This is a genomic window from Pseudovibrio sp. SCP20 (assembly GCF_057774105.1).
In genome coordinates this window covers 57,136-111,114 of record NZ_JBYMDH010000008.1, presented here as the reverse complement: position 1 = coordinate 111,114, position 53,979 = coordinate 57,136, and the positions used below count along the sequence as shown (strand labels likewise).

At 52.9% G+C, this 53,979-nt stretch carries 51 protein-coding genes (1 of these 51 only partly in view); 14 read left to right on the top strand and 37 right to left on the bottom strand.

Going from position 1 to position 53,979, the window contains the following annotated elements:
• Positions 1-1,046 precede the first annotated feature (1,046 nt).
• The 12 genes from AC3CB2_RS23295 to AC3CB2_RS23240 all read right to left on the bottom strand — a co-directional run bounded on the left by AC3CB2_RS23295 (position 1,047) and on the right by AC3CB2_RS23240 (position 15,097).
• A complete protein-coding gene (locus AC3CB2_RS23295) occupies positions 1,047-1,667 on the bottom strand; it encodes a TetR/AcrR family transcriptional regulator (RefSeq protein ID WP_352936621.1) in 621 nt (206 codons plus the stop codon).
• Between the two features lie 11 nt (positions 1,668-1,678).
• Entirely contained in the window at positions 1,679-2,536 is an 858-nt protein-coding gene (locus AC3CB2_RS23290) for a crotonase/enoyl-CoA hydratase family protein (protein ID WP_352936623.1), read from the bottom strand.
• Positions 2,537-2,641: 105 nt separating this feature from the next.
• A complete protein-coding gene (locus AC3CB2_RS23285; protein ID WP_352936625.1) occupies positions 2,642-3,742 on the bottom strand; it encodes a serine hydrolase domain-containing protein in 1,101 nt (366 codons plus the stop codon).
• Positions 3,743-3,862: 120 nt separating this feature from the next.
• Entirely contained in the window at positions 3,863-4,405 is a 543-nt protein-coding gene (locus AC3CB2_RS23280) for a hypothetical protein (RefSeq protein WP_352936627.1), read from the bottom strand.
• 136 nt (positions 4,406-4,541) lie between these two features.
• Positions 4,542-7,766, bottom strand: a complete 3,225-nt coding sequence (locus tag AC3CB2_RS23275; protein WP_352936629.1) for a 2Fe-2S iron-sulfur cluster-binding protein — start codon at positions 7,764-7,766, stop codon at positions 4,542-4,544.
• Positions 7,767-8,235: 469 nt separating this feature from the next.
• On the bottom strand, positions 8,236-8,619 hold the full coding sequence (locus AC3CB2_RS23270) for a hypothetical protein (RefSeq protein ID WP_008552632.1): 384 nt from the start codon (positions 8,617-8,619) through the stop codon (positions 8,236-8,238).
• Positions 8,620-8,844: 225 nt separating this feature from the next.
• On the bottom strand, positions 8,845-9,381 hold the full coding sequence (locus AC3CB2_RS23265) for an AAA family ATPase (RefSeq protein WP_352936631.1): 537 nt from the start codon (positions 9,379-9,381) through the stop codon (positions 8,845-8,847).
• Between the two features lie 24 nt (positions 9,382-9,405).
• Complete coding sequence (locus AC3CB2_RS23260; protein ID WP_352936633.1) at positions 9,406-10,539, bottom strand: helix-turn-helix transcriptional regulator; 1,134 nt, start codon at positions 10,537-10,539, stop codon at positions 9,406-9,408.
• Positions 10,540-10,589: 50 nt separating this feature from the next.
• A complete protein-coding gene (locus AC3CB2_RS23255; RefSeq protein ID WP_352936635.1) occupies positions 10,590-11,720 on the bottom strand; it encodes a helix-turn-helix transcriptional regulator in 1,131 nt (376 codons plus the stop codon).
• 8 nt (positions 11,721-11,728) lie between these two features.
• Positions 11,729-12,862, bottom strand: a complete 1,134-nt coding sequence (locus AC3CB2_RS23250; protein WP_352936637.1) for a helix-turn-helix transcriptional regulator — start codon at positions 12,860-12,862, stop codon at positions 11,729-11,731.
• Positions 12,863-13,086: 224 nt separating this feature from the next.
• Entirely contained in the window at positions 13,087-14,403 is a 1,317-nt protein-coding gene (locus AC3CB2_RS23245) for a sensor histidine kinase (RefSeq protein WP_352936639.1), read from the bottom strand.
• Positions 14,393-15,097: a response regulator transcription factor gene (locus AC3CB2_RS23240; protein ID WP_352936641.1), complete on the bottom strand. Its 705-nt coding sequence runs from the start codon at positions 15,095-15,097 to the stop codon at positions 14,393-14,395. Before AC3CB2_RS23240 ends, AC3CB2_RS23245 begins: the two co-directional genes overlap by 11 nt.
• Before the next feature lie 222 nt (positions 15,098-15,319).
• On the opposite strand from AC3CB2_RS23240, the gene AC3CB2_RS23235 reads away from it, so the two are divergent.
• Entirely contained in the window at positions 15,320-15,730 is a 411-nt protein-coding gene (locus AC3CB2_RS23235; RefSeq protein ID WP_352936643.1) for an OsmC family protein, read from the top strand.
• A gap of 14 nt (positions 15,731-15,744) precedes the next feature.
• Here the strand turns inward: AC3CB2_RS23235 and AC3CB2_RS23230 are convergent, their stop codons facing one another.
• Complete coding sequence (locus AC3CB2_RS23230) at positions 15,745-16,770, bottom strand: NADP-dependent oxidoreductase (RefSeq protein ID WP_352936644.1); 1,026 nt, start codon at positions 16,768-16,770, stop codon at positions 15,745-15,747.
• Positions 16,771-16,845: 75 nt separating this feature from the next.
• Entirely contained in the window at positions 16,846-17,697 is an 852-nt protein-coding gene (locus AC3CB2_RS23225; RefSeq protein WP_352936646.1) for a PhzF family phenazine biosynthesis protein, read from the bottom strand.
• A 114-nt stretch (positions 17,698-17,811) separates the two neighbouring features.
• Between AC3CB2_RS23225 and AC3CB2_RS23220 the strand changes: the two genes are divergently transcribed.
• A complete protein-coding gene (locus AC3CB2_RS23220) occupies positions 17,812-18,267 on the top strand; it encodes an Lrp/AsnC family transcriptional regulator (protein ID WP_008552661.1) in 456 nt (151 codons plus the stop codon).
• 44 nt (positions 18,268-18,311) lie between these two features.
• Positions 18,312-18,971 (top strand): hypothetical protein, encoded by a 660-nt coding sequence (locus AC3CB2_RS23215; RefSeq protein WP_352936648.1) that lies wholly within the window; start codon positions 18,312-18,314, stop codon positions 18,969-18,971.
• Here the strand turns inward: AC3CB2_RS23215 and plsY are convergent.
• Together plsY and AC3CB2_RS23205 are read right to left on the bottom strand one after the other, a co-directional pair.
• Positions 18,968-19,591 carry a glycerol-3-phosphate 1-O-acyltransferase PlsY gene (gene plsY, locus AC3CB2_RS23210; protein ID WP_352936650.1) on the bottom strand — a complete coding sequence of 208 codons (624 nt, stop codon included), beginning with the start codon at positions 19,589-19,591 and terminating at the stop codon, positions 18,968-18,970. The genes AC3CB2_RS23215 and plsY overlap by 4 nt on opposite strands.
• Positions 19,592-19,602: 11 nt before the next feature.
• Positions 19,603-20,193 (bottom strand): TetR/AcrR family transcriptional regulator, encoded by a 591-nt coding sequence (locus AC3CB2_RS23205; protein WP_352936652.1) that lies wholly within the window; start codon positions 20,191-20,193, stop codon positions 19,603-19,605.
• Between the two features lie 248 nt (positions 20,194-20,441).
• Between AC3CB2_RS23205 and AC3CB2_RS23200 the strand changes: the two genes are divergently transcribed.
• The 7 genes from AC3CB2_RS23200 to AC3CB2_RS23170 all read left to right on the top strand — a co-directional run bounded on the left by AC3CB2_RS23200 (position 20,442) and on the right by AC3CB2_RS23170 (position 29,874).
• Positions 20,442-21,590 carry an isovaleryl-CoA dehydrogenase gene (locus tag AC3CB2_RS23200; protein WP_174519224.1) on the top strand — a complete coding sequence of 383 codons (1,149 nt, stop codon included), beginning with the start codon at positions 20,442-20,444 and terminating at the stop codon, positions 21,588-21,590.
• On the top strand, positions 21,590-23,197 hold the full coding sequence (locus AC3CB2_RS23195) for a carboxyl transferase domain-containing protein (RefSeq protein ID WP_352936654.1): 1,608 nt from the start codon (positions 21,590-21,592) through the stop codon (positions 23,195-23,197). Before AC3CB2_RS23200 ends, AC3CB2_RS23195 begins: the two co-directional genes overlap by 1 nt.
• 12 nt (positions 23,198-23,209) lie before the next feature.
• The gene (locus AC3CB2_RS23190; RefSeq protein ID WP_352936656.1) at positions 23,210-25,198 is read left to right on the top strand and encodes an acetyl-CoA carboxylase biotin carboxylase subunit; all 1,989 of its coding nucleotides are present in this window, start codon (positions 23,210-23,212) and stop codon (positions 25,196-25,198) included.
• Positions 25,199-25,201: 3 nt separating this feature from the next.
• A complete protein-coding gene (locus tag AC3CB2_RS23185; RefSeq protein WP_352936658.1) occupies positions 25,202-26,833 on the top strand; it encodes an acyl-CoA synthetase in 1,632 nt (543 codons plus the stop codon).
• Positions 26,834-26,839: 6 nt separating this feature from the next.
• Entirely contained in the window at positions 26,840-27,703 is an 864-nt protein-coding gene (locus tag AC3CB2_RS23180) for a hydroxymethylglutaryl-CoA lyase (protein WP_352936660.1), read from the top strand.
• Complete coding sequence (locus tag AC3CB2_RS23175; RefSeq protein WP_352936662.1) at positions 27,700-28,485, top strand: enoyl-CoA hydratase-related protein; 786 nt, start codon at positions 27,700-27,702, stop codon at positions 28,483-28,485. Before AC3CB2_RS23180 ends, AC3CB2_RS23175 begins: the two co-directional genes overlap by 4 nt.
• Before the next feature lie 108 nt (positions 28,486-28,593).
• Positions 28,594-29,874 carry a TCR/Tet family MFS transporter gene (locus AC3CB2_RS23170; protein ID WP_014287202.1) on the top strand — a complete coding sequence of 427 codons (1,281 nt, stop codon included), beginning with the start codon at positions 28,594-28,596 and terminating at the stop codon, positions 29,872-29,874.
• 4 nt (positions 29,875-29,878) lie between these two features.
• On the opposite strand, the gene AC3CB2_RS23165 is transcribed toward AC3CB2_RS23170, so the two are convergent.
• The 4 genes from AC3CB2_RS23165 to AC3CB2_RS23150 form a co-directional block, all read right to left on the bottom strand.
• Positions 29,879-30,439 (bottom strand): isochorismatase family protein, encoded by a 561-nt coding sequence (locus tag AC3CB2_RS23165; protein ID WP_008552582.1) that lies wholly within the window; start codon positions 30,437-30,439, stop codon positions 29,879-29,881.
• 152 nt (positions 30,440-30,591) lie between these two features.
• The gene (locus AC3CB2_RS23160; protein ID WP_352936664.1) at positions 30,592-31,140 is read right to left on the bottom strand and encodes a cysteine hydrolase family protein; all 549 of its coding nucleotides are present in this window, start codon (positions 31,138-31,140) and stop codon (positions 30,592-30,594) included.
• A gap of 34 nt (positions 31,141-31,174) precedes the next feature.
• A complete protein-coding gene (locus tag AC3CB2_RS23155) occupies positions 31,175-31,735 on the bottom strand; it encodes a cysteine hydrolase family protein (RefSeq protein ID WP_008552656.1) in 561 nt (186 codons plus the stop codon).
• Positions 31,736-31,894: 159 nt separating this feature from the next.
• Positions 31,895-32,443: a cysteine hydrolase family protein gene (locus tag AC3CB2_RS23150; RefSeq protein ID WP_352936666.1), complete on the bottom strand. Its 549-nt coding sequence runs from the start codon at positions 32,441-32,443 to the stop codon at positions 31,895-31,897.
• Between the two features lie 98 nt (positions 32,444-32,541).
• Between AC3CB2_RS23150 and AC3CB2_RS23145 the strand changes: the two genes are divergently transcribed.
• Complete coding sequence (locus AC3CB2_RS23145; RefSeq protein ID WP_352936668.1) at positions 32,542-33,477, top strand: GlxA family transcriptional regulator; 936 nt, start codon at positions 32,542-32,544, stop codon at positions 33,475-33,477.
• On the opposite strand, the gene AC3CB2_RS23140 is transcribed toward AC3CB2_RS23145, so the two are convergent.
• From AC3CB2_RS23140 to AC3CB2_RS23100, 9 genes are all read right to left on the bottom strand, one after another.
• Positions 33,474-34,031: a cysteine hydrolase family protein gene (locus AC3CB2_RS23140; protein ID WP_008552537.1), complete on the bottom strand. Its 558-nt coding sequence runs from the start codon at positions 34,029-34,031 to the stop codon at positions 33,474-33,476. The two genes, AC3CB2_RS23145 and AC3CB2_RS23140, sit on opposite strands and share 4 nt — an antisense overlap.
• Before the next feature lie 258 nt (positions 34,032-34,289).
• Entirely contained in the window at positions 34,290-34,814 is a 525-nt protein-coding gene (locus AC3CB2_RS23135) for a hypothetical protein (RefSeq protein ID WP_352936670.1), read from the bottom strand.
• A 6-nt stretch (positions 34,815-34,820) separates the two neighbouring features.
• Positions 34,821-35,273 carry an ABZJ_00895 family protein gene (locus tag AC3CB2_RS23130; protein ID WP_352936672.1) on the bottom strand — a complete coding sequence of 151 codons (453 nt, stop codon included), beginning with the start codon at positions 35,271-35,273 and terminating at the stop codon, positions 34,821-34,823.
• A gap of 117 nt (positions 35,274-35,390) precedes the next feature.
• The gene (nqrF, locus tag AC3CB2_RS23125) at positions 35,391-36,614 is read right to left on the bottom strand and encodes an NADH:ubiquinone reductase (Na(+)-transporting) subunit F (RefSeq protein WP_014287211.1); all 1,224 of its coding nucleotides are present in this window, start codon (positions 36,612-36,614) and stop codon (positions 35,391-35,393) included.
• A gap of 13 nt (positions 36,615-36,627) precedes the next feature.
• Positions 36,628-37,236, bottom strand: coding sequence for an NADH:ubiquinone reductase (Na(+)-transporting) subunit E (nqrE, locus tag AC3CB2_RS23120; RefSeq protein WP_008552594.1), 609 nt, complete (start codon positions 37,234-37,236; stop codon positions 36,628-36,630).
• A gap of 2 nt (positions 37,237-37,238) precedes the next feature.
• Positions 37,239-37,895, bottom strand: a complete 657-nt coding sequence (locus tag AC3CB2_RS23115; RefSeq protein ID WP_014287212.1) for an NADH:ubiquinone reductase (Na(+)-transporting) subunit D — start codon at positions 37,893-37,895, stop codon at positions 37,239-37,241.
• On the bottom strand, positions 37,895-38,716 hold the full coding sequence (locus AC3CB2_RS23110) for a Na(+)-translocating NADH-quinone reductase subunit C (RefSeq protein WP_054785579.1): 822 nt from the start codon (positions 38,714-38,716) through the stop codon (positions 37,895-37,897). The genes AC3CB2_RS23115 and AC3CB2_RS23110 overlap by 1 nt, the downstream gene beginning before the upstream one ends.
• Entirely contained in the window at positions 38,709-39,917 is a 1,209-nt protein-coding gene (locus tag AC3CB2_RS23105) for an NADH:ubiquinone reductase (Na(+)-transporting) subunit B (RefSeq protein WP_054785580.1), read from the bottom strand. The genes AC3CB2_RS23110 and AC3CB2_RS23105 overlap by 8 nt, the downstream gene beginning before the upstream one ends.
• 3 nt (positions 39,918-39,920) lie before the next feature.
• Entirely contained in the window at positions 39,921-41,273 is a 1,353-nt protein-coding gene (locus tag AC3CB2_RS23100) for a Na(+)-translocating NADH-quinone reductase subunit A (protein WP_352936675.1), read from the bottom strand.
• A 533-nt stretch (positions 41,274-41,806) separates the two neighbouring features.
• On the opposite strand from AC3CB2_RS23100, the gene AC3CB2_RS23095 reads away from it, so the two are divergent.
• Together AC3CB2_RS23095 and nqrM are read left to right on the top strand one after the other, a co-directional pair.
• Positions 41,807-42,835 (top strand): FAD:protein FMN transferase, encoded by a 1,029-nt coding sequence (locus AC3CB2_RS23095; protein ID WP_014287216.1) that lies wholly within the window; start codon positions 41,807-41,809, stop codon positions 42,833-42,835.
• 12 nt (positions 42,836-42,847) lie between these two features.
• A complete protein-coding gene (gene nqrM / locus AC3CB2_RS23090) occupies positions 42,848-43,081 on the top strand; it encodes a (Na+)-NQR maturation NqrM (RefSeq protein WP_008552621.1) in 234 nt (77 codons plus the stop codon).
• 55 nt (positions 43,082-43,136) lie between these two features.
• Here the strand turns inward: nqrM and AC3CB2_RS23085 are convergent, their stop codons facing one another.
• A complete protein-coding gene (locus AC3CB2_RS23085; protein WP_208609285.1) occupies positions 43,137-43,586 on the bottom strand; it encodes a hypothetical protein in 450 nt (149 codons plus the stop codon).
• Between the two features lie 96 nt (positions 43,587-43,682).
• Positions 43,683-43,898: a hypothetical protein gene (locus AC3CB2_RS23080; protein ID WP_014287218.1), complete on the bottom strand. Its 216-nt coding sequence runs from the start codon at positions 43,896-43,898 to the stop codon at positions 43,683-43,685.
• A 437-nt stretch (positions 43,899-44,335) separates the two neighbouring features.
• Between AC3CB2_RS23080 and AC3CB2_RS23075 the strand changes: the two genes are divergently transcribed.
• Entirely contained in the window at positions 44,336-46,159 is a 1,824-nt protein-coding gene (locus tag AC3CB2_RS23075; protein WP_008552606.1) for a DEAD/DEAH box helicase, read from the top strand.
• A gap of 754 nt (positions 46,160-46,913) precedes the next feature.
• Here the strand turns inward: AC3CB2_RS23075 and AC3CB2_RS23070 are convergent.
• The 6 genes from AC3CB2_RS23070 to AC3CB2_RS23045 all read right to left on the bottom strand — a co-directional run.
• Entirely contained in the window at positions 46,914-47,981 is a 1,068-nt protein-coding gene (locus tag AC3CB2_RS23070) for a hypothetical protein (protein WP_352936678.1), read from the bottom strand.
• Between the two features lie 148 nt (positions 47,982-48,129).
• Positions 48,130-48,606, bottom strand: a complete 477-nt coding sequence (locus AC3CB2_RS23065; RefSeq protein ID WP_008552584.1) for a YaiI/YqxD family protein — start codon at positions 48,604-48,606, stop codon at positions 48,130-48,132.
• Between the two features lie 71 nt (positions 48,607-48,677).
• On the bottom strand, positions 48,678-49,997 hold the full coding sequence (locus AC3CB2_RS23060; RefSeq protein ID WP_352936680.1) for an amidase: 1,320 nt from the start codon (positions 49,995-49,997) through the stop codon (positions 48,678-48,680).
• Between the two features lie 136 nt (positions 49,998-50,133).
• Positions 50,134-50,511, bottom strand: coding sequence for a type III secretion system chaperone family protein (locus AC3CB2_RS23055; RefSeq protein WP_352936682.1), 378 nt, complete (start codon positions 50,509-50,511; stop codon positions 50,134-50,136).
• Complete coding sequence (locus AC3CB2_RS23050; RefSeq protein WP_352936684.1) at positions 50,501-51,382, bottom strand: hypothetical protein; 882 nt, start codon at positions 51,380-51,382, stop codon at positions 50,501-50,503. The genes AC3CB2_RS23055 and AC3CB2_RS23050 overlap by 11 nt, the downstream gene beginning before the upstream one ends.
• A 297-nt stretch (positions 51,383-51,679) precedes the next feature.
• Positions 51,680-53,979 carry the 3' portion of a Tex family protein gene (locus AC3CB2_RS23045; protein WP_352936686.1) on the bottom strand. 157 nt of this gene lie beyond the right edge of the window, so the window shows 2,300 of its 2,457 coding nt (coding positions 158-2,457); its start codon lies off the right edge, out of view; the stop codon is at positions 51,680-51,682.

Below are 53,979 nucleotides of genomic sequence, written 5' to 3'. Positions count from 1 at the left end.
TTATAGGCGTACCAGCCCCACCCGTCAACACGCAAATCCCAAAAAAACCAAACTATCTGCGAAAAACTAAAATTCGAACAAAAACAACACCTCATATATCATTCCAATCACACACCAACACACCCCAAAAACCCCGCAAACAAGCCAAAAACAACGCAAACCAGACACAATAATTAACAAATCCAAAATTTGCACAGACACAGGGAAAACTCAAAACAACAAAACCAAAAGGTCGAAAGCCAAAAAGAGACTACCAAGCAAGATAGCTAAGGAGCCCAAAGACACAGGGCTCAGGGCTCAGGGCTCAGGGCTCAGACAAAGTCGGGCAGTCAGGACAATGAGCCAGTGACAACCTCTAACAGGTAACATGAGGAAATCAGATCAGCAGAGCATCCCAACTCCACATCAAAGCCAGTTTGCGTTCTTTTGCGCAAAAGTGCATTAAACACCACCAAATTACGTTGCTATGTCAGCAAAGCACCAAACACACTCAATCTGCGGACAGAGTTAAAGAGCGAGAGGGCCGGACAAGCCGAAGACAAAAGACACGGCCTTATTCCCCTTAAGCCAACACTTATCACCGCAGTCACAAAACTTATGCCCGCAAAGACGAACCCCACACAGCAGCAAACATAGTCAGACCAGATACCAGCACCACTAGCTCACACCAAAACCCGGCCATTCCACCAAACGCTCAAACCAGGTCCGCCTCAAGCCCCAACTTGACACCAATCGCAAACCAGAACCCGTTTACAGCCACCAGTTCACCAGCACCAAAGTCTCAAGGAGAACATTACGGGAATGGACCACGACCAAAACACACTCCATGCTCTAACCACGCAACATCGCAGACGGACAAGTCCGGGATCTTTGACAACTGAAGAATGAAAAGCACTTCCTCACTGCGAAGCTAGGAGAGGTATGCAATGCAGGCTAGTCCCTCAGGCTTTGACCACACCTACGAGCGATCATGCACCAAACCGAAGCGGCGAATGACTGCCAGTAGCGCAAGCTAAAAAAGGAGGTAACGCCGAAAGCCAACATCATTACTTACGCAAAAACTGCTCCAGCAAGTAACGCCCTTTAAATTGCCAATGCGACAGGCGTCCAGTATGTCCCATAACCAGCAAGCCCATACAGTGAGCGATGGATCCTGCAGTCCATTCCTTTGCTAGATCACCAAACTCAACAGCAGCGCTGCATTCAATCACACGAACGGTCGCACCGACCTGGCGATTGAGGACAGCATCAAGCTCACGGCCCAGACCAACCGGCTTGAGACCGTTGAACAGATATAGACCAAGTGCGAGGTCATCTGGGCGACTGTCATAAAAGTCAAAGAATGCAAGCACTCCGGCAGAGGCAGACTGTGTAGGAAATGCAGCACCCTCGATTGCTTCAGTCACCGCATGATGAAGCTGTTCAAGCGTTTCTTGCAGGACAGCACAATAGAGCTCTTCCTTTCCGTGAAAGTAAGGATAGATGGCTCCTGTCGTACAACCTGCAGCCCGGGCGATGGAGCGCATTGAAGCTCCATCAAGTCCGTCCTGTGAAAACACGTCGCGGGCAGCTTTGACAATGAGTGAACAGCGAGCTTCACGCAAATGCTCAGCCCGCTTCTGCCGTGCCTCAGCTTCTGCATCTTCCTGATGATTTAAGTTGGCCATAGTCACTTACATTATAGAGGAGCATTTATCGGTCTGTTTGCGGTCCAGTCAAAAGTACCTTGATCACGCTCACGAACAGCCTGCTTCCAGGAGACATCTTCAGCGCGCTTCTTGAAGTTCACCCCTTCCGGGCTATGGCGAGTAATGCCATCAAACAGCGTGGCAATCATTTGTGTCTGATAAAGCCCCATAGATTCGATCGCCTGATTGATCATGAGTTTTTGCATCATCAACTGGTTTACTGGAATGCCCGCCATGCGCTCTGCCAGTCTTTCGACTTCCGCATCAAGCTGATCAGCTGGTACTGCCTTGTGAACCAGACCGATGCGCTCAGCCTCACGGCCATCAATCTTATCACCTGTCAGTAGCATACGCTTCGCACGTTCAGCACCAAGCCGGTACACCCACATCGCAGTCGTTGGACAGCCCCAAACACGCACCGGCATGTAGCCGATATGAGCATCTTCCGACATCACGATCATATCTGAACACAGAGCAATATCAGAACCACCAGCAACGGCATGGCCATGCACCTTAGCGATAACAGGCCGATAACTGCGCCATAATGACATGAACAGGTCCGTATTCTGCTTCATGAAGGCATAATCCTTCATCGGGTCCCATGGCATTTCTTGAACACCCGGGTTGCTGCCTTCGGTTTCGGCATAAGCTGTCAGATCATAACCTGCACAAAATGCCGGGCCGTTTCCTCCCAGCACGATCACATGAACACCATCATCTGCATTGGCTCGTGCCACACAGGCAGCCAATTCATGCGGAATATCCATATCAATGGCATTCATCACATCAGGTCGGTTCAGTGTAATGCGCGCAATCCGGCCGTCTTTCTCATAAAGTACCTTTGCCATAATCCCCTCCCATAACGACTCAATTAAAATATAACAGTGTTATATTTAGAGGAATTGGCCAAAAGAAGAACCCGGCAACACCGTCAGTTACCGGGTTGTAAGGAGCTAGAGCTTTTCCAGATTAGGAAGCGCCATACGATCAAGGACGAGAAGCGGCGTGATCCACTGATCCGGGCGATTGTAAGCACCGCAGAAAACAGTGACGACAATATCAAGAGCCGGCACCACAAAAAGTCGTTGCCCACCATTCCCAGCACCTGAGATGACAGGAAAAGCACGATTGGCCGCTGGTACGAAATGCTCCTGCCAATACCAGGAATTGCTGTAGTGCGAACCAAACGCAGTTCTCACCTGCGGCGCTATATAAGTCTCAAGCCATTCTTGAGGAACAATCTGTCGCTCATTCCATCGCCCACCAGCAGCAACCATCTGACCAATGCGGGTCAATCCTTCTGCCGTCAATCTTAGGCCGGAAGCTGGAGAAGGAACCCCATCCGAGCCACGCATCCATTGGAACTGCGAAATGCCGAGAGGTTCGAACAGCTGCTCTTTGGCAAACACCTCAAGATCCTGCCCCGTTCCTAAAGAAATCAATTGCCCCAACAAAGCAGTGCAACCGCCATTATAATGCCAACGCACGCCTGGCTGCTCAAGGATCGGGCGATCCAGAACAAAGCGATATCTATCTGGAGCATTCTCCATCATGATTTCACTGTTGCGTGGGTCAGAGTACGGCAAATCTTCGTTCCACTCAGTACCCATCGTCATGTTCAGCGCATTGCTGATGGTCCAGGCAGCACGCTGCGGGTCTTCTTTCAGATCCGCATAGTCTGGAAAAGCGTCGAGTAAAGGCGCATCGGGTGTCGGCACCTTGCCCATCCCCAAAGCGATACCATAGAGCAAGCTGGTAATGCTCTTGGTCACAGAGCGCAGATCATGCAGCGTGTCACGCTCAAACTTCACAGTGCCTAGATCATCTGCCCAGGCAAAATCCCGCCCTTCAAAAAAGTGCTCAAACACAACCTTGTCGCCATGGGCAATCATCACACCATGCAAATCGGTCAGCAGCCCCGATTTCACGCCAAGTTCCAGTTTCTCAGAAAGATCATGCGTTGTTTGGAACTGAGCCTGCACCGCTCCAGTTCCGGCAGCTAAGGTCATGGTTCCAACCGCCATTTTCAGCACACTCCGTCTGTTCATTGTCATTCTGATGATCCTATTCCAGTGCCGAGATGTCCCCTTGCTCGCAAAACGTGCGACGAAAAGGCGTGAGAAGGTTGAGAGTAATCCCGGCAGAAAAGCCAGCTGGCAAAATTCTAGTAGTGTTTATTGTGGTTCCAAAACGGAAAAATCAAAGATTTTGGAGAGATCATTGAAGGTAGTACGCTGCGCTGCTGTCATTGTCTCACCGTCTGAAAGCCCGGCATAAAGCATTGCCTGCAAATCATGGGAGACATCCGGCCCAGCCAGTTTGCTTAACTGTTTTGCTAACTTCACAGCAGCAGTGTGTGCATCATTGCACTGGCCAGTGAACCAATGCCCAAGTGCGAGGATCTCCTTCGCCTCTTCAACGCTTACATGTAACCGCTTGCTGATCTCAGTTTGAAGCCTGAACTTTTGCTCTGTGGTTGGGGTATCGCCGACTTCCATAAAGGCAACAGCCAGACTGCCTCCCGCAATTCGGGCGTCATCAATCGTAAAAATGGGATGTTTGCCAGCCTTACGCTGGTAGGAAAAGCGCCGAATAGCTAACCTGGCATCGTTTGCCTTATCAACGACCTCAGCACCAACTTCCGCTGCATTTCGAATGCGATTATACCAGATCAACCCAGCCGCCAGCAACGCGACCACACCAAGAATGAAATGCATTGGAACCTTCAGCAATAATTATAAATAAATCAAGAAATAAGTTGCTACTGAAGGTAATGCCGCCTTTAAGCTTCATCAAGGCGGAAACTCATAGCTCCGCCCTGAAATCTCAAAGAAAACACTGCAAAATTTTCACTTAAAGCTCAAGCAGAAGCTCTGCGCCTGCGTCTTTTGCACGTGAGCAGCATAGAACCAGAGTGTCTTCCTTCTCTTTTCCACTCAGTACAAAGTCACGGTGCTCAACATCGGCACCCTTGTATTTTGCGGTGCAGACGCCGCAAATACCGTCCGAGCACTTGGTAGGAACAGAAATACCCTTCTCATTCAGTACATCCGCTGCACTCTTATCCTCCGGGATCTCAATACGTTCACCCGTTGAGGCCAGTTTCACAAAGAAGCTGGTGTTCACATAGTCGCCCTGATCCGGAACGGAGAAATACTCCTTGTGTAGGCTCTCCTCCGCCCAACCATTTGCAGCAGCCGTATCCAACACCCCATCCATGAAGACATCAGGGCCACATGTATAGACATGATAGCCATCCTCATAGCCGGCGAGAATGGACTTCAGATCAGCGCGCGTTCCTTCACTAGAACAATGAATGAAGGCTTTATCTGCCCACTGCGCGTTTTGAATTTCTTCGATGAAACCCGCTTTGTGGCGATGACGGAAGCAGTAATGTAACTCAAAAGGCTTGCCGAGTGCATGCAGCCGGTGCGCCATAGCGATCATCGGCGTTACCCCGATACCGCCACCAAACAAGAGTGTCTTCTTCGCATCTTCATGCAAAGGGAAATGATTGATCGGCTTGGAAATGAACACACGGCGCCCTTCGTGGAAGATCCGGTGCATCAGCGCAGAACCGCCGCGCCCTTCTTTTTCTTCCAAAACGCCAATAACATACTTGCTATTGTCTGCCGGATCACCCGCTAGCGAGTATTGGCGCAGGAACTCAGGCGCAACAACCACATCAATATGGGCTCCTGCCTCAAATATAGGAAGCGGAGAACCATCATCCAGTGTGAACTCGTAACGCGACACGCCTTCAGCTTCCACATTCACTTTTGACAGGCGCACCGCCAGAACAGGCGAGGAGCTTGCACTCACCTCGTACACAGGAGCAAGATCGTTAGACCCGGAAGCGAGGCGAGCCTTGTACTCCTTAGCTGAAATCATGCCCTGATAGGCTTTGATGCCCGCTTCACGGTCCATCATAAACGGGAACGGCCATGGATGCGGTGCGAGGTTGGCTGGGTACACGGCAAGGGTCTGGTCTTCGTATTTCAGGTCGAGGTCCAGCTGCAGCTCACGCGCGTTGGTCTCCTCCGCAATCACGTAGTTACCTTCGCCGCTGGCAACCAGATCCCACCACCATTTCTTGACGGGGTTGATGGAACCGTTGCCCAGCTTGTCATCAAGCTTGGCCAGCATTTTGGCCGAAGATGGCATTTTCATCGCTGTCCAACGGAACGGTGCTTCGCTGAACAAGCCCTCAAGGTTCCACGGACAGGTTTTCATACAGCGGCCACACAAGGAGCCAGCTGGTTGAGACACGCGGTAGCGAGCGCATTTTTCAGAGTCTGATTTCCAGATCTCATAGCCGTTGAACATACGCTTCGGCCCGGCAGTGATTGCGCCTGATGGACACTCACGGGCGCACTTGTTACAGCTTTCGCAGAAACGCTGCAGGCCGAAGTCGATGGGCTTGTCATAGGTAAACGGCATATCGGTGGTTACGACGCCGGACTTCAGACGCGGGCCGAGGTACGGATTCAGAATAACCTCGCCAATGCGGCTCACTTCGCCAAGGCCGGAAAGCAGCAGCAGTGGTGGTTGGAGCACCTCGCCGTCCACGACAGAGTGACACCGCGCCGGATAACCAAGACGGCGGATCTGCTCAGCCACGATACCGCCGATGATGGAGGTACGCAGATAAGCACGCATGGACTGAGCGCCGGAGATCCAGTCATCTCCGCTGGCCCCCTCCATCGTCTCATGGCCCTGATCCACCAGAATGGAGATCGCGTTCTTATGATACGGCGTAATCGGCTCGCCGCGCGCATCGTGAGAGTAATAGGCATAGTCCGGGCAGCGGGACAGTCCAACGGCGTCCGCACCAAGGAAATACAGCGCAGACTTCACATTGGCCGCGTTCTTATCCGGATCCATCGCGCTCGGCGCAACTTCCGGCGCTGTATCACCGTCCTGCAGCAAAATCAGTGCGGCTAGTGCGCGGCGGGCGCAGTATCCCATCGGGTTCTTTGCCAGATAGCCGCCGTTTTTGGCAGCCTCCTGCAACGGTTTGCCCATATCGCCAAACAGCGCACGCGCAAACATGTCGGTTCGCTTGGGAACGCGAGGCACGCGCGGCTCATCAATGAAGGTGGTTGTCTCTTCAACCCGCTTGATCCGCTCAAACGGAAACGCCCCCATGTGATAGTCACGGTTTTCAAAAGGCTTGCGGTTGAAGGCATTTTTAAACGTCCCCATACCCAGCTGCCAGGCAGGGCCGTGAGAACTCCAGATATCCGCCAGGTTGCGAGGCGCAAGCGGCTGGTCCGGTGTCAGCTCTAGCGTGGTGGTGATGGCTGCTAGCGTGAACTCACGGCCAACATACGGATTGGAGACAACCGTCTCACCATCCTTCTCCACCACCTCAACGAGACCTGCAGAAACCGCCAGCCGGTTCAGATCCACATCCGCACTGCTGGTGGTGTGCGCACGCGCCTCCACACCCAGCAGGCGCAGATAGTTGGCCAACACCACAGCCACTTCCGCCGCCCGAATGGCAGAGCGCTGTTCGCAGGTGCCGGTGATCCAGTCCCCGCCCGGCTCGTCAGCTCTTGGTGCGCGCGGATGTTCCATCAACACAACAAGCGCAGAACCATGATGCGTCACTGGTCCGGGCGTGGCAGCTGCACTGTCGCGCACATCAGCCATGGTCACGTCGATACCGGCCGCGAGCGTCTTGGGTTGGAACGTCTGCAGATCCTTCGCAAGCTTATCCAGATCTGGGTTGCGCAATGGCTGATCAAGGAAGTGCTCAGGAACCAGATCACAGGTCCCCATCATGGTCGCATCAAAGAAGTAACCCGCGGCCTTCAGATGATTGGCCCGCTCTTGCGGATCATCAGGAATCTCAGAGAGCTTGGCATTGTGCGCACCGTCACGGATCGCATCCATGATCGCGCTGAACGACGCCATCGAGTTGCTCAGGATCTCGGGATTATCAGCTTGAGAATAAATCGTCGGCTGCACACGGGGCACACGTCCCAGATCAACAGCCTCGTGCGTCCGCTTCAGTCGTTCAGAAGGATACGGCCCAAGATGAACCTTTCTGTTTTTGTATGAAAACAGACGCATAATATTCTCCCCCAACCGGTGTGAGCTTGGCGATGCTCTTATTCCGGTTTTTTAAGCAGCAGCAGTAGTACAGCCCTCCCCGACCGGACCACCGCGAAAATTCAACAATCAACTCATAGGCATTGCTGAGCTCATGTCAACAATAAGCACCCGGATCACGGCGACGTGAAAGGAAAGCCGCAGCTAAACGACAATATAATTGCCAGCAAAGCGACCACAATTGAGATTTTCACTCAAATTACCTCGCATTTGAGGGGATACTGCCAGTTTCAACCCTGCAACACCCTTTCTCAATTCCATCTGCCGGAACCGGCCAGAGGCACCCCAGCAAGCCGTAGAAGCAGCATATGATCACTAAATCCGCTTCAGCCAAATCACAGAGATGCGGAGGACTACGCCATCATCCGCACATAAAAAAGAGGCTCAGCATTTTCAGCTGAACCTCTTATGCGATGGAGCCTGCGAGCTTTTACTTGATCTCAATCTCATAGGTATTTCCGCCGGAGATCACGCGACCCGACGTGTACATCCGAAACTTCGTCACCACTTTATCTGTGCCACGAAAGTCCTTGTCCGGCGAGTAGTACATGATCAGATCGTTCGTCACCTTGCCCGCGCACTTACCTGCAGAACTTGGCAAAGCAGAGCGGGATTGCACAAAGCGTACAACACCATGCTCCGGCTTTTTAACGAAAGAGACCTTGGGCAGCTCTGCGGAGCCGCAGGTTTCAGGAACGTAATAGCTATAAACGTTGAGTTTTGCAGTGCGATTGGCTGCAACCTGCTTCCGGATGATCTCTGCATTTACACTGAATGAGAACATCACAAACACGAAGACTAAAAAATACTTCATCGCAATTCTCCCAAAATTTAAATCAAAATTATATAAACTAGAGAATCGACAAAGCACAATAAAACATATGTAATATTCATATTGAGCACACAGATAGATCTATTCTTTAATTTCAAGCATCTCCTTTACGTCAGGTTCTACTTTAGCAAAACAACACAAGCTAATATTTAGAATGCAAACTCTAGTTTTACATCAAATTCTTATAAATCATTGATTGTGCAAGGCTCATGCAGATATTCGCAGCACTTGAGCGACCAGTTCCTCTCGCGCAAGCCGTCCATCCAATCGTAAGGCAGGCTTGCCGCAGCTTTTCATCCACGCCTCATGCCGATGCCGGCTTCTGCCAGTAAACTCAGGGTCTTCGTATTGGGATGCCCAAGTAAAGAAGGCTTCATGAATCTCAAACATGTCCCCACCTTCTAGAATGCGGTCTCCAAAACGCTCCTGTTCTCGCTTCTTCAGGCGTTGCAACCGCAACTCTTGCGGCAAGCTGAGAAAAACAATCAAGGTCGCGTCCGCTATAAAATCTTTGGCCCAGTTCTCGCAGGCACCAGTCAGCACCCAACTTCCGTCTCCCAGAGCTGGCGCCATAAGCTTCACCCGCTCTTCCTTAGGTCGCTTAATGGAAAACGGTGGATCTGTTTGCTCCCAGAAGTAATCGTCTGAATCCGCATGAGGAATGGAAAGGGCTTGTGACAAGCCACGCCCAAGCGTGGTTGACCCGGAGCAGGAAGCCCCGAAAACATAAATTCGATTGTGCATCGCTAAAACCTTTTAAAAAGGCAATCAGGAAGGGATCCGCGCGGCAAGATCACTGGCAAACCGAACAAGCTCACTTTGCGAGACAAAGCCAACCTTCTCAGTTATTCGTGCCAGATGATTACGCGCAGTGTTATAACTAATCTGCATTTTGTCAGCTGTCTCGCGCATTGACAGCCCACCCACAAGACATTGCACCAACTCAGCTTCTCGCGGTGAAATACTCAGATAGCTCTGCAGCATCTGAACGTCAGTCACCGGAAGATCTGCCGGATCAATGAGAATGCAAAGGACTGGCTGATATTCACCGAGAAAACAATCAAGATAGGGCTGTGTCGCCATTAAAGTTTCAAGCGGAACTGCGGCAAAAATCATTGAAGCTCGCTCTTCACTCTGAAGCACACAAGGAACCTGAGGCATCTGTGTTGCGCGTGCCATGTGAACAGAACGCTCAATATGCGCACGATGAGAATGACACTTGCTTGAAAGGGAGACACTACGGTCAACAAGCAGTCTTTCTCCTTTACGCAGCACAGCTTCTCCCCGCTGGTTTGCAAGCGCTACATGCAGGCCATGGTCCAGCACGAAAGCAGCACTCGGTATGCGCTCCAGCCAAAACAACTGATCATCACACTCAAACCGCCGCCGCTCCAACTCCAACCCAAGGGCAAAGGCGGATTGAAAGCTCGGCTTGATAAATTCAAGCATCGCGCAAAGTTCATCATCCTCCTGCCCCACAAACCTTTCTGGCATGGTCGCTGTGATGACAGCACCATCGGTTCCTTTCCGGTGCAGGATAATGCCACGGGAACGATCACACTTGTTCTGTCTGGAAAGGACGCGCTCATAGAACTCAGAGCGCTTGACCTGATCAGGACTAATGAAGCGCTCGCTGTAAATCACTTCATCAAAAGCAGCAGCATCCATGAGAGCTGGAAACGGGTTCACACTCTCTCCCTCCCGCATGTCCTGTTCAAAGCCATCATCGCAGTTCCAAAAAGCAAGATGATGCGTTTTCAGCCTGCGAAAGCACTGGGCCTGCACGCCAAACAACACCTCCGGATACGTGTGCGCCAACGGCTCAAGCGCGCTGAAGATATCCTCGCCAAGGGCCGCGCAGGCATACATGCGTTTCACAAGAGTATCTTGCAGGTTCTGCAACGGGTTTCTCCAGAAGATGTTGGCAGATCAGCGCCAACGAAATAGTCAGTCTAGCGAGGCACTCGCGCTGAAAGGTCACTGGCCAAACGCACCAGTTCACTCTGCGAGCCTAAGGACACCCGGTCGGTAATACGGGCCAGATGGTTGCGGGCGGTGTTGTAGCTGATCTGCATTTTGTCGGCTGTTTCACGAACCGACAAACCAACCACAAGGTTCTGGATCAACTCCGCCTCTCGTTTAGAAACATCCATACACTCCTGCAGATAAGTCACGGGTGCAACGGACAAACTGGACGGATCAATGACAATCGCAAGCACCGCCTCATCCGCAGGAACAAAGCAATCAAGATAAGCAGGCGAGCGTTCCAACACCCGAATGGGTGTCATCGCAAATAGCGCGCCCGGCATAAATTCCCCTTGCAAGGCCAAAGGCCCGACAGGCCTCTTGTTTAGCCGAACACTGGCCACCGTATCTTCCAGCAATTTACGTTGGTTATGAGAGCGGGTGGAAAGCTCACCACGGCAATCCACGTCTATTAAATCTGATGAGCGAAACATCCGTTCTGCCTCAGCATTGGCAACCGCAACATGTAAGCCACGATCAAGGACCATCGCCGCACTGGGAATGCGTTCAAGCCAATGTGCACCGAGATAAGCCTTCTGCTCTCGCTGCCTCAACTCAAGCGCCAGAGAGAATGCACGCTGAAAGTGAGGCCGAATGCGCTCCAACGTATCGCAAAGAAACTGGTCTTCTTTGCCGACAAAATCATCCGGCATTGTAAACGCAACAATCGCCGCATCCCCATCCTTCCGATGCATCAGAAAGCCACGAGAGCGATCAAACGTGTTTCGCTTGCTCAAAACTCGCTCATAAAACTCCGAGCGCTTGACCATGTCCGGCGTAATATAGCGCTCGCTGTAAAGAACGGATTGAAACGGGATAATCGCAGCCAATGGCGGAAACGGATTGCAGCTCCCGGCCTCATCCATGTCCTCCGCCATCCCTTCCTCAGCATTTTGAAAGGACATGTAATAGTAGTCATTGTTCAGATAACACTGCACCTGAACACCAAACAAAACATCGCGGTTAGCAGCAGCAAGACCTTCAAAAACCTGCCCAAGATCCTGCCCCAGTATCACACTGGAGTACATTCTCCCGATCAGGTCTTCAGCAACGCTCATCTCACCCTCTATCGCGGCACTCTCGCTGCCAGATCACTCGCAAGACGCACCAACTCACTTTGTGAGTTCACGGAAACCTTGTCGGCAATACGCGCCATATGATTGCGGGCGGTGTTGTAGCTGATGTCCAGCGCATGCGAGGTTTCTCCCATGGAAGCGCCCTGGACCAGATGCTGTAGCAACTCTGCCTCTCGCTTTGAGATGCCAAAGTAATGTTGCAGGTTCTCCAGCTCTGCCAGTGGTCGATCGCCCGGATCCATAATCATGCAAAGCAATGGCTGCAGCCCGCGCACAAACGGTGCCAGATAAGCGGGCGTTTCAGCCAACACGTCGATAGGCATCACCACAAAGAATGGATTAGGCGCGGCCTCTCCCTCCAACACCAAAGGCCCCAACGGCTTGCTCGTCACCCGGCATTTGGTAACCGCATCCTCAAACAACTTGCGATGCCCGTTGTGGCGGGAGGAAACCTCACCGCGTCGGTCAATGAAAAAGCTTTCGTTACTGCCAAAGAACACCTCTGCCTGCTTGTTCGCAAAGGCAACATGCATGCCCTGATCCAGAATGAAGGCAGCGCTCGGAATACGATCCAACCAGAACGTATAAGCATCCGTCAGCCCCCGCCGCTGCTCCAAATGCAACGCCACCGAAAACGCACTTTGGAAATGAGGCCTGATTGCTTCCAAGGCTTTTTCCAGCAACTCCGCTTCAGAGCCACCAAAGTCTGACTGAACTGCAATAGAAGCTACAGCCGCTTCAACGCCCTGCCGATGGATCATAAAACCTCGGACACGATCAAAACGGCCATACTTCTTGAAAACCCGATCATAAAAATCAGTATCGCGTATTGCATCGGGGCTAATGAAGTCTTCAGTATGAACAACCGAATGCATTGGAGTGAACTTGGCGATTTTTGGCAGCGGATTGCTGATACCAGCTGCCAACATATCATCTTCCATATCCTCATCGGAATTAAGGAAAGACAGGTAGCGATAATCAAATGAGTTGAGCGAAACGATCTTGTAACAAAATATGGTTTCACGGAACGATGAAGCTATAGGTTCAAAAGCCTCTCCAATATCTTCTCCAAGAGCGATATTGGCGTAGAGCTTCCTCACCATCTCATCATGCACACCCTGCATCAGCCCACCCGAATCGAATAAACACCCTTTCTGTCTCTACGTAAATTAAATAGTAAAAATTCCAGATAGCAACAAATTGAGATAATATTTTCTTCGGATGCCGATGCGAAAAACAATTCACACCGATAACGCTCGAGGAATACCCCCTGAAAAAACTCAGATATTCATGACGAATACAGACAAATACGTACCCCGCCTAGTGAACAACTGCAGCGAACTGTCATTTATGGTTCGCGCGTCTCTTTCAACACCAGTCGCGTCACAATCGCATTGTCTCGCTCTTCAAGAGTGAACTCCCACCCCATCCTCCGGGCGATGCGCTCACACAAGGAAAGCCCGAAGCCAAAGCTCTCTTCATAGATCGAGGCAGCCCCCTCTTTCTTGCCTGTAGCAACCGGATTTTCGATCATGAACACGCCATCACGATAGCTGATCTTGATCTCACCTTTCTGAGCATGCTGGAATGCGTTGCGGATCAGGTTGCCAAACAGAATAAGCAGCGGTGCCTTCGGAAGCTCAGCTTCATCCTCACTCAGATCCAGATGCTCCGTCAGCGGCTTGTTGCCCTTCAGATAGTCCAGCTCCTCAATGCAGCCCATAATCAGCTTCGCAGGCACAAGTTTTTCCACCCGCGGAGGCGCAGAACTCTCCCGCCCCAACCATAACAGCGTCTCAACAATGATCCGCATGTTGAGGTTTGCCCGCTGAATACGCTCCACCGGAACTGCATCTTCCGGATCACTCTCCCGGCTCTTCAGCAGCGAGATGTTGCCGGCAATCACCGTGATCGGCGTCCGCAGCTCATGGCTGGCATAGCGTAGGAACGTCTGCTCCCGTTCCACAAACTCCGAAATCCGCGCCACGGTACGGGAGAGCTTCACGGCCAGATTGTTCAGTTCCCGATACCGGAAGTCCGGCGGTGCTTCGCCCGCATTTTCGCTATCCAGAGACTGTGCCCAGTTCTCCAGCGCTGCGATGGGTTTGATCAGCCGCTTGGAAAGAATGCGGGCACACACAAAGGTCGCCAGCAGGTTGATGAACCCAACAATCGCGAAAGCAATGATGACGACCTGATCCTCTTCAGAGCCTTCAACATACTCCTCCGTGCTCTCAAGCGTGATGTAGAGATTTCGCCCATCTTCAAGCGGATAGATGTAGAGATAGAGGTAATACGTCGACTTGCAGTTGCCCTCCGCATCACACTCTTGATCTTCCTCATCAAAATACAGCTCCAGCGGCTCCAGAACCTCATCCTTAAAGTGCCGCGCCATCTCCGGCGGCAATGTCTCCAGCGAAAATGCGCTTCGGATCAGATAAGTCTCAGGCAGCGGCGCATTCGGATCAACCTGTGCGGCCTCCTCATAGGACCTCCCCAGATCATCCATCATGTAGATGATGCTCTCATCAGAGCCAGCGATAAAGAAGATCGGCAGCAAGAACGTATAGAGCAGCAGCAGCAGAATGACGCTGATGAAGAACGTGATGCCAAGCTCACGAAAGATGCTGCGTCCGCGCACCCCAACGGCTGCCTTACTCGCCATCCACTTTCTCCCGAAGACTGTATCCCCCATTGGCATCGCGATAGATCACCTCAACCTCATCGGGCTGCTGCAGTTGCTGGCGAAGTTTGTAAAGGTGCACATTCAGGCTGTTGCTTTCAGGCGGCTCATCGCCCCACAACGCCCGCTCCAACTGCTCCCGGCTCACAGAGGCCGGACTGTGCTTGACCAGAACACTCAGGATCTTCCAGGCCGTTGGCGACAAACGCAGTACCCGATCCCCACGCTTGGCGATGTTGCGCGCAAAGTCCACCTGCAGATCGGCCAGCTCAAACAGCTTCGACTGCGCACTCCGCCGACCCGACAACGCCCGTAACCGCACCACAAGTTCTTCAAAGGCGAAAGGCTTGACCAGATAATCATCCGTCCCGGCCTCAAACCCGGCCAGCTTGTCAGAAAGCTCATCTCGCGCCGTCAACATCAGCACCGGTCGATCAATCCCTTCACTGCGCAAGGTCTCGCAAACGGTCAGCCCATCCATCTTCGGCAATGTCAGATCAAGGATGATGACGTCAAAGTATCCTTCCCGCGCAAACTCTAGCCCTGCCTCACCGTTATAAGCGTGATCGCAGCTGATGCCGTGCATCTTCAGCACATCAGAAATCGTGCCTGCCAAATCCAGATCATCTTCGATCAGAAGTGCAAGCAGGTTCTCTTTTTCGGTTTGTGCCATCATCTCATTTGCCCAACGTGCTCAACCACCACAAAACTTTCAGGTACACAGCACCCCATGGCAGCATGCATCCCACTCTCAGCATTCATCAATAGGCCATCGCCAATAACCAACGAGTGAACGCTGACGCACTTTCTGCCAACCACAGATATTTACCTGGAGCCTCCACTGGCCATATACATAGCCAAACAACACACCACCCGGAAATGTACCTGAGAAGTCGATATGCCAATCAGAATGAAACCCAAGTCCTATGGCCCCCTCACCGTCGCATCTCATGAGTACGGCCAGTTCTGGGTGACCAACGAGTTCGGGCATCAATACTCAGCAGGACTGGGAGACTCCGATGAGTTCTCCGCTCCATCAGATCTGATCATGTCCGCTCTTGGGTCGTGTATGGCAATCTCTTTGGAAATGGTGGCCAAGCAGCAAAAGGTAGCGCTTGGCAATGTCTACATCACTGTAAACGCGGAAAAGGCATCCACATTGCCCCACCGCTTTGGCAGCTTCCATCTGGAGTTTGCTCTCCCGGAGTTTGAGGACCGAGAGAAAGCAGAGGCCATGCTCAAAGCTGCCAAAGAAATTTGCACAGTGTCCAACACGCTCAACGCAGAGATCAGCTACTCACTCGTTTAGCGCAGAACACCAGCTCAGGCTTTCACAATCATCTTGCCGGTATTGGCGCCAGTGAACAGACCACACAGCGCCTCTGGCAACGTCTCAAAGCCGTCAATCACGGTCTCACTGTACCTGATCTTGCCATCACGCACCCATGGACCCATCACTTTCAGCATTTCATCCATGCGGGCGGTGTAATCCCGCGCCAAAACTCCAGTCATGGTCGCGCGTTTGTACAGGAAGTGATGCAGCAACCGCGGCCCCAAATTCGGCACCTCAAGACCAGATTGATACTGACTGATCTGACCGCAAATGATGATACGTGCCCGCAGTTTCATGCTCTCGATGAAAGCGTCTGTCGTAACGCCGCCCGTGTTGTCGTAATAGATATCGACTCCATCCGGAGCATGTTCCGCAAAAGCCTGCTTCATGCCCTCAACATCGCTCACCTGCCGATAATTGATGGCCGCATCAAAACCAAGTTCTTCGGTGATCCAGCGCGCTTTCTCATCAGAACCAACCACACCAATCACCCGCAGCCCAGCCAACTTGCCGATCTGACCAACGATGGAACCAACCGCACCGGCAGCACCGCTCACCACCAGAGTTTCACCCGGTCTTGGCTTTCCAGCTTCCAGCAAACCGAAGTAGGCAATCCGCCCCGGCATACCAAGCACATGCAACGCTGTTGAGGGCGAAACCTCATCAGCATCCAGCAAGCGGCAGTCTGCAACGGCCCGAAGCCCCGCACTGCGCCAGCCCATATAGGTTTCAACCCAGTCACCTACTTTGAGAGTCGTAACACCCTCACCCACACAGGTGACCCGACCAACAACAGCTGCCCCTTGCACTTCTCCCGTTGGATGCGGTGCTTCCCAGGTATCTTGAGAGCTTTGCTGAATACGCATATATGGGTCGACGGACCAGTACGCCCCTTCAACCACAACCTCACCCCGCACAGGCGTAAGGTCTTGCTCCACTTCCTCATACCGATAGTTCGCCGGAGACACGTCCGCCTCTGGCCGCACCTCATAAATCCACTGTTTAACCAGCACCATGTTCTTCTTCTTTTCAGTAAGAAGCCCGAGGCAGATCTGCCCCGGGCCAAAATATCAGCTCATCAAAAGGCAGTATCAGCGCATCTGGCGCGCACTGCCGGAAATGCGAATGGAGGAACCTGCTTCAGCTGGGATATGAGCAGTAATGAGAGACTTTGATCCCATATCCTCACCCTGCACAATGTGGATTTCACCACCATGAGCCCAGCCAATATCTCGTAAGTAGCCGGAAAACGCCGCCGCAGCAGCGCCTGTAGCTGGGTCTTCAAACACACCCGCTGAGGCAAACGCATTGCGCACATCAAACTCTTGCGGTCCACGAACATGAACCAGCATGATCGTCACCAAGCCCTGTCCAAGCATGAACTGCTTCATGGCTTCCAGATCATAGGCCATCCCAGCCAGCTTGGCCCTGTCACTCAAAGCGAGCACTAGATGGTTTGCACCGCCGTGAATGCGAGCTGGCGGAATGCGAAGGTCCAGATCACTTTCATTTAAACCAAGCAGCCCAAGCAGCTCAGCTTTTACCTCATCTTCCAAGCCCGCACTCTTGGTCAGCGGAGATTGCAAAGCGGCTTGCAGCTGCCCATTCTCCTGCCAGCTCTCAACGGAAATGACGGTTTCATTCAGTTCAAGCTGATGCGTTTTTCGGCCATGTTGCTGAGCCAGCACCGCACCCAATGCAATCGTTGCATGCCCGCAAAACGGCACTTCATTTTCTGGCGAAAAATACCGCACCCGATACCCGTCTTTATCAGCAAGAGGCACTGCAAACACGGTCTCGGAATAGCCGAGATCAGCCGCAATAGACTGCATCTGCGCATCTGGAAGCATCGCCTCCCCCACCAGAACACCAGCAGGGTTGCCACCCTCCTCTCCATGGGAGAATGCCGAGATATGTTGAAGCGCTAAAAGATCTGTCTGCATGAGAACCTCCAATCGTCATGACTGAAAAAATAGCCAGCAACGGCTCTCTGCTATATAGAGAATGAAAGGCGAATTGCACGAAATGCCCTCACATTTTAAAGCGAGAGAACAAAAGTGCCTAAAGAGATAAAACAGCTGGACGAAACTGCCTGCAAAATCCTAGAGATTCTGGAGCGTGATGCCCGCATATCCATCAGCGAGCTGGCCAGTCGCATCGGCCTCTCCGCCCCCAGCACCACAGAGCGTGTCCGCAAACTGGAGCAGGATGGCATCATCACAGGCTTTACGGTAGAGATAAACCCAAAGGCGCTTGGCTACATTCTGGAAGCAATCGTGCGCGTGAAACCAAGCCCAGGCAACTTGCATGTGGTGGAACAACTCATCCTCAACGAGCCCCGCTTCACCTCCTGCGATAAAGTCACCGGAGAAGACTGCTTCGTCACCCGCATCTACCTAAAAGACGTCAGCGAACTCGACGACCTGCTCGACCCACTCCACGAAAAAGCAATGACCAACACCTCAATTGTGAAGGCTTCTCCGATTAAGAACCGGATGGTACCACTACGATGAGTTCTGCTTTAACCAATTAATGAAACTCAGCACAAGATATTCGAATGAAAAGCTATTTTACAGCATTCATAATTTTACTTTTTACTGCAAACTACCAAGCCGATGCGGCTTCCGTTTCGAGCCTATTAAGTAAGGATAAATGCATCAAACTCAGCACCTTACTTAAAGTAGATATGGAGAGTTATCTCGAAAACGAAAAACGCTATATGATGGATCGTAACCCATGCGATGCATTTGGCCTTTTGTATGTCCTCGGCCTTGGTCTCAATCCACCTCCATCAAATCACTTCGATATAAATGTGGGCGCTGCGTACCAATTCTACTATTTTACCAAAACATACCTTCGGAAGAAATCAAAACCGGCAAATACACCTGAGTATACCCAAGAACTCAACGTCTTGAGAAGTTTGACCCTAACAACATTATCAGACGGTGAGATCGAGATCTCCAAGGATAGAAAAGATATCTATCGGGTATTTCTGCTACGAGAACTTTTCTTTACGTCAAGAAATTCAGATGCAGCGAAAAGTGGGCTTCTAATAAGCTTTATCGAGTTATACGCCTATGGCATACCTTTAAGTACTTACAGCGAGGTGGACTGCTTCATCAAACATGACATTCCAAAGTACTCTATCGCAGAAATAAAAAAGTCTCCCAGTTTTCTACACTGCGTCCAGAATTTGCAGCAAGAAGAAGGCGACTAGAAGCTCAGTTTATTCTCAGTACCGGAGAGCAGTCTGCCGATATTTGCGCGGTGCTTGGCAACCACCATGGATGCCATCGCCAGTGCGAAGATCTGAAAGTAGATTGTGTGACCAAACATCGGGATGAAGGAAAGCGCTACGAACAGCAGCGCGGCGCAGATCGAACCCAGTGAAACATAGCGGGTCGCAGCAACGATGAGCACAAAAGACCCCAGACAGCTTGCGGCAATAATCGGATCCAGCATGAACAGCACAGCGGCAGCCGTCAGCACACCTTTGCCGCCTCTGAAGCCGAAAAAGACCGGCCAGTTGTGGCCAACAATAGCCCCAGCTCCGGCAAGCAACATGCTCACACTGTCCACCGCAACACCAGAACCTGCATAAACGCCAAGGTACAGGCCAACCAAACAGGCAACAACGCCCTTCAGGATATCGCCGACAAGAACAACCAGAGCAGCAGGTTTTCCCAGAACACGAAGTGTGTTGGTCAATCCGGCAGACTTGCTGCCATGCTCGCGGATATCCTTGCCATAGGCTTTGCCAACCAACACAGCCGTGCTGATACTGCCCAACAGATAACCCGCTCCAAGAGCTGCAATTAGCTTAATCAGATCAATCACAGGAATAGCCCCTAGCCCACAACGCCCTGTAGCACCAGTTTCTGATGCACCTCGATAATCTCATCAATACTAAGGCGTCCGTCGGGACGATACCAGAAGCAAACGCCAGTCAGCATGGCGATAATGGCAAAAGCAGCGACTTCCAGATCCACTTTGGGGAACGCACCGGCCTTCACACCATCAGAGAGGATATTTCGCAGGTTCGCTTCGTACTGGCTGCGTTTGGTCACAACATCTGCGCGGTAGTCCTCCCCCAGAGACCTCAGCTCCAGATTCGCAATCACAACATCTGCGCGACGCTCAATGTGATAGCGGATGTGAAACGCAACAAAGGCTTTGAGACGGGAAACCGGATCATCTCCCTTGCCTTCCAGCTTCTCCCAATTCTCAATCAGGCTCACCATATGCTGGTTCATCAACGCCTGAAGCAGCTCGTCCTTACTCTCCACATAGCGATAAACAGACCCCGGCTGGACGCCTACTTCAGCTGCAAGCTGACGAAGTGTCATCGCCTCAAAGCCCTTGGCTTCAATCAGCTTTTTCGCTGCGGAGTAGATTGCAGTCTTCGTATCTGCGCCAACGGAGCCTTTGGTTCGTGCCACGATCTGAGCCTTTATCATTCAATATAGGAGACGCAGTCTGTCTGCGCATGCCCGAGTGATGCCTAGCAGTTTTCGGGAAAGAATACGCAACAGGAAATGCGCCCTAAGGGTTATTGCATAGTAACTGAGCGCCTGCTATTAATCAAACGAACGTTCGTTTAATTAATTTGCGATCCACTGGGAAGCTCAACAAAGAGCGTGGATTGACTGGATCGGTAGCAGGAGGAAGCGCCGTGTTTGACGCCGTAATGAATTTTGGTCTTGGTGAAGACATTGATGCTCTGCGCGAAACCATTCGCCGTTGGGCACAAGACAAACTCGCACCGCGCGCCGCTGAGATCGACGAGACCAACGAGTTCCCGAATGACCTCTGGACAGAGATGGGCGAACTCGGTGTGCTGGGCATGACGGCTGACCCAGAATACGGCGGCACCGGCATGGGCTACCTCGCCCACGTTGTTGCGGTTGAGGAAATCTCCCGTGCGTCCGCATCTGTTGGCCTGTCCTACGGCGCACACTCCAACCTGTGTGTGAACCAGATCAACCGTCATGGCACCCCTGAGCAAAAGGCAAAGTACCTGCCAAAGCTCTGCTCCGGTGAGCATGTAGGTTCTCTGGCCATGTCCGAGCCAGGCGCTGGTTCTGACGTTGTTTCCATGAAACTGCGCGCTGAAAAGCGCAACGACCGCTACGTGCTCAACGGCAACAAAATGTGGATCACAAACGGTCCGGACGCCTCCACTCTGGTGGTCTACGCAAAGACTGATCCAGACGCTGGACCACGCGGCATGACAGCCTTCCTCATCGAAAAAGGCATGAAAGGCTTCTCCACTGCACAGAAGCTGGACAAACTCGGCATGCGCGGCTCCAACACCTGTGAGCTGGTCTTTGAAGACTGCGAAGTCCCTTACGAAAACGTCCTTGGCGAAGAAGGCAAAGGCGTGAATGTGCTGATGTCCGGTCTGGACTACGAGCGCGTCGTTCTCTCCGGTGGCCCACTGGGCATCATGGCAGCAGCGATGGACATCGTTGTACCTTACATCCACGAGCGTAAGCAGTTCGGCAAGTCCATCGGCGAGTTCCAGCTCATGCAGGGCAAGATCGCTGACATGTACACCCTGATGAACGCCTCCCGCTCCTACGTGTACGCAGTAGCTGCTGCGTGTGACCGTGGCGAAACCACCCGTAAGGACTCCGCTGGCTGTATCCTCTACTCCGCAGAAAACGCAACCAAACTGGCTCTGGAAGCTATCCAGTCCCTCGGCGGCAACGGTTACATCAACGAGTACCCAACCGGCCGCCTGCTGCGTGATGCAAAACTCTATGAAATCGGCGCTGGCACATCCGAAATCCGCCGCATGCTGATTGGTCGTGAGCTCTTCCAGGAAACCAAATAATGGCTGTCATCAAGTCTCAGGCTGCAACGGGTTCGGAAAGCTATAAGAACAACCGCACCCAGCACCTCGCCGCGATGGATGAGGTCCGCACAGCAAGCCAGCAAGCACTTTTAGGCGGGGGCGAAGGCCCTCGCGAGCGGCACGTGTCTCGTGGGAAAATCCTCCCGCGCGAGCGCGTTGCCCGTCTGATCGATCCAGGTTCTCCATTTCTGGAAGTCGGTCAGTTTGCTGCCCATAACATGTACAACAACGCCTCCCCTTCGGCTGGCATTGTCACCGGCATCGGTCGGGTCAACGGCGTCGAATGCATGATCGTTGCCAACGATGCCACGGTTAAGGGCGGCACTTATTATCCGCTGACGGTAAAGAAGCACCTCCGCGCCCAAGAAATCGCCATGGAGAACAATCTCACATGCATTTACTTGGTGGATTCCGGCGGAGCGAACCTGCCTCAGCAGGATGAAGTGTTCCCGGACAAAGAACACTTTGGCCGTATTTTCTACAATCAAGCCAATATGTCCGCAAAGGGCATTCCGCAAATCGCGGTGGTTATGGGCTCCTGTACCGCTGGCGGCGCATACGTGCCGGCCATGTGCGATGAGACCATCATCGTGAAAGAGCAAGGCACCATTTTCCTCGCCGGTCCTCCACTGGTGAAAGCCGCCACGGGCGAAGTGGTTTCTGCTGAAGATCTGGGCGGCGGGGATGTTCACACCCGCCTCTCCGGTGTGGCAGACCACTTGGCCCGTGACGACGCTCATGCATTGGCGCTGGCCCGTCAGGCCGTCTCCAACCTCAACCGTCGAAAGCCGGATCAACTTCTGCTGCAAACACCAGAAGATCCGCTCTACGACCCGGAAGAAATCCTCGGCGTTGTCCCTGCGGACCTGAAAACTCCATACGACGTGCGCGAAGTCATCGCCCGCGTGGTGGACGGTTCCCGCTTCGACGAGTTCAAAGCCCGCTACGGCACCACGCTCGTTACTGGTTTTGCGCATATCCACGGCATGCCTGTTGGCATCATCGCCAACAACGGCATCCTGTTCTCCGAGGCAGCCCTCAAAGGCGCACACTTCGTTGAACTGTGCTGTCAGCGCAAAATCCCGCTGGTCTTCCTGCAGAACATCACCGGTTTCATGGTCGGTCAGAAGTATGAGGCAGGCGGCATCGCGAAAGACGGCGCAAAGCTCGTCACCGCAGTGGCATGCGCGAAGGTTCCAAAGATCACTATGCTCATCGGCGGCTCCTTCGGGGCTGGTAACTACGGCATGTGTGGCCGCGCCTACTCACCGCGTATGCTCTGGACATGGCCAAGCTCCCGCATCTCCGTCATGGGTGGCCCCCAGGCTGCTGGCGTTCTGGCAACCGTGCGCCGTGACGGCATCGAGCGCAAAGGCGGCGAATGGTCAGCGGAAGAGGAAGCAACCTTCAAACAGCCGATCATTGATCAGTTTGAAGAGCAAGGGCACCCGCTCTACGCGTCTGCTCGCCTCTGGGATGATGGCATTGTCGACCCACGCAAAACCCGCGACGTGCTGGCTCTGTCCATCGCAGCAACCCTCAACGCACCAATCGAAGACACGCCATTCGGCGTCTTCCGCATGTAAGGGGGCAGCATAGTGTTCAAGAAAATCCTCATTGCCAACCGCGGTGAAATTGCTTGCCGTGTTGCAAAGTCTGCAAAAGCCCTCGGCATCAAAGTTGTGGCTGTCTACTCAGACGCTGACCGTGATGCCCGTCACGTGCAAATGGCAGATGAAGCTTACCGCCTCGGCCCAGCGCCAGTGGCAGAAAGCTACCTCAACATTCCTGAGCTGCTTGCAGCAGCTAAAACCAGCGGCGCAGACGCAATCCATCCGGGCTACGGTTTCCTTTCAGAAAACCCAGAGTTCGTGGAAGCAGTTGAAGCAGCTGGCCTCATCTTCATCGGCCCTCCAGCAGACGCAATCCGCGCGATGGGTTTGAAAGACGCAGCGAAGAAGCTGATGGAAGAATCCGGCGTTCCTGTTGTACCGGGCTACCATGGTGACAATCAGGACGGCGAGTTCCTGAAGGCAGAAGCTGAAAAGATCGGCTATCCGGTTCTCATCAAAGCCCGTGCAGGCGGTGGCGGTAAAGGCATGCGCCGTGTTGATGACCCGGCAGACTTCATCGAAGCGCTGGAAGGCGCTCAGCGTGAAGGCCAGTCCAGCTTTGGCGATCCACGCGTGCTCATCGAGAAGTACATCCTGTCCCCTCGCCACATCGAGGTTCAGGTCTTCTGTGATGGCCATGGCAACGCTGTTCACCTGTTCGAACGCGACTGTTCCCTGCAGCGTCGCCACCAGAAGGTGATCGAAGAAGCTCCTGCCCCCGGCATGACTGAAGAGATGCGCAACGCCATGGGCGAAGCTGCCGTCAAAGCTGCTCAGGCCGTGGGTTATGAAGGTGCTGGTACCGTTGAGTTCATCGTTGATGGCTCTGATGGTCTGCGTCCTGACCGCTTCTGGTTCATGGAAATGAACACCCGCTTGCAGGTGGAACACCCTGTGACCGAGGCAATCACCGGTCAAGATCTGGTCAACTGGCAGCTCTCCGTAGCAGCTGGTGGCACTCTGCCTCTGATGCAGGACGAGCTCACCATCTTCGGACATGCGTTCGAAGCGCGTATCTACGCTGAAGATGCCGAAGCAGGCTTCCTACCAGCAACAGGAACACTGAACGAGCTAAAGCTGCCAGAACTGTTTGCCCGCATCGATAGCGGTGTGCGCAAGGGCGATACGATCACCCCTTACTACGATCCAATGATCGCAAAGGTGATCTGCCACGGCGAAACTCGTGAAGCCGCTCTGGCTAAGATGTCTCTGGCATTGGAAAAGAGCCACGCAGTCGGCTGCACCACCAACATCACTTTCCTGCATCGCCTGTGTAACCACGAAGGCTTTGCAAAAGGTGAGATGGATACCGGTCTTATCGACCGTGAGTTGGAAGCTCTCACCAAACCAACAGCCCCAACCCGGCATGCTTTTGCAATGGCCGCTCTCATCGAGCTTGGCTTTGCAGCTGAGACTGCCGTAGTAGATGATGATCCATGGGTAAGCCTCACCGGTTGGCGTCACTGGACCGCTGCAAAGCAGTTCGCACACCTCTCATGGCGTGATGAGGTGACCGAGGTTGTTGCAAGCCGTCATCATGATGGCAGCCTGACAGTGACGGTTGATGGTGAGACATTCGATCTGCAGATCCTCTCCGTAGACAACAACCACATGCGCGTGGATTTCTCCGGTCAGATCACCTCTGCAGATTTCTTCGTCGAAGACACCAGCCTCACACTGTTCTCTGATGGTGTGACATGGCGCTTTGACCTGCCGGATCATCTGGCAGAGCAGGACGACAGTGCAGCATCAGGTAATGCAATCACCTCTCCAATGCCTGGCCTCGTGCGTGCAGTAAACTGCAAGCCGGGTGATAAGGTATCTGAGGGCGACACCCTGATCGTAACTGAAGCCATGAAGATGGAACACTCTCTCAAAGCACCACGTGATGGTGTGGTAGCAGAAGTGATGGCGAACGCAGGTGACCAGGTGGAAGAAGGCGTTATACTCCTCACGCTTGAGGAGGAGGAATAACCGTTGTTGCCATCTGCGAATACCTATGAGGAACTCCGAGAAAAGTTTCAGTGGGACATCCCGGAGTTCTTCAACATTGGCGTAGATATCTGTGACAAGTGGGCGGACAAAGATGCCGCCCGCGAAGCACTCATCTTCGCTGAAGAAGAAGGGCCAACAACCACCTACACGTTCGGTGACTTGAAAAAGCTGAGCAATCAGCTGGCCAACCTGCTCGTTTCACAAGGCATCACTCGCGGTGATCGTGTCGGCATCCTGTTGCCGCAAGCACCAGAGACAGCCTTCTCCCATATCGCAATTCACAAGCTCGGCGGCATCTCCATTCCGCTCTTCTCCCTGTTTGGCGAAGAAGCACTGGAGTACCGACTGGGTAACTCCGGCGCCAAAGCTCTCATCACCAACAACACAGGCGCTGCGAAGCTTGAAAAGATCCGCGAAAGCCTGCCAGAGCTAGAACTGATCCTGAACATCGAGGGCACTGACTTCGGCACCCGTTCGCTCCATGTAGAAATGGCAGAACAGAGCGAAGACTTCACACCGGTGAAGACGAAGGCCGAAGATCCAGCCATTATCATCTACACCTCCGGCACCACAGGCCAGCCGAAAGGCGCACTGCACGCACACCGCACGTTGCTCGGCCACCTGCCCGGCGTAGAGATGCCGCACAACATGTTCCCCAAAGAAGGTGACCGCTTCTGGACACCTGCGGACTGGGCATGGATTGGCGGCTTAATTGATGTTCTCCTGCCAAGCCTGCACCACGGCGTTACAGTCGTCGCCTGTCGCTTTAAGAAGTTCAGCGGTGAAGCAGCTTTCCAGCTGATGCAGGATCTGAAAATCCGCAATGCCTTCATCCCACCAACTGCGTTGAAGATGATGCGGCAGGTTGAGAACCCGAAGGACCGCTGGAACTATTCTCTCCGCTCTCTCGGCAGTGGTGGTGAAGCCCTTGGCGCTGAACTGATCCAATGGGGCCGCGATACATTTGGCCTGACAATCAGCGAGTTTTACGGCCAGACCGAGTGCAATCTAGTTGTCTCCACCTGCGCAGAGCTGATGGAAACCCGTCCGGGTGTTACCGGCAAAGCCGTGCCGGGCTTTGATGTACAGATCGTAGACGACAACGGCACCATTCTGGAAACCGGTCAGCTCGGCAACATCGGCGTTCGCGCTCCAAACCCTGTTATGTTCCTGCAATACTGGAACAACCCGGAAGCCACGAAGAAGAAGTTCTCCGGCGACTTTCTCATCACGGGCGACAAAGGCGTGATGGACAAGGACGGCTGGATCCAGTTTGTTGGCCGCGATGATGATGTCATCACATCTTCCGGCTATCGCATCGGCCCAGGTGAGATTGAAGATTGCTTGCTGAAACACGATGCTGTTGCCATGGCAGGTGTGATCGGTAAGCCAGACAAACTGCGGACTGAGATTGTCAAAGCCTACATTGTGCTGAAGGAAGGCATTGAGCCCTCTGATGAACTCGCCAAGGAACTTTCTGAGTTTGTTAAGCAGCGTTTGGCTGCCCATGAATATCCAAGAGAACTGGAATTTGTCGAAGCCCTGCCAATGACAACAACCGGTAAGGTGATCCGCAGAGAACTTCGTACCCGCGCTATCGACGAGGAGGTTTGATCAGCGATGAGCAAGAAACTAAACATTTTTGAAATGGGCCCACGCGACGGCCTTCAGAATGAAAAAACGCTGATCCCGACAGCAAGCAAAATCGAACTGATCAACCGCCTTTCCGAATGTGGATTTGAGAAGATCGAAACATCTAGCTTCGTCTCGCCAAAGTGGGTGCCACAAATGGCAGATGCTGCAGAAGTGTTTGCAGGCATCACTCGCAAGCCCGGCATTCGCTACACCGCACTGACGCCAAACATCAAAGGCTACGAGCGCGCCAAAGCATCTGGCGCAGATGAAGTTGCGATCTTCGCATCAGCGTCTGAGGGTTTCTCACAAAAGAACATCAACTGCTCCATTGAAGAAAGCTTCGAGCGGTTCGCTCCAATCGTGGAAGCCGCAAAAGCAGACGGCATTCCGGTTCGAGGTTACGTCTCCTGCGTTGTCGAGTGCCCCTATGATGGCCCGACACCGGTTGAGAACACCGCCATGGTCTCCGAACGCTTGCTACAGATGGGCTGCTACGAGGTCTCCCTCGGCGACACCATCGGTGCTGCGACACCGGAAACAACCGAGGCCATGCTGGACGCAGTGCTGAAGGTTGTTCCTGTTGAACAGCTTGCAGGCCACTTCCACGACACCAAGGATCTGGCTCTGGCCAACATCATGTCCAGCATCAAGATGGGTCTGCGGACATTCGATTCCGCAATCGGTGGCCTGGGCGGATGCCCGTATGCTCCAGGTGCCAAAGGCAACGTCAGCACACTGGCTGTCGCCAAGATGGCAAAACTGCTGGACTACGACACCGGTCTGGACATCGAAAAGCTGGAACAAACGCAAGAGTTCATTCTCTCCATTAAAGAGGCAGCCGCTGCATGACCTTTAAGAACATTCGCATCGAGAAAGCCGAAAACCGTATCACCACGCTCTGGCTGGCACGCTCTGAAAAGCACAACGCCATGAATGCTGAAATGATGGACGAACTTGCAGCAGCAGCGGAAGAGCTGGACAACTGCGAGCAAACCCGCGCTGTCATTCTGGCAGCAGACGGCGAAACCTTCTGCGCTGGTGGCGACCTCAAATGGATGCAGGCACAGGCTGAGAAGGACCGCATCGGTAAGATGCAGGAGGCCAACCGTCTGGCAGGCATGCTCAAACGCCTCGACAGCATGAAAAAGCCTCTGATCGCCCGCGTCCACGGCCCGGCCTATGGCGGCGGCGTTGGCATGCTCAGCGTGTGCGATCTGGTGGTCGCAGCCGACAACACCAAGTTCGCCCTCACCGAAACCCGCCTCGGCCTGATCCCTGCAACCATCGGCCCGTATGTTGTACGCCGTCTGGGTGAAGGTCACGCCCGTCAAGTCTTCATGAACGCCCGACCTTTTGGCGCAGAAAGAGCTCATCATCTGGGTCTGGTTTCACTGGTGACAACAGCCGAGGACTTGCACTCAGTAACGCAGAAAGAAGCAGAAGCTTATCTGAACTGCGCTCCGGGTGCCGTGGCAGATGCAAAAGCACTTTGCCAGAACTTGGCACGCATGCCGGTAGAAGATCAGATTGACTACACAGCAAATGCCCTAGCGGACAGATGGGAAACATCTGAGGCGCAAGTCGGAATTGCTGCTTTCTTTGCTAAAGAAACACCACCTTGGCGCAAATAAATCTTCATGACGACTGTTTGACCTGCGGCATATGCACAAATGCTGAGTTTTTTCTTTACTTGCTGGAGCGCTTTGTTACATAGCATTTAGCGAAAAAACGAGAAAAGAATGCTGCCGGCACTGCAAGCTATCAGGTCAAAACAGGATTTTCATACCCTTGTCTTCATTGCAGGGACTGTTTTGCTGAACGCGATTGGTGCTGGTTTGATCATTCCGGTGACCCCGGCACTGGTCGCAGAGCTTAGCCAAACCACCATCGCAGATGCAGCCCTTTGGGGTGGCTACATCGCAGCAAGCTACGCTGCCATGCAGTTCCTCTTCGGCCCTGCCGTTGGTGCAATTTCAGACCGCTTTGGCCGCCGTCCAGTACTGCTGATCTCTCTGGCGGTCCTGACAATCGACTACCTGATCATGACCTTCGCCGGCTCGCTCTGGGTCTTGTTCATCGGCAGGCTACTCGCTGGAGTGGCCAGCGCTACCTACGCCACCGCTTACGCAGCCGTCTCCGACATCTCCCACAACGGCAAACGCGCCACCCGCTTTGGCATGGTCGGTGCAGCCATCGGTTTCGGCTTTGTGATTGGTCCCGTCATTGGCGGCACCCTCGCCCTCTTCGGCATTCGTGTACCGTTCTACATTTCCGCGATCCTGATCGCCATCACCTTCGTCTACGGTCTGTTCTATATGCCAGAGACCCTGCCAAAAGCAGCGCGAAAAGCCATCCGCTGGCGCAGAGCAAACCCTGTTGGGGCGGCTTTGGACATCGCCCAGACACCTGTACTGATGTGGCTGTTCATCGCCCTCTTCCTGTTTGAGATGGCGAACTTCGTATACCCAGCCATCTGGCCTTACTACACCATCGAAGCCTTCCACTGGACCACCGCACAGGTCGGCCTCTCCCTTGCCATCGTCGGCATCGGCTTTTCAAGCGTCAAAGGCGGCCTCATCCGCTGGATCATCCCTCGCAAAGGGGAAGCTAAAACGGTTCTCTACGGCTTCTTCTTCGCCGTTATCGCACTGCTGGGCTTCGCCTTCGCACCTAACACACTCACCGTCATCCTGCTGCTTCCACCAGCTGCGCTTGGTGCCATGATCCCGCCCGCCATGATCGCCCTGATGAGCCACCACGTCTCGCAAGACAAACAAGGCCGTCTGCAAGGCGCATTGACCAGCATCATCGGCCTTACACTGGTGCTCTCCACACTGATGATGACCCAGCTCTTCACCCACTTCACAGCTGATGGAGCAGAGCTTTATTACCCTGGTGCACCGTTCCTGCTCGCAGCCACATTCATGGTGCTTGCCATCGGTCCATTCCTGATTGGCTTGAAGAAAATCAGCGGCAACTCCCAACCCGTTGCCCTGCCAGAAAGCACGCTCGCAGAGTAATCCCTCAGGCTATCGAGTTGCGCTGCAGATACTCTGTTGTTGAGACGATATTGCTGCAAATGAACGACAGCGAAGCCATAATCGCAGCCTGTACAAACTCCTGCTGCGACGACTGGTCATTAGCCCCCGGCTCACGCGTTGCACAAGCATCATAGATAATCGTAATCGGATACCCCAGTTCGGTCGTCGCATGCGCTGCCGCAGCGATGCAGTCCTTGCTCATAGACCCGCAAATCACCAGCTCCTCAACATTCTCATCATCCAGAATTTGCTTGAGATTGTTATTGAGGAAGATGTTGGAGGTGTACTTGGTCACCACAGGCTCATGTGGCAAGGGCTTGGCCATGTCGTGGATCTCCGCTCCGATGGTCCCCTCAACGGTGAACGGCGCATCCTTCTCTTTGAAATGGTGCTGAATGTGAACGATGGTCTGATCCTGAGCGCGTGCATTTGCAAGCAACATCTGAATGTTCCCTGCAGCTTCCAACTGCCCTTCCAACTCACACTTCCCACCGGGAAAGAAGTCGTTTTGACAGTCAATTATCAGCAGCGCTGTCCTCGTCATTTTCCGTTCAACACCTCCTGTCTCAGGCAGTTCACTAACACTCTAATAGATATCGATTGACGGAACTGAGCCAGAAAAACCCGCATTTTTCATAAAATCTAGAGGTAAGCGCCAGACCTTATAAAGAGCGGTCCACACACATGCAGCCACGCTCAGACAGCCAGATATTCTTCGGTAGTAATCACTTTGCCATAGGCGAAGGAAAGTGCAGCCATGATTGCCCCCTGAACGTACTTTGCAGGCACAACTTCCCCCTCAAACTCAAGATCACACGTTGCACAAGCGTCATAGATAACGGTAATCGGATACCCCAGATCAACGGTCGCCCGCGCCGCTGCATCAATGCACAAATGAGACATACCCCCGCAGATAACGATCTCCTCAATCCCGGCATCCTCGAGGATTTGCTGAAGGTTGGTGTTGAGATAGCTGTTCGCCGTGTATTTCACCACCACATGCTCCCCTTCCACCGGCTTGCAGCTATCATGCAGCTCAGCTCCGATGGTTCCTTCAGCCAGGAAGGGCGCATACTTGTCTTTGAAAAAATGCTGAATATGGACAACGATATCTTTGTTTTCACGCGCAGCTTTGAGCAAACGCTGAATGTTCGCTGCAGATTCGACCTGCCCCACCAACTCACACTTCCCACCCGGGAAGAAGTCATTCTGACAATCAATGATGATAAGGGCCTTTTTGGTCATATCCCCTCTACAGGTTGTTCATGAAAAAAGTCGATTACGCTCCATTCACCGTGTCTAAGAACTCATCTGTCGAAATCACGTTGCTATGCGCAAACCGCAAGGACGCCATCATTGCGGTATGAACGTGATCCGCAGGCACTTTCACACCATTGAACTCAAGGTCTTCCGTCGCACAGGCGTCATAGATAATCGTCAGCGGATAACCCAGATCCAGAGTTTGCCGCGCAGTCGCGTTCACGCAGTTCTGGCTCATGGAACCACACATCACGATTTCATCGATACCTGCCTCAACAAGGATCTGCTGCAGGTTGGTATCCTTATAGCCGTTCATGTAGTTTTTAACGACAACCGGCTCCCCATCAACGGGCTTGGCGCACTCGTTAATCTCGACCCCGGGAGATCCTTCAACCAGATAAGGCTCTGACTTATCTTTATACATATGCTGGAGATGAATGACGTTCTCGTCGTTGTCGCGAACCACCTCCAGAAGACGGGCAATGTTTTTTCCTGCTTCAACTTGCCCAGCTAAAGGGCAGGCACCACCTGGAAAATAATCGTTCTGGCAGTCGACAATAATTAGGGCCCTTTTTGGCATAAGCACACCTCAGTCCTATTGGTCTTTTCAGCGCAGACAATAAGGGCAACACGTTTAAGCATGCCGGATTTTAAGAAGCAGATTTTATAAAATCCCGAGCTAACAACGCCAAAAGCCAGCTTGAACAGCTGGCTTCTGAACTCATCTGAAAGTGCGCGCTTATCCTGCCAGATGTTCGTCTGTCGTGATCACCTTGCCATAAGCAAACGCCAGAGACGCCATGAAGGCACCATGCACGTACTTCGCAGGGATCACTTCGCCATTGTGCTCCATGTCCAAAGTTGCACAGGCATCATCAATAATGGTTGCGGTGTAACCCAGATCAACAGCACCGCGCACTGTCGCATCAATGCAGTTGTGAGACATGGAACCAACAACAACCAGATGCTCAATGCCCTGCTCGTCCAGCACCTCTTTCAGGTTGGTCTCAAGGAAGCTGTTTGCAAACTGCTTCACAACAAGCGGCTCACCACCCTGCGGCAACACAGTCTCATGGATCTTCACGCCCTCAGTGCCTTTATTGAAGAACGGCGCATCACCTGCTTCCATCACATGCTGAATATGGATGATTGGCGTATTTTTGCTGCGGCTGTCTTCCAGCAGGCGCTTGACGTTCTGAGCAGCTTCAACCTGCCCCTTCAGTTCCCAGGCTCCACCTGGAAAGTAATCGTTCTGCACATCGACAATAACCAGTGCTGACTTAGACATGTATGCCTCCATAGGTTTGTTCTTATGCAGCCAACCTAATCCGCATCCTCCTATCCCTCGATTGGCATATACGACATAAAACATGCTATAATCGCCAAATGAGCAACTCAGACAAACATCATCGCATCGGCATCCTCTCCTACCCGGGTGCCCAGCTTTCAGCTGTTTACGGCCTCGTTGACATGCTCAATGCCGCAAACAAGGGCGAAGCAACGCGCATAGAGGCTGCGATCCTTCAGCAAGATCAACTGCCGACTATGGAGAACAGCACGTTCTCCGCAGTCATCCTCCCTCCCAGTCTGGCAGCTCAACAACCAACTGTTTCCGCTAGTCTAACCCAATGGCTCAAACAGCAGCATGAGCACGGCGCTATCCTCTGCTCCATCTGCGTTGGCGCTGTCTTACTTGCCGAAACAGGCATTCTTGACGGCAGGCCTGCAACAACCCATTGGGCGATTACAGAGAGTTTCGCAGAACGATTTCCATTTGTGAAACTCGACACAGACAAGATGATCGTGGACGAAGGCGACGTCATCACCGCCGGCGGCATCATGGCATGGACCGATCTCGGCCTCAGGCTCATCGATCACTTTGCAGGCCACGCAACCATGTTGGACGTCGCCCGTCATTTTCTCATAGATCCGGCAGGACGGGAGCAAAAAAACTATCGCCGCTTCTATCCCAACCTCTCCCATGGCGATCAAGCCATCCTCAAAGCCCAGCACTGGCTGCAGATGGCTTACAAGCAAAAGCTGACTGTGCCCAACATGGCAGAGAAAGCTGGCCTCACCGGCAGAACCTTCCTGCGCCGTTTTGAGACCGCAACGGGTCACACACCCAACGCTTACCTCCAGCAACTGCGCATCACTGAAGCCCGCCAACAACTGGAGCAAACCAAACGCTCATTCAATGAGATCGCGTGGGAAGTTGGCTATGACGACCCAACCGCCTGTCGCCGTGTCTTCATAAAAACCACAGGCCTAAGCCCCGGCCAGTACCGTCAGAAGTTCGGCTACCAAAACCATATTGCTTAGTGTGGGTGTGTCAGAAATTCATCTGTCGACACCACAGATGCATTTGAGAAGATCAGCGAAGCCATGATCGCAGCCTGCACATCATCAACGGAGACCTCACGCCCACGGAACTCCATACAACTCGCTGCACAGGCATCATAAATCACAGTCACTGGATACCCCAGATCCATGGTGGCACGCGCTGTCTCAACAATGCAGTACTGGGTCATCGACCCGCAGATGACCAGATCATCAATCTTGTGCTCCGTCAGCAACTGCTTGAGATTGGTGCCTTCCAATGCATTAAAACTGTACTTGGTGACAATCGGCTCGTCTTGTTTGGGCCAGACCATCTTATTGATCTCAGCCCCAAATGATCCTTCGGCCATGAAAGGAGAATTAGGATCTTTGTAGACATGTTTGATATGAATGACGAACTCGTGGTGCTGCCTCGCATCTTTCAGCAGTTCAACAATATTCCCCGCAGCTTCCATCTGCTTGGGCAACTCAAACTTCCCACCCGGGAAATGGTCATTCTGACATGCAATGATGAGCAAAGCGGTGTTATGCGTCATACCCAACCCTCTATAGCGCATCCCTGCTGGACGGTTCAGCATCCCAAAGGAAACACGCAACAAGCGTCAGAGCCTGAAAAAAGATGCTCACAAGCGCGTCAGGCCCTAGTGAAAATTCACCACCCCACATACTAGGCCCCAATTCATTTAGGCGACGCGCACGCAATCAGTCGGATTTTAGAGAACTCAATAGCAAAACAGAACTGATTAGAAAGAAACCTAACTATGAATCTTCCAGTTCAATCTCTATTGAGAAAATCAGATTACTTCTCGTTGCTCTTTTTTCACTGCAACCCAACCGCCTAACAAGAGCCCAATCCAAATCACAACAAGGTACACAAAGTAAGACACCACAAGCTGCATGGCCTCGATTATGAAACTAATTCCACTGGCCACAGGAACGGGTTCATTCAGCAACAGCGCCACTTCTTGCAATTGACCATGTGAAAAATATGCTTGGAGCAGCTTAAATTGTAAGGCAATGCATGCTTTTCTCATCAACAAAGCGAAAACTGCAAACAAAGCAGCGAAAACCCCAAAACTCAAACCGCTGATCTGACGTCGCTGTTTTCTAACCAGAATATAGGCGTAAGCCACCGCTAAAAAACCAGCAAGCAAGTACAAGACCTCAGCACTAAACGTATTCAAGTTTAAGTTCAGCCCAATTATGGGTGAAATATTCAGCCATGTAAGCACAGATAGAAAATAGATAGCTGCGAAGAGCAGCACATGATGAGTTCTAGAAAATTGCTTTGATTTTAATATAGTATCTTCAGCCTTCATTATTCATCAACCAGCATTACGTTCATCACGCTTGGCAGCTTCTTTCTCAGCTGTTCCAAACCCAATTCTGTATCCAAAGTAAATGGACCAATAAGCCAGAAAGGCAAAGAACAATACAAGACCAATTATTAGTCCCATAATGTCAGAAAGGCCTTCGATATCTGGGAACGCCAGATAGCCAAGAGGTGCATCTATAGCGATAATGATCAAAAGACATAAACCCGTTAGCTTATGGAGCTTCCCTCCTATCAGGCGAACGCCCTCTCTTTTGAACAACCTTTGCCCAACAAGCATCGCTGTGACTAACGGAACTACAAAAGCAACATGCTTTAAGGGAATCTCTGTCTGGAAAAATTGTAGCGCAATCAGGAGTGCCGCAAATAGAACCACCTTAATGAGAACGTAAATCGCAGCAAATCTGCCTGCATATCTGAGTAAACTAACCTGCAAAGTATCCATAAATTATCCAATCAATATAACTACAGATTGCATTATCTCACACACTTCCCCTAAGGCAACAAAAAACCCGGCGCCTCTCGACACCGGGTCTTTTAATTCTCGCAGTACTTTCAGCGGTTAGCCGCCGAAGTCGTCCAGCATGATGTCTTCACGTTCCACGCCGAGATCAAGCAGCATGTTGATCACGGATTGGTTCATGATTGGAGGACCACACATGTAGTACTCGCAGTCTTCTGGCGCAGCGTGGTCCTTCAGGTACTCGTTGTAGAGCACATTGTGAATGAACCCGGTGTAACCGTCCCAGTCATCATCTGGCTGTGGATCAGAAAGCGCCACATGCCATGTAAAGTTCGGGAACTCTTTCGCTAGTTGGTCGAAGTCCTCAACGAAGAACATCTCTTTCTTGGAACGTGCACCGTACCAGAAAGTGATCTTACGATCGCGGTTCTCAAGACGCTTCAGCTGATCGAAGATGTGGGAGCGCATTGGTGCCATACCAGCACCACCACCGATGAACACCATTTCCTTGTCAGTTTCGCGAGCGAAGAACTCACCGAACGGACCGGAGATGGTCACCTTGTCACCTGGCTTCAGGTTGAAGATGAACGAAGACATCTTACCAGCCGGAATGCCTGTGGTGCCAGGAGGTGGAGAAGCAACACGAACGTTCAGCATGATCATGCCTTTTTCGTCCGGGTAGTTCGCCATGGAATAAGCACGCTCAACTGGCTCGTCCACGATAGACTCATATTGCCACAGATTGAACTTGTCCCAATCTTCGCGGTACTGCTCTTCGATGTCGAAGTCGGTGTACTTCAGCTTGTGCGCAGGCGCTTCAATCTGAATGTAACCACCAGCACGGAAGTTCACGTCTTCACCTTCTGGCAGGTCCAGAACCAGCGCTTTAATGAAGGTCGCAACGTTTTCGTTGGAGCGAACAGTACACTCCCACTTTTTCACGCCGAACACTTCTTCAGGCACTTCAATCTTCATGTCCTGCTTCACAGCAACCTGACAGGAAAGACGGTCACCACAGCGTGCTTCACGCTTGGTGATGTGGCTTTCTTCAGTTGCCAGAATGGAACCACCGCCCTCGTGCACTTTCACGCGGCACTGAGCACAGGTACCACCGCCACCGCAGGCGGAAGGAACGAAGATCTTCTGGTCAGCCAGAACGTTGAGCAGCTTACCGCCCGCAGGAACGGAAACGGTGCGCTCTCCGTTGATTTCGATGTTAACGTCGCCGGAAGCAACCAGCTTGCTGCGCGCCATGAGAATGACGATCACCAGCGCAAGCACGATCAGAGTGAAGAGCGTAATGCCCCAGGTAAAGTCTTGCATCTGCTCGTCTCCCTTACAGCTTCACGCCTGAGAAAGCCATGAAACCCATAGCCATCAGACCAGCGGTGATGAAGGTGATGCCAAGACCCTGCAATCCATCAGGAACGTCAGAGTACTTCAGCTTTTCACGCACACCAGCCATTGCAGTAATCGCAAGCGCCCAACCAATACCGGAAGCAACACCGTAAACGGAGGACTCTGCCAGATTGTAGTCACGCTCCACCATGAACAGAGAACCACCCATGATGGCGCAGTTCACAGTGATCAGCGGCAGGAAGATACCCAGCGCGTTGTAAAGCGCAGGTACATAGCGATCGAGGAACATTTCAAGGATCTGCACCACAGCAGCGATAACGCCGATGTAAGAGATCAGCCCCAGGAAGCGCAGGTCAGTACCTTCAAGACCAGCCCACTCCAGCGCGCCTTCGTTCAGCAGCGTGGTGTAGAGCAGGTTGTTGATTGGCACAGTCAGAGCCTGCACAACAACAACTGAGATACCCAGACCCAGCGCAGTCTCAACCTTCTTGGAAACGGCAAGGAACGTACACATCCCAAGGAAGAAGGAGAGCGCAAGGTTTTCGATAAAGATCGCCTTTACGGCGAGGGAAAGAAGCCCTTCCATAATCAGTGAGCTCCCTCAGTTTCCATGATTTTATATTCGCGCTTCTCAACCTGCGCAGGCTTCCAGGTACGGAATGCCCAGATCAGCAAGCCAATCACGAAGAACGCGGACGGAGGCAGCAGCAGCAGACCGTTTGGCACGTACCAGCCACCGTTATTGACGGTTTCAAGGATCTGAACACCAAACAGGGAACCTGAGCCGAACAGCTCACGAACTACACCAACCAGCAGCAGGATCAGGGAGTAACCCAGACCGTTACCGATACCATCAAGGAAAGATGGGATTGGTGGGTTCTTCATTGCAAATGCTTCAGCGCGCCCCATCACGATACAGTTGGTGATGATCAGACCAACGAACACGGAAAGCGTCTTGGAAATCTCATAGAGATACGCCTTCAGGATCTGGTCAACCAGAATAACGAGAGACGCAATAATCACCATCTGCACGATAATGCGGATAGAAGACGGGATCTGGTTACGCAGAATGGAGATGAAGAAGTTGGAGAACGCTGTCACCAGCGTCACCGCAATCGCCATCACAAACGCAACTTTCAGAGAGGACGTTACCGCCAGTGCGGAACAGATGCCAAGAACCTGAAGCGTGATCGGGTTGTTATCGACCAACGGGTCCTTGAGCATGGAGAAGTCTTTGCCAGCCATTACGCCTCTCCTTTTTTCAGATTGTCGAGGAAGGTCTTGAAGCCCTGCTCGCCCATCCAGAATTTGACGAGGTTGTCGACACCACGGGAGGTCAGCGTTGCACCTGCAATCGCGTCAATGTGGTGTTTGGAGCCATCAATACCTGCTGGAGCAGCTTTGCCGACGCCAATGTTAACTGCGCCGTTATCGCCATAAACCAGCTTGCCAGGCCACTGAGCCATCCATTTTGGATTGTCTACTTCAGCGCCGAGACCAGGAGTCTCGCCGTGAGCGTAAAAACGCAGGCCGTACACTTCATTGCCATCAGCATTCAATGCGATGAAGCCATAAAGCGTGGACCACAAGCCGTAACCGTGAACCGGCAAAACGATGCGTTCGATTTTACCCGCATCATCACGAAGCAGATAAACAGAAGCCAGTTTTGCCTGACGCTTGATGGATGCCGGATCGTTTGCCAGAGCGATGGAGCGAGCTGGATCTTTCGCAGCAACACGCTGGTCATAGGTCGCAGCGTCTTCCGCATCAGAAAACTTGCCGGTCGCAACATCAACAAGGCGAGGTTCGAATGCACCAAATGCCTTCTCAACATCGATACCGTCCTGGTAGAGGCCAGCAACCTTGAGGATGTTGGTCTTCTTATCCAGTGTCTTGTTGATTTCCTGCTGTGGCTTCAACATCACCGCAGCGCCGGAAACAATCATGGAACAGATCAGACACAAAACCACAGCAACGGTAATCGTGCGCGGTGCAGAGTCCAAAGGCATCGCGTTGAAGCGCGCCCACAGACCTGTTGGAGCTGTTGTGTTTTCAGCATTAGGCATGGCGCTTCATCCTCCGTGTGATGTTCGCCTTCACAACGAAGTAGTCGATCAGCGGGGAGAAGATGTTGCCGAACAGAATTGCCAGCATCATACCTTCAGGGAAGGCTGGGTTGATGACACGGATCAGGATACACATCACGCCAATCAGCGCAGCATAGATGTAGCGGCCCGGATTGGTCATTGCAGCCGTCACCGGCTCAGTCACCATGAACACCAGACCGAACATGAAGCCGCCAGTGACAAGGTGCCAATACCAAGGCATTGCAAACATTGGATTGGTGTCGGAGCCGATCAGGTTCAGCAGTAAGCTAAAGCCGATCATGCCAGCCAGACAGCCAACAATCAGACGGTAGTTCGCGATACCCGTGGTCACGAGGAACACACCGCCGATTGCAATTGCAATCGTGGAAGTCTCACCAAAGGAACCCTGAATGGTGCCGATGAAAGAGCTGGTCCAGGTGATGCCGTTCGCAGCGAGACCCTGCATGCCGTCAGCAGCAGCAACACCCAGTGCAGTCGCACCAGAGAAGCCGTCAACTGGCGTCCACACCGCATCACCGGACATTGCTGCCGGATAAGCGAAGTACAGGAACGCACGACCAACAAGCGCCGGGTTCAGGAAGTTTTTGCCGGTACCACCGAACACTTCCTTGCCGATAACCACACCAAACGCGATACCAAGACCAACCTGCCACAGCGGAGTGGAAGCTGGAAGGATCAGCGTGTAGAGCATGGAAGAAACGAAGAAGCCTTCGTTCACTTCGTGGCCACGCACAATGGCGAACAGCACTTCGAAGATACCACCAACACCGAGTGTTACGATGTAGATTGGCAGGAAGTACAGAGCACCATGCGCCATGTTGGCGAAGATGTTGTCCGGATTAAAGCCGATACCCAGCAGAGACAGGATCGCAGCACGCCAGCCAGCTGGCTCGGTGATGCCCATCGCAGCCAGTGCAGAGTTTGTCTGCATGCCGGTGTTGTACATACCAAACAGGATCGCAGGGATCGTCGCCAGCACAACGTAGGTCATGACACGCTTAAGGTCAGCATGGTCACGAGCGTGCGGCGCAACGCTGGTCACAGTTTTTGGAGTGTAGATGAAAGTATCCACCATCTCATAGACGGCGTAGAACTTTTCGTATTTGCCACCCTTTTCAAAGAGCGGCGCAATACGATCAAACTTATCGCGCAAGCTCACGGGTTAGCCCTCTTTCTCGATTTTATCAAGATTTGCACGCAGCGCAGCTCCGTATTCATTCTTGGAATGGCAGATGAAGGTGCATAGCGCCAAATCTTCTTCGTCCAACTCCAGAGCACCAAGTTTCTGCGCCATGTCAGTGTCCAGCACCATCAGGGCACGGAGCAGCTGAGTTGGAAGAACATCGAGCGGCATTACCTTCTCATAAGTACCCAATGGAACGATCGCACGGATGGAGCCGTTCTTGTTGGTACCAAACGGGAACTTCAGCTTGCTGCGGAAGAAACCGGAAGGATGCACATTAAGGTTAGACCACTTGGTCATGAATGGGCGAACCCAGCCAACAACGTCTTGCTTGCGGTCTTCTTCCATCAGCGTCACCTGAGTGTGGTAACGGCCAAGGAAGGCAAACTGGTCTTCGGCAATCGTGCCGGAGAGAATAGAGCCGGAAACCACGCGAGCAGGAACACCCGGAAGAGTTTCACCAGCTAGCAACTCAGTCAGATCAGCGCCAACGCGAGTTGTTAGCAGACGCGGCTTGGTCGCCAGCGGGCCAGCAACAGAAACAACGCGGGAAACATCCAGCTCACCTGTCAGGAACAGGTTACCGATTGCGATGACATCCTGATAACCGATGGTCCAGACTGTCTTGTTCTCGTTGACCGGATCGAGGAAGTGAATGTGTGTACCCGCATTACCTGCTGGGTGCTTACCTTCAAAGCTTTCCATCTGCACATCAGCAACATCAGCACCTGGGAGCTTGTCCTTAGGGCTGTGGCAGACGAATGTGCGGCCATCGGTCAGTTTAGAGACAACCTGAAGCCCTGCTTCAAACGCGCCAGCATTCGCATTGATGATCACACCAGCATCCGCTGCAAGCGGGTTGGTGTCCATCGCAGTTACGAAAATGGAACGCGGCTGCGTTTCAAAAACCGGAACCTTGGAGTATGGGCGGGTGCGGAAGCTTGTCCAAAGACCAGACTTGGCAAGTTGCTCACGAACGACAGTTGCGTCCAGAGTTGCCAAAGCGCCAGCTTCAAACTTTGAGAAAGCGACCTGTTCTTCGTTGCCATCGTCCAATTTGATAACGATGGTTTCCAGAACGCGACGTGCACCACGATTGACTGCTTCAACGACACCAGCACCCGGAGCAACATAGTTGATTTCAGGAGAGCGTTTGTCGATGAAAAGTGGTTGACCCTTTACGACGCGATCGCCTTCAGCAACCAGCATACGCGGTTTCAACCCGTTGTAATCTCCACCATTCACGGCAACACGACGAACCTCTTGACCCTTGTGGATCTCTTGGTTCGGAGCACCGGTGATCGGCAGATCCAATCCTTTTGTAATCTTCATCCCTTACCCTGTCAGGCTTCTTATAGGGCAAACCACTAGATGTTCACGGGATATCTACGGGTAAGTGATGCTAAGTCATTCTGCTACGTACAAAATGCCGCGCATGCGGATTATTGACTTTGGCAAGTCGAACCGAGATAAATCCCCCCACAGATCGCATTTTCAGCAACAAAGCCCGAGCATTGCTGAACGTAACTCATCCGTGGCTCCGGTTAGGAGTAACCGCCCGCATACCATTAAAGTGTGCCGCGGTCAGCTATTCCTACGGATTTATGCGGGCCAATACCCTGATATACCGCAAATTTCAATAGGGATTCGTGATATTGACGCAACGGCAATAAGGGTGTTTCGCGAAAATTTTATCTCAAATAAGTTTTCCCCGAACTTTTCACATGCACGTAGTACCACCTACGACTTTCTTCATCTTCAACTAATGCTGATCTTGGTCGCGGCAGTAACCTCCCCCTATTTAACTTGACAGAAAACCAGAATAAGCCGATTACGCGGGGAAATGAAAAAACTCTGAGGCCGAAATGCGCTTCCTCATTACAGCTCTCGTACTCATCTTTGTCACTGCATGTGTACCCAATGACAAAAGCCGCGAAGAAATCGTACTTCACGGCAAAACCATGGGCACAACATTTAATGTCAAAGCCATCAAAGGGTCGTCTTCTGTAACTCAGCAGGAGCTGCAAAAGCAGGTCGATGATGCTCTCGTCGGCGTCAACAAGGCCATGTCCAACTGGGACAAAAACTCAGAGATCAGCCGTTTTAACCGCTCCACCAGCACCGAATGGACGCCAATCTCCCGCGATTTCAGCATCGTGATGCAGGAAGCTTTGCGCATCCATAATCTGACGGGCGGCTACTTTGACGTCACCCTCGCCCCGCTCATCGAGCTGTGGGGCTTCGGCACCAAGCAGGACACTCCTCCGCAGCCAAGCCCACTTGAAATCCGCGAGGCACTCGAGTCCGTCGGCATGAGCACCATGCTTGAGTTCGAGACCGATCCTCCGGCTCTGCGCAAGGTCAACACGGACACCTCCGTGAACCTCTCCGCAATTGCAAAGGGCTTCGGCATTGACAAAGTTGCCTCCGTTCTGGAGCAAAACGGCATCAACGAATACCTCGTAGAAATCGGCGGCGATCTGGTCACTAAAGGCAACAACGCCAAGAATGAACCTTGGGTCGTTGGCATCGAAAAGCCGGATTCCGCAACGCGAACAGTTCAGCAAATCGTTCGTATCAGCGATAAAGGCATGGCAACCTCCGGCGACTATCGCATATATAAGGAAGTCAACGGCAAGCGCTTCTCACACATTATTGATGCTGCATCAGGGCGTCCTGTGACGCATAAACTTGCATCAGTAACTGTAATTGCTGACAATGCGATGCGCGCTGACGGTCTGGCAACAGCTCTCCTGGCAATGGGAGACAAGCGCGGCATGGCTCTGGCAGAGCGTGAAGGGATTGCCGCATTTTTCATCGTTCGTGAAGGGGACCACTTCATCACCCGGTCTTCCAGCGCGTTTAGAAAATTCGAGCAGTCTGCAGAGAAATAACGGAATATCGAAATGGCAACTTTCATCATCGCGTTTGTCATGCTGATCCTGATCGTAGCAGGAATGGCAATTGGCGCCGTTTTCAGAAACAAGCCAATCACTGGCAGCTGCGGCGGCTTGAACGCTATTGAAGGCGCAGACCATTGCGTCGTCTGTAAGCGTGAGATTGATCCAAACAGCCCGCTGCGTGAAAAGCTGCAGCCTTGCAAACGCAAACAGGCGATGGAAGAGCAAAGCGCAGCTTAACTGCACTCCATTTCAGCAAATCCGAAGGGGCCACACGGCCCCTTTTTCATGCCTGCTATTTGTCGGCTGTGTAATCCCGCGCCGCATCCGGCCCTTCACCGCCAATCAGCTTGGCAAAGAAACCGGCCACGATCCCAAAGCCAACACCAATAGCGACAAAGCCGATCCCGAGGAACAAGCTTCCCAGTGTCGGAAAGATCCCCTGCCCGATAGATGTCAGGCTATCTCCACCAATCAACCAGAGCAGTAAGTTCATCCATCCGCAGATAAAACCGCCGGAGAACCAGCTCGGCATGCTCGACTTGAGCAGCGGGTGATAGTTGATCACACCAATCAGCGCAACAAGACCACCAAGCGTAATGCACCAGAGGATCAGACCGAACTGAACCACAAACGATACATTCAGATTAAGCCAGGCAATGAGGTAGAGACACAGAAGCCCAAACGCCAGTCCAAACAACTTGGCTGTGATCCCTCGTCTGAGCAGTGACGGTTTCGAAAACATAACTTCTGGCTCCCATCGGTTCATGCGGCTGGCCAATGCCATGAGTATACCACCATAAACCAAGGGTCTTAAAACTAGTTTTCTGCAATCAGAAGATTATCTGTTCGCCCAGCCAAAATCGAAGACGCCGAACACCATCAGGCAGAAGCTGACAAGCGCCAGCAGACCAAACACCCAACACTTAAGCTTCCAGCGACCAGTCTGGCCTTTCCAGGCATCACGGAACAGGCGACCGCTCAGCACAAACACCACAAGCAGGATCACACCGACCCAGGATGGTATGTCGCTAAAGAAGTTTGAGAGCTGACCCATTGTGCCTCCGCATTGTTGTTGCCTCTCTTTAGTTCTGCCTTTCCAAAAAGGCAAACGCTCAAAGCAATCACACCGCCACCTTGCCAAAGCCAGAAGTCAAAATGCTCAGCTGCCCCAGCAGCACATTCAACACCAAAGCCTCATTTCCTGAGGGAGCAAAACAATGTCAGGACTTCGCCAGAGCAATCAACCTCCCCATTACCTGGTCCTTCTAAACGCCCAAATACAGCCAACTTACATGCATCTTTCATATCTATTTTTCATATTTCATTGACCTTTTCAGCTAGGCAGACTACAAGGCCCACGAAGAAAAGAGCTCGCTTGCCATTTGCCGCCTCATGATCTCCCCGTTACGGTCCATGAGTGAGCGGAAGCGATGGGTAGGGCAACAAAGCTCTTGCTTTACAGATAATGACCCTCCTCGAAAGAAATACTAAATGACGATACCTGAAGGGGTTTCCCCGGCGCTTTCTACCGCACTAGAAAAGCGCGAATACACGTCTCTCACCCCGGTCCAGACCGCCGTTCTTGATGAAGAGCTGAAAGGCAAAGACCTTTTGGTTTCTGCTCAGACTGGCTCTGGTAAAACCGTTGCATTCGGCATCGCAATTGCGCCGGAACTGCTGGGTGACGAAGAGCGTATGGGCCGGGCAAACGAACCTCTTGCATTGTGTGTTGCGCCAACCCGTGAGCTGGCAATCCAGGTCTCCAAAGAACTGGAATGGCTCTACGGCGAAGCTGGAGCTCGTATCACCACCTGTGTGGGTGGTATGGACATGCGCCGTGAACGCCGCAATCTTTCTGCAGGCGCGCACATCGTAGTCGGCACCCCAGGCCGCCTGCGTGACCATATTGAACGCGGTTCTTTTGACACCTCCGCTCTGCGCACTGTTGTGCTCGACGAAGCGGACGAAATGCTGGACCTCGGTTTCCGCGAAGACCTTGAATTTATTCTCGACGCAGCACCAGAAGAACGCCGCACTCTGCTGTTCTCTGCAACTGTTCCTCCGCAGATCGAAAGCCTCGCGAAGCGTTTCCAGCGGGATGCACAGCGCATTTCCACTGTAACCAATCGCGAACAGCACGCAGACATTGAATACCGCGCAATGCAGGTCGCTCCCAACGACCGCGAAAACGCAATCATCAACGTCTTGCGCTTCTACGAAGCACAGAACACCATCATCTTCTGCGGCACCCGCGAGATGGTGAAACACCTTTCCGCACGCCTCGGCAACCGTGGTTTCGCAGTTGTGGCGCTCTCCGGTGAGTTGAGCCAGGCTGAACGTAACCATGCGCTGGGTGCAATGCGTAATGGCCGTGCCCGCGTTTGTGTGGCAACCGACGTCGCAGCACGCGGCATCGACTTGCCAAACCTGGATCTCGTGATCCACGCAGACCTACCAAACAACGCAGAAACCCTGCTGCACCGCTCCGGTCGTACCGGTCGTGCAGGCCGTAAGGGCGTTTGTACGCTGGTTGTGCCACACACCCGCCGCCGCTCCGCAACGCGCCTTCTCGGCTTTGCGAAAGTGAAAGCAGAATGGGGTCCAGCACCAACAGCACAGCAAATTCGCGACAAAGACCGTGAGCGCATCCTTGCGTCTACCGATCTGCAGGAAGCACCAAGCGAAGAAGATCTGCCAATGGTTCAGGAGCTTCTTGAGAAGTTCACACCAGAACAGATCGCAGCCGCTTACATGCGCCAGATCCATCAGGGCCTGCCTGCACCGGAAGAACTGCTGGCAAGCTCCTTCGAAGACCGTGAGCGCAAGCCACGTAAAGACTTCGACAACGGTGTTTGGTTCCGCCTCAACGTTGGCCGCAAGCACAACGCAGAACCTCGTTGGCTCCTGCCAATGATCTGCCGTGCAGGTCACATCACCAAAAAAGACATCGGCTCCATCCGCATCTTTGATGCAGACAGCCGCTTCGAGCTCGACGCAAAACTCGCTGACAAGTTCCAGGAAACCGTCAAAGAAAACGGCACTGGTGAAAAATCAATCACCATCACCCGTATCGAAGGCAATCCTGAGCGTGGAAGCAGCGGTCGTCCAGGCGGTCGTCGCAACCACCGTGGCGGTGGCGGCGGTGGTTACCGTGGCGAAGGCGGACGCGGCGAAGGTCGTGGCCGTGGTCGTGGTGGCGAAGGCGGCGGTTACCGCGGTCGTCGTGATCGTGATGGCGAAGGTCGTGGTCGTGGCCGCGGCGAAAACAAGCCAGGCGGTGGCAAAAGCTTCCGCGACAACCGCGGCGGCGAATAAGCCTCACCCAAAAAGATTTGCAAACGGGCCTCTCGGGGCCCGTTTTCTTTTGCAGCCAGCTTGCCAACCAAACTGTACGAACACGAACAGCACCGCATGACATCCCATGCAGTGGTGAGGCTGAAAGTCCCCGCAAGGCGGGTGGAGCAAGACGAACAGGCTGAGCCTGCGCTACTTGTTAGAAATGAGTCTTCGGCAACAGCTGGTCGCCTCGCTCGGGTCTTTTAATATGGACAACATCGCCTCTTATCCTGAAAGACACGATGGCCAGTTTCCTGGAAAGACAAAGCTGCCCTCGCAACGGATTTCTCCAAAAGCAAAAGCTCTTTGCCTCTGACATTTGCCGCTCTGACCAGTAAATGCCACCGCTTGATGCCCTTCAGACTTGGGCCCTTCCTCCCAGACCATGCGGTCACGCCTAAAAATCGGTTCCACCGGACAACCGAAAGATGCGTTACTTCTCCCGAAAGCCCAACCCCGCCCACGCCGCGAGATGGACGGTCCACCCCGGCCCGATTGCGTAGGCACACAACAAAGATAAAGCCGTAAACTGGCAAGGGGGATAAGTTTTCTGGAGCCCTCGTATCCTGACCACCATCAACCAGCATTCAATGCAGGAGGCTCCCCAACACTGGATACCAGATCTCCACTCCGCTCCATCCGGCATGACGTTAGAAGCGCCATTCCGGTGTCATCCCGGCCACCGAGCCGGGATCCATAACCACAAACGCGCCACCACTAGCTTCCTCAGCACCTACTCAAAGCAGCCAAGAACGTCCTTCTCAAAATATGGCTCCTGATTGACCCAGAACATGTAGTCCACTTTCAGAAAATCCTCCGCAAACGCGTGCAACAGGGGGACAATGTTTTGTTTGCTGTCAATCACTTCGGTCGTTCCGGTGCGGCCCGTGTAGTTGCCGTCCTGAATAGCGATGCCAAGGGGGGCGGTGTAGTCCCGCTCGTGCATCATCGCGATTGGGTGGTTCAGCTGCCCCTTGCGCTTGACCATAAGATCCGGTGAGCCCAGACCAACGCCAATGCTCTCGCCATGTTCATAGACTGACTTCAGATAGCCTTCGTCCTCAAAGGGAAGCCACTCACCCGGCATAAAGTTGGCATACTGCATCACCACCGAGGTGGCGAACGCAGCCTTCATGGAGGACATGTTGTGCTTCAGTCCATCAGCATACTTAGCTGGCGTAAACTGCTGGTCTTGCTCTTTGGAAACGCCAATCGCGGACTCTTGCAGATTGATCCCTTCAATCCGCCCATCAAAGGCCTCTCCAAGCGCTTGAAGCAGCTTGGCAAACCGCTCCTGCACCTTGCTGTTCCAGCGCTTCGCAACCCAGCCTTCGGCACGGTTGTCATCATCAAACTGCTGAACAGCCCCGCCAGCATAGGCATCCGCTAAAAGATAATCGGGAACAGGTACATAGCTCGGATTGAACGAAGCATCCTGAAGCTGGACAAAGAGTGTCTTCCCCTTGGACTGAAGATAGGCAAGATCAGCCTCAATCAGGGAGAAATCGTAGTCCCCCTCACCTTTCTCAAGCTCCCGCCAAGGATACATGATCTGCGCGCCCTCAAACCGAGCATGATCAAGAAACGGATGATCCTTAATCGCCTCACGGTCTCTGGCAAAATAGACAAAGTGCTTCATGCCATCTTTAGCAATCGGGCAAGACGCCCCCAGATACTGCTTGTAGGCCTCAGCATACCGGTCAGCAGGGTTCTTCCACTTGGCAAATGCAGAGGGGGCGGAGAATGAAAAAAGCGCAACAAGGCCAATGGCAACAGAGGTGCGCACATTAAGGACTGGCATAGAGGAATAACCTGACATCTATCGAAAATAGATCATCAGAAAACCGCGCAACTTTGTCGACAAAGAGGCTTACAGCACGGCGGACACCACTTACACCAAGCTAATGCATCAACGCCGTACTCTTACATAAGGAAAGAGAGCCTCTTCCTTAAACAGCAAAGCCTTGACGCTTCAACTGCTGTACAATCTGGTCCATCTTCTGCAAAAACTGCGAGCGATCTTTCTGAGAGAACGGCCTCGGCCCACCTGTCTGCTCCCCAAAGCTGCGCAGGTCTTCCATTAGGTTACGTGTTGCCAGAGCCATGCCGATGGACGCCTCATCAAACACCTTCCCTTTTGGCGAAAGGGCAATTGCACCAGCCTTCACAACACGGTCAGCCAGCGGAATGTCCTGGGTTACGACGATATCACCCGGCACAGCGCGCTCAGCAATCCAATCATCCGCCACATCAGGCCCATCCGGCACAATCACCCGCTCAACATCCATGTCGCGCGGTGTGTTGATGAAGCTGTTGGCAACAACAAACACCTTCAGGCGATAGCGGTCCGCAACCTTGTAGACCTCGTCTTTGACGGGGCAAGCATCAGCATCAATGTAAATAAGTATCTTTTTCGCGCTGGTCACAGCCGCATATCTCCTGCAATGCAGCGCACGCCTCAATGTGGTTCCGATTTTCGGGCAGGAATGCGCTCAACTCACGCCTTTACTCGCGCAGGAGCTATCACCTTGTCAATCAGGCTTGCCATTTCAAGCACATGCCAGTCACTTCCGGCGCGCCCAAACAGCATCAAACCCGTACCCGGTGTGCCATAGGTGTTCATCGGAATGGTCGCAGCACAACCATCCACCCAGTTCACCGCCCGCGTGTTCTGCGAAAGCTGAGAACCAATTTTCTCCAGATTGCTGTCAATGTCACTCAGCATCGGCGCAATGATTGGCACAGTCGGTGCAATCAGAATATCAAACTTGCCTGCCATCTCCTTAAAGGCCCGAATAGCTTCCACCCGCTTGGACCGCGCCTCTTCCATCTCTTTGCTGGTCACCTCAGCAGACTGAAGGATCCGCTCAAGCACATAAGGATCGGCAGTTTGCTTGAGCCCTTCCAGATACCCGGAAACCAACGCAGTCGCTTCGTAACTACAGATCGTACCAAGACACGTCGTGCTGTGACACAAAGCTGGCTCTGAAACTGGGGCGATGATGGCCCCGGCATCCCGGATCGCTAGCATCGCACGATCAAAATCTGCACTCACCTGCGTGTCCAGTCCCTCAGCCAAAGGCGAAGCAACCAGCCCCACATGCAAGCCATCGAGGCTGCTGATCTTGCGTGGTACAAGACATTGCCCGGAAAGCACCGCATGCAATCGGGTACACATATGCAGCGATCGTGCAATAAAGCCGACCGTATCAAACGAGGGACAAATCGAGAAAACGCCCTTGGTAGAGATCGCCGCACGCGTCGGTTTGAACCCATAAAGGCTGTTCAGAGCAGCCGGAATGCGCACAGACCCGCCCGTATCCGTCGCCAGTGCCGCATCACACAGCCCAAGCCCAACACTCGCCATCGCACCGGAGGAAGACCCACCAGGAATACGCAGTGCATCAAGAATATTCTCGGGAGATCCAAAGTGAGGATTGAGCCCCAGCCCGGTGAAGGCCAACTCACTCATATTGGTACGGCCACATGTGAAAGCCCCGGCAGCCTTCAGCGCAGAAACCACCTTGGCATCTTCGCAGGCCGGAGCCCGATTGCGCAGGAAAGAAGAGCCCGCACTGGTGACAATGCCAAACTCATCAAACAGATCCTTAAGAGAGACCGCAACACCATGCAGGGGCAGCGTGCCATACGCTTCCTTCTGCCGCTGATCAGCAGCCTCAGCTGAGCGCATGATCCGCTCGGCATCAAACTCCAGAAAGATACGCTCAACATATCCATCAGGCAGGTCCATTGCCCGATCAATATACCGGCGCGCTACATCTACCGCTCTGAAGTGTATACGAGGATCCGTCGACAAGTTAGCTCCACTCATCACACATGCATATTATCGCAGTCTGATGGTTGTCGCTTGTTTTGCGCTTAAGTTCAATCATCTCCAAACAAAAGAGATACCAGTCTGTTAATCCGCCAACGTGAAGCGCAAAAAACCTCGTTTATGCAGCGAGGGAAGAAGCAGCAGAGCTTAACGCGTCAACGCTCTCCAGCAGATCCGGCAGGGCCAACCCGCTCAGCGCTAGGCGAGACCACAACACCACGGAGCCATCTTCCCCCTGCCCGACGATGATCGGATGTCCCGAAACATCGGGCAAGTTCAGCATCAGCAGATTGCCATCACTCAGGCTTTCATGAATGACCTCACGCTCAACCCGAACCAGCAGTTTAATGTAATCCGGCTCATTCCCCACAAAGTACATGCTGAACTGGCCATCAACATCCACCTGATAAACCTCATTCTCTTCGTACTCATTGATCAGGTACTGCCGCATGAGATCTTTCATCAGATGATGGAAGTTCACATTCTCAGAAACCATGCTTCTTCCCTGCCTTCAGCCCCGCATACTTCTCATTGAAATACGCACCCGTTATCTCATCCGCCTGCACGGTATCCGCAGTCCAGTCCGTCACATAAGTCGTAGCCGGGTTCTCCATGGTGCTCAGATGTGAAGACATAAATTTGGATCTGGAATTTTGCTCGACAATAAAACGCTCAAGTTTCTTCCCCGGGTCACTGGGAACATCCAGTGACTTGAAGAAACCCTGAATCTCCTCAAAAGGAACGGGCTTCAGCCCCTCAATATCCAGCGTCAGTGAAGGTTTTGGTCCAGCTTTCGTCCACGACACCACGGTTGGTGCCTCACCCATGATCGTTTGCTTCCCGTCCTGAAGCCGAAAAGCCCCCGGGAACGTCGGCCATGCATCAACCACAACAGCCTCTTGCGTGGGATCTCTGGGATCACCAATCATGCAAAACGCATGGTCAACCATCGAAGAGGAAACACGAGCTACCGGACGCTCCGTTTCAGATGCCGCCAGAAGCTTATAGCTCACCTCCGCATGACCGGAGCAGTTTCCGGCCTGCACACGCAAAGAACTCTCTGCTAAACCGCCATTTTGTGATGCTTTCGCCAGCCCATAATTAGCCCGCAGATAGCTCTCACCGCGCGAAGCAAAGACGTCTGACGGCAAGTTACCTGCTCCATGAGGCAACAACTGTTTGGTCTGCCAGATGACTTTCTGCGCCGTCTTCAAGTCTTCAAAAGTCTGCGCAGACACACGCACTTCTTGCCCTTGAAACTCACCAAGGTACTTCTGTGCTTTCTTAACTGTTGTGAAGTTAACAGCATCAGGTGTCTCAGCAGTATTCGAACGAAGACAATGAACAAGCGAACTAAACGTCGGCACCTGAACCTCCCATTACACAACCTAAACTAGAAATAATCTCTCAAAATCAATAGTAATGGCGAGAGAAAATCTAACTGTCAGATTCAGCACAGGAGCCGATTACATAAAATTGAAGATCAGAAACCAAAAACTCGATAAAGCATACAACCATATGATTTTCATAAGCTTTGCCAGATCTTCGCTCCAACCACCCAATTCAAAGCAAATAAAATTTATTTAAAATAACTGCATTTCAGCCGTCAAAAAAGCCCGCCAGCAGAACCGGCGGACTCTTTGAAACTCAATTTAAGAGCGAACTTATCGCTTCGGCTTGTTGAACGCCGCCGCCAGCGCTGCAGCCATGGCGTTGTTTGCACCACCGCCGTTATCCGCAGGCTTGTTGCCTCCACGGCCACCACCACGTGGCCCACCACCGCGGTTGCCACCATTCGGTCGATTGCCGCCACCCGGACGACCACCACCTTGATTACGGTTACCGCCACGCTCTGCCTGACGCTCCCGCGCATTTTCGCGAGCATCTGCGCTGTCTTTGCGCATGGTCAGACCGATACGTTTGCGGGCAATGTCCACTTCAACAACACGCACCTTCACGATGTCACCAGCCTTCACCACCGTATGTGGATCATCCACGAACCGGTCTGCCAACTGAGACACATGCACCAGACCATCCTGATGCACACCGATGTCAACAAAGGCACCGAAGTTGGTTACGTTGGTGACAGTGCCTTCCAGCATCATACCCGGCTTCAGATCCTGCATAGTCTCAACGCCATCCTGGAAGGAGGCAGTCTTGAACTCAGGACGCGGATCACGACCCGGCTTTTCCAGCTCTGAGAAGATGTCCTTCACAGTCGGCAAACCGAACTTCTCATCCGTGAACTCTTTCGGATCCAGATTGCTCAGCAGGTTGGAGCCCATGATCTCACGAATGTCGCGGCCACACGCTTTGATGATCTTCTGAGCCACCGGATAAGCTTCCGGGTGAACAGAGGATGCATCCAGCGGGTTATCACCATCTGCAATCCGCAGGAAGCCCGCACACTGCTCAAACGCTTTTGGCCCAAGACGAGCCACCTTCAGCAGCTCCTTGCGGTTTTTGAAAGCACCAACAGTGTCACGATACTCAACCACCGCCTTCGCAAGGCTATCGGTCAGGCCGGAGATATGTGCCAGCAGTGGAGCAGACGCTGTGTTGAGATCAACCCCAACCGCGTTCACCGCATCTTCAACAACACCATCCAGAGAACGCGCCAGCTTGGTCTGGTTCACATCATGCTGATACTGCCCGACACCAATAGATTTCGGCTCAATCTTCACCAGCTCCGCCAGTGGGTCCTGCAAACGACGACCGATAGAAGCCGCACCGCGAAGCGATACATCCACATCCGGCATTTCTTTCGCCGCCAACGCAGAGGCTGAGTAAACAGAAGCACCAGCCTCGTTCACCATCACCTTGGTCGGGCGATGCTCGGCAGGAATGTCCTTCAGCAGATCAGCAGCCAGTTTATCCGTCTCACGGCTCGCAGTACCATTCCCAATCGCAATCAGGCTCACACCATGCTTAGCAACCAGCATCCGCAGCGTTGCAAGCGAACCCTGAATGTCATTGCGTGGCTGGAATGGGTAGATGGTCGCAGTGTCCACCAGCTTGCCCGTCGCATCAACAACAGCCACCTTCACACCCGTCCGAATACCCGGATCAAGCCCCAGTGTCGCACGCGGCCCAGCAGGAGCTGCCAACAACAAGTCCTTCAGGTTGCGGGCAAAAACCTTGATCGCTTCTTCTTCCGCCTTGTCACGAAGCTCACTCATCAGGTCCAGCTCAACGTGAAGACCAATCTTCACCTTCCACGTCCAGCGACACACATCAGAAAGCCACTTGTCAGCAGGACGGCCCTTATTCTCAATACCTGCTGCATCCGCAATCATCTGCTCAACCGGCTTCACAGCGGAAACGTCATCTTCGTCCACCTTCAGGTCCAGCGCCAGAATGCCTTCATTGCGACCACGCAAAAGCGCTAGCGCCCGGTGGCTTGGAATGTTCTTCCAGTTCTCGGAGTAACCGAAGTAATCAGAGAATTTCGCGCCTTCCTGCTCTTTGCCAGCAACAACTTCCGCCTTTACAGCACCCTGACGTGCCACGTAGTTACGCAGCTTGCCAACCAGCTGAGCGTTCTCGGAAAACCGCTCCATGAGGATCTGACGCGCACCATCCAGCACGGCCTTGGTATCCGCAAAGCCTTTCTCCGCATCAACAAAGCTGCCCGCTTCACTCTCAGGCATCTTATTCGGATCACCAAGCAGCAGATCAGCCAGCGGCTCAATGCCAGCTTCGCGCGCAATCTGCGCTTTGGTGCGGCGCTTCTTTTTGTAAGGCAGATAGAGATCTTCCAGCGCGGCTTTGTTGTCCGCCAATGCAATTTGCTTTGCCAGCTCGTCGGTGAGCTTGCCCTGCTCATCAATCGATTTCACAATCGCTTTGCGGCGATCTTCCATCTCACGCATATAAATCAGGCGCTCTTCCAACGTACGCAGCTGGCTATCATCCAACCCACCCGTCGCTTCTTTACGGTAACGCGCAATAAACGGAACCGTAG

What these genes read in the sequence shown, in the direction of transcription:
- AC3CB2_RS23235 (WP_352936643.1), top strand. Translation starts at nt 15,320, where the DNA reads ATGCCAATCAGAATGAAACCCAAGTCCTATGGCCCCCTCACCGTCGCA.
- AC3CB2_RS23155 (WP_008552656.1), bottom strand. Translation starts at nt 31,735, where the DNA reads ATGCCAAAAAGGGCCCTAATTATTGTCGACTGCCAGAACGATTATTTT.
- AC3CB2_RS23070 (WP_352936678.1), bottom strand. Translation starts at nt 47,981, where the DNA reads ATGCCAGTCCTTAATGTGCGCACCTCTGTTGCCATTGGCCTTGTTGCG.
- AC3CB2_RS23135 (WP_352936670.1), bottom strand. Translation starts at nt 34,814, where the DNA reads ATGAAGGCTGAAGATACTATATTAAAATCAAAGCAATTTTCTAGAACT.
- AC3CB2_RS23075 (WP_008552606.1), top strand. Translation starts at nt 44,336, where the DNA reads ATGACGATACCTGAAGGGGTTTCCCCGGCGCTTTCTACCGCACTAGAA.
- AC3CB2_RS23255 (WP_352936635.1), bottom strand. Translation starts at nt 11,720, where the DNA reads ATGAGCGTTGCTGAAGACCTGATCGGGAGAATGTACTCCAGTGTGATA.
- AC3CB2_RS23110 (WP_054785579.1), bottom strand. Translation starts at nt 38,716, where the DNA reads ATGCCTAATGCTGAAAACACAACAGCTCCAACAGGTCTGTGGGCGCGC.
- AC3CB2_RS23250 (WP_352936637.1), bottom strand. Translation starts at nt 12,862, where the DNA reads ATGCAGGGTGTGCATGATGAGATGGTGAGGAAGCTCTACGCCAATATC.
- AC3CB2_RS23165 (WP_008552582.1), bottom strand. Translation starts at nt 30,439, where the DNA reads ATGACGAGGACAGCGCTGCTGATAATTGACTGTCAAAACGACTTCTTT.
- AC3CB2_RS23095 (WP_014287216.1), top strand. Translation starts at nt 41,807, where the DNA reads ATGCGCTTCCTCATTACAGCTCTCGTACTCATCTTTGTCACTGCATGT.
- AC3CB2_RS23100 (WP_352936675.1), bottom strand. Translation starts at nt 41,273, where the DNA reads ATGAAGATTACAAAAGGATTGGATCTGCCGATCACCGGTGCTCCGAAC.
- AC3CB2_RS23215 (WP_352936648.1), top strand. Translation starts at nt 18,312, where the DNA reads ATGAAAAGCTATTTTACAGCATTCATAATTTTACTTTTTACTGCAAAC.
- AC3CB2_RS23195 (WP_352936654.1), top strand. Translation starts at nt 21,590, where the DNA reads ATGGCTGTCATCAAGTCTCAGGCTGCAACGGGTTCGGAAAGCTATAAG.
- AC3CB2_RS23245 (WP_352936639.1), bottom strand. Translation starts at nt 14,403, where the DNA reads ATGGCGAGTAAGGCAGCCGTTGGGGTGCGCGGACGCAGCATCTTTCGT.
- AC3CB2_RS23280 (WP_352936627.1), bottom strand. Translation starts at nt 4,405, where the DNA reads ATGCATTTCATTCTTGGTGTGGTCGCGTTGCTGGCGGCTGGGTTGATC.
- AC3CB2_RS23115 (WP_014287212.1), bottom strand. Translation starts at nt 37,895, where the DNA reads ATGGCTGGCAAAGACTTCTCCATGCTCAAGGACCCGTTGGTCGATAAC.
- AC3CB2_RS23225 (WP_352936646.1), bottom strand. Translation starts at nt 17,697, where the DNA reads ATGCAGACAGATCTTTTAGCGCTTCAACATATCTCGGCATTCTCCCAT.
- AC3CB2_RS23080 (WP_014287218.1), bottom strand. Translation starts at nt 43,898, where the DNA reads ATGGGTCAGCTCTCAAACTTCTTTAGCGACATACCATCCTGGGTCGGT.
- AC3CB2_RS23180 (WP_352936660.1), top strand. Translation starts at nt 26,840, where the DNA reads ATGAGCAAGAAACTAAACATTTTTGAAATGGGCCCACGCGACGGCCTT.
- AC3CB2_RS23295 (WP_352936621.1), bottom strand. Translation starts at nt 1,667, where the DNA reads ATGGCCAACTTAAATCATCAGGAAGATGCAGAAGCTGAGGCACGGCAG.
- AC3CB2_RS23170 (WP_014287202.1), top strand. Translation starts at nt 28,594, where the DNA reads ATGCTGCCGGCACTGCAAGCTATCAGGTCAAAACAGGATTTTCATACC.
- AC3CB2_RS23240 (WP_352936641.1), bottom strand. Translation starts at nt 15,097, where the DNA reads ATGATGGCACAAACCGAAAAAGAGAACCTGCTTGCACTTCTGATCGAA.
- AC3CB2_RS23200 (WP_174519224.1), top strand. Translation starts at nt 20,442, where the DNA reads ATGAATTTTGGTCTTGGTGAAGACATTGATGCTCTGCGCGAAACCATT.
- AC3CB2_RS23230 (WP_352936644.1), bottom strand. Translation starts at nt 16,770, where the DNA reads ATGGTGCTGGTTAAACAGTGGATTTATGAGGTGCGGCCAGAGGCGGAC.
- AC3CB2_RS23140 (WP_008552537.1), bottom strand. Translation starts at nt 34,031, where the DNA reads ATGACGCATAACACCGCTTTGCTCATCATTGCATGTCAGAATGACCAT.
- AC3CB2_RS23265 (WP_352936631.1), bottom strand. Translation starts at nt 9,381, where the DNA reads ATGCACAATCGAATTTATGTTTTCGGGGCTTCCTGCTCCGGGTCAACC.
- AC3CB2_RS23175 (WP_352936662.1), top strand. Translation starts at nt 27,700, where the DNA reads ATGACCTTTAAGAACATTCGCATCGAGAAAGCCGAAAACCGTATCACC.
- AC3CB2_RS23145 (WP_352936668.1), top strand. Translation starts at nt 32,542, where the DNA reads ATGAGCAACTCAGACAAACATCATCGCATCGGCATCCTCTCCTACCCG.
- nqrF (WP_014287211.1), bottom strand. Translation starts at nt 36,614, where the DNA reads ATGCAAGACTTTACCTGGGGCATTACGCTCTTCACTCTGATCGTGCTT.
- AC3CB2_RS23285 (WP_352936625.1), bottom strand. Translation starts at nt 3,742, where the DNA reads ATGACAATGAACAGACGGAGTGTGCTGAAAATGGCGGTTGGAACCATG.
- AC3CB2_RS23150 (WP_352936666.1), bottom strand. Translation starts at nt 32,443, where the DNA reads ATGTCTAAGTCAGCACTGGTTATTGTCGATGTGCAGAACGATTACTTT.
- AC3CB2_RS23160 (WP_352936664.1), bottom strand. Translation starts at nt 31,140, where the DNA reads ATGACCAAAAAGGCCCTTATCATCATTGATTGTCAGAATGACTTCTTC.
- AC3CB2_RS23290 (WP_352936623.1), bottom strand. Translation starts at nt 2,536, where the DNA reads ATGGCAAAGGTACTTTATGAGAAAGACGGCCGGATTGCGCGCATTACA.
- AC3CB2_RS23085 (WP_208609285.1), bottom strand. Translation starts at nt 43,586, where the DNA reads ATGTTTTCGAAACCGTCACTGCTCAGACGAGGGATCACAGCCAAGTTG.
- nqrE (WP_008552594.1), bottom strand. Translation starts at nt 37,236, where the DNA reads ATGGAAGGGCTTCTTTCCCTCGCCGTAAAGGCGATCTTTATCGAAAAC.
- AC3CB2_RS23130 (WP_352936672.1), bottom strand. Translation starts at nt 35,273, where the DNA reads ATGGATACTTTGCAGGTTAGTTTACTCAGATATGCAGGCAGATTTGCT.
- AC3CB2_RS23055 (WP_352936682.1), bottom strand. Translation starts at nt 50,511, where the DNA reads ATGGTTTCTGAGAATGTGAACTTCCATCATCTGATGAAAGATCTCATG.
- AC3CB2_RS23270 (WP_008552632.1), bottom strand. Translation starts at nt 8,619, where the DNA reads ATGAAGTATTTTTTAGTCTTCGTGTTTGTGATGTTCTCATTCAGTGTA.
- nqrM (WP_008552621.1), top strand. Translation starts at nt 42,848, where the DNA reads ATGGCAACTTTCATCATCGCGTTTGTCATGCTGATCCTGATCGTAGCA.
- AC3CB2_RS23275 (WP_352936629.1), bottom strand. Translation starts at nt 7,766, where the DNA reads ATGCGTCTGTTTTCATACAAAAACAGAAAGGTTCATCTTGGGCCGTAT.